52 protein-coding genes, 1 pseudogene and 1 riboswitch (2 of these 54 cut by a window edge) are annotated in these 57,671 nt (G+C 63.8%); of the genes and pseudogenes, 45 read left to right on the forward strand and 8 right to left on the reverse strand.

Annotated elements, in window-relative coordinates; translation table 11 throughout:
* Nucleotides 1–403, reverse strand: the 5' portion of a protein-coding gene (locus KNN17_RS03350; protein WP_241707480.1) for a DUF1697 domain-containing protein. It extends 161 nt beyond the left edge of the window; only the first 403 of its 564 coding nucleotides appear in the window; it begins with the start codon at nucleotides 401–403; its stop codon lies off the left edge, out of view.
* A gap of 69 nt (nucleotides 404–472) precedes the next feature.
* Entirely contained in the window at nucleotides 473–1,192 is a 720-nt protein-coding gene (locus tag KNN17_RS03355) for an IclR family transcriptional regulator (protein ID WP_028264661.1), read from the reverse strand.
* A 112-nt stretch (nucleotides 1,193–1,304) separates the two neighbouring features.
* On the opposite strand from KNN17_RS03355, the gene leuC reads away from it, so the two are divergent.
* The 6 genes from leuC to KNN17_RS03385 all read left to right on the forward strand — a co-directional run bounded on the left by leuC (nucleotide 1,305) and on the right by KNN17_RS03385 (nucleotide 8,097).
* A complete protein-coding gene (leuC, locus tag KNN17_RS03360) occupies nucleotides 1,305–2,759 on the forward strand; it encodes a 3-isopropylmalate dehydratase large subunit (protein WP_241707481.1) in 1,455 nt (484 codons plus the stop codon).
* A gap of 10 nt (nucleotides 2,760–2,769) precedes the next feature.
* On the forward strand, nucleotides 2,770–3,372 hold the full coding sequence (gene leuD / locus KNN17_RS03365) for a 3-isopropylmalate dehydratase small subunit (protein ID WP_078108589.1): 603 nt from the start codon (nucleotides 2,770–2,772) through the stop codon (nucleotides 3,370–3,372).
* 351 nt (nucleotides 3,373–3,723) lie between these two features.
* On the forward strand, nucleotides 3,724–5,049 hold the full coding sequence (murA, locus tag KNN17_RS03370; protein ID WP_059387657.1) for a UDP-N-acetylglucosamine 1-carboxyvinyltransferase: 1,326 nt from the start codon (nucleotides 3,724–3,726) through the stop codon (nucleotides 5,047–5,049).
* Between the two features lie 11 nt (nucleotides 5,050–5,060).
* Entirely contained in the window at nucleotides 5,061–5,837 is a 777-nt protein-coding gene (locus tag KNN17_RS03375) for a lysophospholipid acyltransferase family protein (protein ID WP_241707482.1), read from the forward strand.
* On the forward strand, nucleotides 5,834–6,886 hold the full coding sequence (locus KNN17_RS03380) for an NAD(P)H-dependent glycerol-3-phosphate dehydrogenase (protein WP_241707483.1): 1,053 nt from the start codon (nucleotides 5,834–5,836) through the stop codon (nucleotides 6,884–6,886). The genes KNN17_RS03375 and KNN17_RS03380 overlap by 4 nt, the downstream gene beginning before the upstream one ends.
* An 89-nt stretch (nucleotides 6,887–6,975) precedes the next feature.
* A complete protein-coding gene (locus KNN17_RS03385; protein WP_078108626.1) occupies nucleotides 6,976–8,097 on the forward strand; it encodes a D-alanine--D-alanine ligase family protein in 1,122 nt (373 codons plus the stop codon).
* A gap of 38 nt (nucleotides 8,098–8,135) precedes the next feature.
* Here the strand turns inward: KNN17_RS03385 and KNN17_RS03390 are convergent, their stop codons facing one another.
* Nucleotides 8,136–8,651, reverse strand: a complete 516-nt coding sequence (locus KNN17_RS03390) for a DUF3515 family protein (RefSeq protein WP_241707484.1) — start codon at nucleotides 8,649–8,651, stop codon at nucleotides 8,136–8,138.
* 97 nt (nucleotides 8,652–8,748) lie between these two features.
* Between KNN17_RS03390 and thiL the strand changes: the two genes are divergently transcribed.
* Genes thiL through rsmD form a run of 4 tightly spaced genes read left to right on the forward strand, consistent with a single transcriptional unit; the run spans nucleotide 8,749 to nucleotide 13,709 of the window.
* The gene (gene thiL / locus KNN17_RS03395; RefSeq protein WP_241707485.1) at nucleotides 8,749–9,762 is read left to right on the forward strand and encodes a thiamine-phosphate kinase; all 1,014 of its coding nucleotides are present in this window, start codon (nucleotides 8,749–8,751) and stop codon (nucleotides 9,760–9,762) included.
* A gap of 22 nt (nucleotides 9,763–9,784) precedes the next feature.
* Nucleotides 9,785–10,822, forward strand: a complete 1,038-nt coding sequence (locus KNN17_RS03400) for a DAK2 domain-containing protein (RefSeq protein ID WP_241707530.1) — start codon at nucleotides 9,785–9,787, stop codon at nucleotides 10,820–10,822.
* Nucleotides 10,812–13,091 (forward strand): ATP-dependent DNA helicase RecG, encoded by a 2,280-nt coding sequence (locus KNN17_RS03405; RefSeq protein ID WP_241707486.1) that lies wholly within the window; start codon nucleotides 10,812–10,814, stop codon nucleotides 13,089–13,091. The genes KNN17_RS03400 and KNN17_RS03405 overlap by 11 nt, the downstream gene beginning before the upstream one ends.
* Nucleotides 13,092–13,142: 51 nt before the next feature.
* Nucleotides 13,143–13,709, forward strand: a complete 567-nt coding sequence (gene rsmD, locus KNN17_RS03410; protein WP_241707487.1) for a 16S rRNA (guanine(966)-N(2))-methyltransferase RsmD — start codon at nucleotides 13,143–13,145, stop codon at nucleotides 13,707–13,709.
* A gap of 40 nt (nucleotides 13,710–13,749) precedes the next feature.
* Here rsmD and KNN17_RS03415 read toward each other — a convergent pair whose 3' ends face one another.
* Together KNN17_RS03415 and KNN17_RS03420 are read right to left on the reverse strand one after the other, a co-directional pair.
* Nucleotides 13,750–14,538 carry a spermidine synthase gene (locus KNN17_RS03415; protein WP_139359739.1) on the reverse strand — a complete coding sequence of 263 codons (789 nt, stop codon included), beginning with the start codon at nucleotides 14,536–14,538 and terminating at the stop codon, nucleotides 13,750–13,752.
* Nucleotides 14,539–14,540: 2 nt separating this feature from the next.
* The gene (locus tag KNN17_RS03420) at nucleotides 14,541–15,830 is read right to left on the reverse strand and encodes an aminotransferase class I/II-fold pyridoxal phosphate-dependent enzyme (protein ID WP_241707488.1); all 1,290 of its coding nucleotides are present in this window, start codon (nucleotides 15,828–15,830) and stop codon (nucleotides 14,541–14,543) included.
* A gap of 46 nt (nucleotides 15,831–15,876) precedes the next feature.
* Between KNN17_RS03420 and coaD the strand changes: the two genes are divergently transcribed.
* The 7 genes from coaD to ftsY all read left to right on the forward strand — a co-directional run bounded on the left by coaD (nucleotide 15,877) and on the right by ftsY (nucleotide 23,942).
* The gene (gene coaD / locus KNN17_RS03425) at nucleotides 15,877–16,362 is read left to right on the forward strand and encodes a pantetheine-phosphate adenylyltransferase (protein ID WP_059387664.1); all 486 of its coding nucleotides are present in this window, start codon (nucleotides 15,877–15,879) and stop codon (nucleotides 16,360–16,362) included.
* Between the two features lie 146 nt (nucleotides 16,363–16,508).
* Nucleotides 16,509–17,036: a YceD family protein gene (locus tag KNN17_RS03430; protein ID WP_241707489.1), complete on the forward strand. Its 528-nt coding sequence runs from the start codon at nucleotides 16,509–16,511 to the stop codon at nucleotides 17,034–17,036.
* Nucleotides 17,037–17,068: 32 nt separating this feature from the next.
* On the forward strand, nucleotides 17,069–17,272 hold the full coding sequence (gene rpmF, locus KNN17_RS03435) for a 50S ribosomal protein L32 (RefSeq protein ID WP_028264646.1): 204 nt from the start codon (nucleotides 17,069–17,071) through the stop codon (nucleotides 17,270–17,272).
* A gap of 22 nt (nucleotides 17,273–17,294) precedes the next feature.
* Nucleotides 17,295–18,026, forward strand: a complete 732-nt coding sequence (rnc, locus tag KNN17_RS03440) for a ribonuclease III (protein ID WP_078108598.1) — start codon at nucleotides 17,295–17,297, stop codon at nucleotides 18,024–18,026.
* A 6-nt stretch (nucleotides 18,027–18,032) separates the two neighbouring features.
* Nucleotides 18,033–18,998, forward strand: a complete 966-nt coding sequence (gene mutM / locus KNN17_RS03445; RefSeq protein WP_078108599.1) for a bifunctional DNA-formamidopyrimidine glycosylase/DNA-(apurinic or apyrimidinic site) lyase — start codon at nucleotides 18,033–18,035, stop codon at nucleotides 18,996–18,998.
* Between the two features lie 106 nt (nucleotides 18,999–19,104).
* Nucleotides 19,105–22,698 (forward strand): chromosome segregation protein SMC, encoded by a 3,594-nt coding sequence (smc, locus tag KNN17_RS03450; RefSeq protein WP_241707490.1) that lies wholly within the window; start codon nucleotides 19,105–19,107, stop codon nucleotides 22,696–22,698.
* A 20-nt stretch (nucleotides 22,699–22,718) separates the two neighbouring features.
* The gene (gene ftsY, locus KNN17_RS03455) at nucleotides 22,719–23,942 is read left to right on the forward strand and encodes a signal recognition particle-docking protein FtsY (protein ID WP_241707491.1); all 1,224 of its coding nucleotides are present in this window, start codon (nucleotides 22,719–22,721) and stop codon (nucleotides 23,940–23,942) included.
* A gap of 67 nt (nucleotides 23,943–24,009) precedes the next feature.
* On the opposite strand, the gene KNN17_RS03460 is transcribed toward ftsY, so the two are convergent.
* Nucleotides 24,010–25,254: an MFS transporter gene (locus KNN17_RS03460; protein ID WP_241707492.1), complete on the reverse strand. Its 1,245-nt coding sequence runs from the start codon at nucleotides 25,252–25,254 to the stop codon at nucleotides 24,010–24,012.
* Nucleotides 25,255–25,477: 223 nt separating this feature from the next.
* Between KNN17_RS03460 and KNN17_RS03465 the strand changes: the two genes are divergently transcribed.
* Nucleotides 25,478–26,818: an ammonium transporter gene (locus KNN17_RS03465; protein ID WP_078108602.1), complete on the forward strand. Its 1,341-nt coding sequence runs from the start codon at nucleotides 25,478–25,480 to the stop codon at nucleotides 26,816–26,818.
* Nucleotides 26,815–27,153, forward strand: coding sequence for a P-II family nitrogen regulator (locus KNN17_RS03470; RefSeq protein ID WP_028264639.1), 339 nt, complete (start codon nucleotides 26,815–26,817; stop codon nucleotides 27,151–27,153). Before KNN17_RS03465 ends, KNN17_RS03470 begins: the two co-directional genes overlap by 4 nt.
* A gap of 87 nt (nucleotides 27,154–27,240) precedes the next feature.
* On the opposite strand, the gene KNN17_RS03475 is transcribed toward KNN17_RS03470, so the two are convergent.
* Complete coding sequence (locus KNN17_RS03475; RefSeq protein WP_241707493.1) at nucleotides 27,241–28,641, reverse strand: glucose-6-phosphate dehydrogenase; 1,401 nt, start codon at nucleotides 28,639–28,641, stop codon at nucleotides 27,241–27,243.
* A 151-nt stretch (nucleotides 28,642–28,792) separates the two neighbouring features.
* Between KNN17_RS03475 and ffh the strand changes: the two genes are divergently transcribed.
* Both ffh and KNN17_RS03485 read left to right on the forward strand, forming a co-directional pair.
* Nucleotides 28,793–30,361, forward strand: coding sequence for a signal recognition particle protein (gene ffh, locus KNN17_RS03480; protein ID WP_241707494.1), 1,569 nt, complete (start codon nucleotides 28,793–28,795; stop codon nucleotides 30,359–30,361).
* 103 nt (nucleotides 30,362–30,464) lie between these two features.
* Nucleotides 30,465–31,214: an alpha/beta fold hydrolase gene (locus KNN17_RS03485; protein ID WP_241707495.1), complete on the forward strand. Its 750-nt coding sequence runs from the start codon at nucleotides 30,465–30,467 to the stop codon at nucleotides 31,212–31,214.
* Nucleotides 31,215–31,220: 6 nt separating this feature from the next.
* Here the strand turns inward: KNN17_RS03485 and thiC are convergent, their stop codons facing one another.
* Nucleotides 31,221–33,026: a phosphomethylpyrimidine synthase ThiC gene (thiC, locus tag KNN17_RS03490; RefSeq protein WP_242598470.1), complete on the reverse strand. Its 1,806-nt coding sequence runs from the start codon at nucleotides 33,024–33,026 to the stop codon at nucleotides 31,221–31,223.
* A riboswitch (TPP riboswitch) is annotated at nucleotides 33,022–33,129 on the reverse strand. Its footprint overlaps the gene before it by 5 nt.
* Nucleotides 33,130–33,222: 93 nt before the next feature.
* Between thiC and KNN17_RS03495 the strand changes: the two genes are divergently transcribed.
* The 24 genes and pseudogenes from KNN17_RS03495 to pglX form a co-directional block, all read left to right on the forward strand.
* Nucleotides 33,223–34,317 carry an amidohydrolase family protein gene (locus KNN17_RS03495; RefSeq protein WP_241707496.1) on the forward strand — a complete coding sequence of 365 codons (1,095 nt, stop codon included), beginning with the start codon at nucleotides 33,223–33,225 and terminating at the stop codon, nucleotides 34,315–34,317.
* Between the two features lie 78 nt (nucleotides 34,318–34,395).
* On the forward strand, nucleotides 34,396–35,274 hold the full coding sequence (locus tag KNN17_RS03500; protein ID WP_078108608.1) for a VOC family protein: 879 nt from the start codon (nucleotides 34,396–34,398) through the stop codon (nucleotides 35,272–35,274).
* A 70-nt stretch (nucleotides 35,275–35,344) separates the two neighbouring features.
* The gene (locus KNN17_RS03505) at nucleotides 35,345–35,788 is read left to right on the forward strand and encodes a hypothetical protein (protein WP_241707497.1); all 444 of its coding nucleotides are present in this window, start codon (nucleotides 35,345–35,347) and stop codon (nucleotides 35,786–35,788) included.
* A gap of 196 nt (nucleotides 35,789–35,984) precedes the next feature.
* A complete protein-coding gene (gene rpsP / locus KNN17_RS03510; RefSeq protein ID WP_059387673.1) occupies nucleotides 35,985–36,407 on the forward strand; it encodes a 30S ribosomal protein S16 in 423 nt (140 codons plus the stop codon).
* A gap of 1 nt (nucleotide 36,408) precedes the next feature.
* Complete coding sequence (locus KNN17_RS03515; protein WP_028267532.1) at nucleotides 36,409–36,651, forward strand: RNA-binding protein; 243 nt, start codon at nucleotides 36,409–36,411, stop codon at nucleotides 36,649–36,651.
* Between the two features lie 126 nt (nucleotides 36,652–36,777).
* Entirely contained in the window at nucleotides 36,778–37,341 is a 564-nt protein-coding gene (gene rimM / locus KNN17_RS03520; protein ID WP_241707498.1) for a ribosome maturation factor RimM, read from the forward strand.
* Entirely contained in the window at nucleotides 37,342–38,187 is an 846-nt protein-coding gene (trmD, locus tag KNN17_RS03525) for a tRNA (guanosine(37)-N1)-methyltransferase TrmD (RefSeq protein WP_241707499.1), read from the forward strand.
* A gap of 289 nt (nucleotides 38,188–38,476) precedes the next feature.
* Nucleotides 38,477–38,836, forward strand: a complete 360-nt coding sequence (rplS, locus tag KNN17_RS03530; protein ID WP_059387674.1) for a 50S ribosomal protein L19 — start codon at nucleotides 38,477–38,479, stop codon at nucleotides 38,834–38,836.
* Between the two features lie 78 nt (nucleotides 38,837–38,914).
* Complete coding sequence (gene lepB, locus KNN17_RS03535; RefSeq protein ID WP_241707500.1) at nucleotides 38,915–39,592, forward strand: signal peptidase I; 678 nt, start codon at nucleotides 38,915–38,917, stop codon at nucleotides 39,590–39,592.
* Entirely contained in the window at nucleotides 39,593–40,540 is a 948-nt protein-coding gene (gene lepB / locus KNN17_RS03540) for a signal peptidase I (RefSeq protein ID WP_241707501.1), read from the forward strand. It abuts the gene before it with no gap.
* Nucleotides 40,537–41,271: a ribonuclease HII gene (locus tag KNN17_RS03545; protein ID WP_241707502.1), complete on the forward strand. Its 735-nt coding sequence runs from the start codon at nucleotides 40,537–40,539 to the stop codon at nucleotides 41,269–41,271. The genes lepB (KNN17_RS03540) and KNN17_RS03545 overlap by 4 nt, the downstream gene beginning before the upstream one ends.
* Before the next feature lie 78 nt (nucleotides 41,272–41,349).
* A complete protein-coding gene (locus KNN17_RS03550; RefSeq protein WP_241707503.1) occupies nucleotides 41,350–41,694 on the forward strand; it encodes a DUF2469 domain-containing protein in 345 nt (114 codons plus the stop codon).
* Between the two features lie 128 nt (nucleotides 41,695–41,822).
* A complete protein-coding gene (locus KNN17_RS03555) occupies nucleotides 41,823–42,179 on the forward strand; it encodes a YraN family protein (RefSeq protein WP_241707504.1) in 357 nt (118 codons plus the stop codon).
* Nucleotides 42,180–43,721: a YifB family Mg chelatase-like AAA ATPase gene (locus KNN17_RS03560; protein WP_241707505.1), complete on the forward strand. Its 1,542-nt coding sequence runs from the start codon at nucleotides 42,180–42,182 to the stop codon at nucleotides 43,719–43,721.
* A gap of 11 nt (nucleotides 43,722–43,732) precedes the next feature.
* A pseudogene (locus tag KNN17_RS03565) lies at nucleotides 43,733–44,293 on the forward strand (DNA-processing protein DprA); the annotation flags it as partial.
* 699 nt (nucleotides 44,294–44,992) lie between these two features.
* Nucleotides 44,993–47,410, forward strand: a complete 2,418-nt coding sequence (locus KNN17_RS03570) for a hypothetical protein (RefSeq protein WP_241707506.1) — start codon at nucleotides 44,993–44,995, stop codon at nucleotides 47,408–47,410.
* Nucleotides 47,411–47,857: 447 nt separating this feature from the next.
* Nucleotides 47,858–48,061, forward strand: coding sequence for a tautomerase family protein (locus KNN17_RS03575; protein ID WP_241707507.1), 204 nt, complete (start codon nucleotides 47,858–47,860; stop codon nucleotides 48,059–48,061).
* Nucleotides 48,062–48,178: 117 nt separating this feature from the next.
* Complete coding sequence (locus KNN17_RS03580; protein ID WP_241707508.1) at nucleotides 48,179–48,787, forward strand: hypothetical protein; 609 nt, start codon at nucleotides 48,179–48,181, stop codon at nucleotides 48,785–48,787.
* A gap of 232 nt (nucleotides 48,788–49,019) precedes the next feature.
* Nucleotides 49,020–49,979 (forward strand): DUF2971 domain-containing protein, encoded by a 960-nt coding sequence (locus KNN17_RS03585; protein WP_241707509.1) that lies wholly within the window; start codon nucleotides 49,020–49,022, stop codon nucleotides 49,977–49,979.
* A 412-nt stretch (nucleotides 49,980–50,391) separates the two neighbouring features.
* A complete protein-coding gene (locus KNN17_RS03590; RefSeq protein WP_241707510.1) occupies nucleotides 50,392–50,586 on the forward strand; it encodes a helix-turn-helix domain-containing protein in 195 nt (64 codons plus the stop codon).
* Between the two features lie 88 nt (nucleotides 50,587–50,674).
* A complete protein-coding gene (locus KNN17_RS03595; RefSeq protein ID WP_241707511.1) occupies nucleotides 50,675–51,298 on the forward strand; it encodes a DUF1819 family protein in 624 nt (207 codons plus the stop codon).
* The gene (locus tag KNN17_RS03600; protein ID WP_241707512.1) at nucleotides 51,295–51,903 is read left to right on the forward strand and encodes a DUF1788 domain-containing protein; all 609 of its coding nucleotides are present in this window, start codon (nucleotides 51,295–51,297) and stop codon (nucleotides 51,901–51,903) included. The genes KNN17_RS03595 and KNN17_RS03600 overlap by 4 nt, the downstream gene beginning before the upstream one ends.
* Before the next feature lie 2 nt (nucleotides 51,904–51,905).
* The gene (brxC, locus tag KNN17_RS03605) at nucleotides 51,906–55,421 is read left to right on the forward strand and encodes a BREX system P-loop protein BrxC (RefSeq protein ID WP_241707532.1); all 3,516 of its coding nucleotides are present in this window, start codon (nucleotides 51,906–51,908) and stop codon (nucleotides 55,419–55,421) included.
* A gap of 12 nt (nucleotides 55,422–55,433) precedes the next feature.
* Nucleotides 55,434–57,671, forward strand: partial view of a BREX-1 system adenine-specific DNA-methyltransferase PglX gene (gene pglX / locus KNN17_RS03610; protein ID WP_241707513.1) — the 5' portion only. It continues 1,212 nt past the right edge of the window; 2,238 of the gene's 3,450 nt are visible here — the first part of the coding sequence; it begins with the start codon at nucleotides 55,434–55,436; the stop codon falls past the right edge of the window.

Below are 57,671 nucleotides of genomic sequence, written 5' to 3' on the forward strand. Positions count from 1 at the left end.
GACCCAGCCGGACATGCTCGACGCCGCCGTGCCCTGGTGCCCCGAGAGCCGTGCCGGCGTCGAATAGTTCATCCAACATGGCAGTGTCAGAGGCGAGGGTGATGTAGCTGTGCGTGGCTTTGTCGTCGGCCGGGTAGGGGCAGGCTTCGACTAGTTCGGCGACCCTTTCGGCGGTCAGGACCACCACCCAGGCGTCGTAGCCAAAGGCTTCCCTCAGGCACTTCTCAAACTGCTCCTTGACTCCCGCGGCGTCGAGCTCGCTCTTGAGTACCGCGTTGCCACTGGCCAGCAGGGTCTTGACGTCATTGAAGGGATACGCCGCGAGGGCCGCTTTGAGGTCGGCCATTTTGATGTTGATCCCGCCCACGTTGATCCCGCGCAGGAACACGGCAAAGCTGTTCATGCGCCTACCCTACCTGCGCCCCTCGACGAGAGGGGCGCCACGGCGAGGCAGTCGGGAATCGGGACGCGGCTAGTCGTTGTTTTTACGCAGGGCTTCGGTCAATACCCGGGCGGCGTTGCAGACGACTTCGGCGTGGAGTCTTCCCGGCTGACGGGTCAGGCGCTCGATGGGGCCGGAGATGGATACCGCGGCAATGACGCGGCCGGAAGGGCCGCGCACGGGTGCGGACACCGAGGCGACGCCAGGCTCGCGTTCGCCGAGGCTCTGGGCCCAGCCCCGGCGTCGTACTCCCGCCAGGACGGTGGGCGTAAAGCGGGCGTTCTGGAGTCCGTCCAAGAGGCGGTCGTGGTCTTCCCACGCCAACAGGATCTGGGCGGCGGAGCCGGCCTTCATGGAGAGCTGGGTGCCCACGGGAATGGTGTCGCGCAGGCCGATCGGGCGTTCCGCCGAAGCGACGCAGACACGCCAGTCGCCCTGGCGGCGGAAGATCTGGGCGCTTTCGCCCGTGGCGTCCCTCAATTGGATCAGGACAGGGCCGGCGGAAGCGATGAGCCGGTCTTCGCCGGCTGCCGAGGCAAGCTCGACAAGGCGGCTGCCGAGGACGAAGCGTCCTTGGATATCGCGGCTCACAAGGCGGTGGTGGACGAGCGCCAGCGCCAGCCGGTGCACGGTGGGGCGGGCCAGTCCCGTTGCTGCCACAAGTTGAGCCAAGGTGGTTGGCCCCGCCTCAAGTGCGTCGAGCACTTGGGCTGCTTTATCGATGACGCCGACTCCACTAGAATTGTCCATGTAATGATATTGCCGTCTCAATATCTGAGATGCAAGTTGTTTCACTGGCGCAGTTCGGATCGCTGATGTTCAGTGGAAGTAGTCAAGCCAACCGCAGTGAAGGGAGCAGGCCGTGGGAAAGACACTGGCCGAGAAAGTTTGGGATGCGCACGTGGTGCGCAAGGGCGAAGGCGAAGGAGCCAACGCCCAGCCCGATCTTCTGTTCATCGACCTGCACCTCGTGCATGAGGTGACCTCCCCGCAGGCGTTCGAGGGCTTGCGCCTCGCCGGACGCCCCCTGCGCCGGCCCGACCTCACCATCGCCACGGAAGACCACAACACGCCGACCCTGGACATCGACAAGCCGATCGCCGACCTGACCAGCCGGACGCAGATCCAGACCCTGCGCAACAACTGCAAGGAGTTCGGAGTCCGCCTGCACTCACTCGGCGACGCCGAGCAGGGCATTGTGCATGTTGTCGGCCCGCAGCTGGGCCTCACCCAGCCCGGCATGACGGTTGTCTGCGGCGATTCGCACACCTCGACCCACGGTGCCTTCGGGGCGCTCGCGATGGGCATCGGCACCTCCGAGGTGGAACACGTCATGGCCACCCAGACGCTGTCCCTCAAGCCGTTCAAGACCATGGCCATCAACGTCGAAGGCACCCTGCGCCCAGGCGTGTCGGCAAAGGACATCATCCTGGCAGTCATCGCGAAGATCGGCACCGGCGGCGGCCAGGGCTACGTCCTCGAGTACCGCGGCTCGGCCATCCGGGCCCTCTCCATGGATGCCCGCATGACCATCTGCAACATGTCCATCGAGGCTGGCGCCCGCGCCGGACTGGTGGCTCCGGACCAGACGACGTACGACTTCATGTACGGCCGCCCGCACGCTCCGCAGGGCGAGGAGTGGGATGCCGCCGTCGAATACTGGAACACGCTGCACACTGACGATGACGCCGCTTTCGATGTCGAGGTGGACCTCGACGCCGATACCTTGGAGCCGTTCGTGACCTGGGGGACCAACCCGGGCCAGGGGATTTCGCTCAACGAAGCCGTGCCCTTCCCCGCGGACTTCGGTGACGAGAACGCCAAGCTGGCCGCGGAACGGGCCCTGCAGTATATGGGTCTCGAAGCCGGCACGCCCATGAAGGACATCCGGGTGGACACGGTCTTCCTGGGCTCCTGCACCAACTCCCGCATCGAGGACCTCCGTGCCGCGGCCGACGTCATCCGCGGACGGGAAAAGGACCCGAAGGTCCGGATGCTGGTGGTTCCCGGTTCGGCTCGTGTCCGCCTGGAAGCCGAAGCCGAGGGCCTGGACAAGGTGTTCAAGGAATTCGGCGCTGAATGGCGCTTCGCCGGCTGCTCCATGTGCCTGGGCATGAATCCAGACCAGCTGGAACCGGGGGAGCGCTGCGCGTCCACCTCGAACCGCAACTTCGAAGGACGCCAGGGCAAGGGCGGCCGCACCCACCTGGTTTCGCCGGTCGTCGCCGCAGCCACGGCAGTACGCGGAACGCTGAGCTCGCCTTCGGACCTGGAGCCCGCCTCTGTTTCCGCATCCACCACCACCGACGCCGCCTAGGAGGATCCCCATGGAAAAGTTCACCACCCACACCGGCATCGGTGTCCCGCTGCGCCAGAGCAATGTTGACACCGACCAGATCATTCCAGCGGTCTACCTGAAGCGGATCACGCGTACCGGTTTCGAAGACGCCCTGTTCTCGGCGTGGCGCAAAGACCCGTCCTTCATCCTGAACCAGGAACCCTTCAACGCCGGCTCCGTGCTTGTGGCGGGACCCGATTTCGGTACCGGTTCGTCCCGCGAGCACGCGGTCTGGGCATTGAAGGACTACGGGTTCAAAGCTGTATTGTCTTCCCGGTTCGCGGATATTTTCCGCGGCAACTCGGGAAAGCAAGGGCTCTTGGCGGCCGAGCTTGCCCAGGACGACATCGAGCTCATCTGGAAGGTCCTCGAAAACGCGCCCGGCACCGAAGTCAAGGTGGACCTCGTGTCCAAGACGGTTGAGTGCGGTAACGTCGTGGCACCCTTCGAGATCGATGACTACACCCGTTGGCGCCTCCTCGAGGGCCTGGATGACATCGGGCTGACGCTGCAGCACGAGGAAGACATCACGGCCTACGAGGCCACGAGGCCTTCCTTCAAGCCGAAAACCCTCCCTGCGCGAATCCAGTAGCTCGCATCAACGAGCTTCTGCGCCGTGAAAGGACCGGCGCACCCGAAGGAACGGGTGCGCCGGTCCTTTTCGTGTGCGTGGCACTCCGGTTCGCCGGGCACGAACGCGGGGTCACTTAGGGCCCATGCCGCGCGGCAGCATGGGCCCTAAGTGACCCCGCGTCGCGGAAAGGCCAGCCCGCCGTCGTCGTATGTGGAAAAGTCCGCCATGCAATGCCGATTCCGTCCCCTTCAGCACCAGCAAACCCGCCTTCGCCACGCCCCTCCATTTCGAATCGGTAACGTCAGCTTTTATGCTTAGCTGGAGCCTTCGTAAGTGTGGGGGCATCAACTCGTGAGGAAACCGGTATAGATGAGTAGTGTTCTGACAATCCGCGGCGGCGTCCCCTTGACCGGCCGCGTCACCGTCAGAGGTGCCAAGAACCTTGTTCCCAAGGCCATGGTGGCTTCCCTCCTCGGCAATGAACCCTCGGTGTTGAGGAACGTTCCGGAGATCAAGGACGTGGAGGTCGTCACCAGCCTGTTGCAGCTTCATGGCGTGACTGTCCAGAAGGATCCCGTCACCGGCGATCTCACTCTGGACCCCAAGAATGCGAAGACTGCGTCCAGCACCGCTATCGACGCACACGCCGGCGACTCCCGCATCCCGATCCTGCTGTGCGGTCCGTTGATCCATGCCATCGGCGAAGCATTCATTCCCGATCTCGGCGGCTGCAAGATCGGCGACCGGCCGATCGACTACCACTTGAACGTGCTCCGCCAGTTTGGCGCCGTCGTCGAAAAGCGCCCGGGCGGCATCCACATCTCCGCTCCCAAGGGCCTCCATGGCGCGAAGATCTCCCTCCCGTACCCGTCGGTGGGAGCTACGGAGCAAGTCCTGCTGAGCGCCACGCGGGCAGAGGGCATCACCGAACTCAGCGGTGCCGCCACCGAACCGGAAATCATCGACCTCATCGCGGTGCTCCAGAAGATGGGCGCCATCATCAGCGTCCAGACCGATCGCACCATCCGGATCGAGGGCGTCCGCGACCTGGGCGGCTACGACCACCGCGCCCTGGCAGACCGCAATGAATCGGCGTCGTGGGCTTCCGCCGCCTTGGTGACGCGTGGAGACATCTTTGTTGAAGGTGCTTCCCAGCGGGACATGATGACTTTCCTCAACACCTACCGCAAGGTGGGCGGCGGCATGGACATCCGCGAGGACGGCATCCGTTTCTACCACCCCGGCGGAAAGCTGAGCCCCCTCGTCCTTGAAACGGACGTGCACCCGGGCTTCATGACCGATTGGCAACAACCACTCGTGGTCGCCTTGACGCAGGCTGAAGGCGTATCGATCGTCCACGAAACCGTGTACGAGAACCGTTTCGGCTTCACCGACGCGCTGACCCGCATGGGCGCAACCATCCAGGTCCACCGCGAATGCCTTGGAAGCGTGCCATGCCGCTTCGGCCAGCGCAATTTCCTGCATTCCGCCGTCGTCTCGGGACCTACTCCGCTGCGGGGCACCGACATTGACATTCCCGACCTCCGTGGCGGATTCAGCCACCTTATTGCGGCGCTTGCCGCGACCGGTACGTCCAGGGTGACCGGGATCGACATCATCAACCGCGGCTACGAGCGTTTCACTGAAAAACTTGCCGGGCTGGGCGCCGATTTCGACCTCACCGAATCCAAGTAACGGGGGATACCTTGAAGGAATCGGCCCAGAGCCGTGCCATGTTCGCTGTTCTTGCGGGAGTTGCGCGACCGCTCATGAACATCCTCATGGCAAAGAAGTGGGAGGGGACCGAAAAGCTCCCCGCGGGTGGCTTCATTGCGGCCCCGAACCACTGCACCGAAATCGACCCGATTGTGGTGGGGCACATGCTCTACAACATGAAGCGTCCACCGCATTTCCTCGCGAAATCCGGCCTCTTCAAGGTCCCCGTCCTGGGTAGCCTTTTGCGCGCTGCGAACCAGATACCCGTGGAGCGCTCGACGGCGGGGGCGAACCGTTCGTTGCAAGCCGCCCAGGAAGTGGTGGATGCCGGCGGTGCCATCATCATTTACCCTGAGGGCACGCTGACGCGCGATCCTGATTTGTGGCCGATGAAGGGTCACACGGGAGCGGCGCGCCTGGCGCTCCAGACCGGTGCTCCCGTGGTTCCCATCGCCCATTGGGGTGCCCAAGAGGTGTTCCCCCGTTACGCCAAGCGCCTGCATGTCTTCCCACGGAAGACTTCCCGCATCCTGGTCGGCGATCCGGTTGATCTCAGCGCTTTCGAAGGCCGACCGCTGGATCGGGCCACCCTGGTTGAGGCTACGGACGTCGTCATGGACGCCATCACGGAGCTCCTTGCAACCTTGCGCGGGGAAGAACCGCCCAAGGAACGCTGGGACCCTGCCGCCCACAACCAGTCGAAGCACGGTCGCTTCCAAGCGACTGAAGGAACCTCGGGCGCCGATGGCACGGACGGACAGAAGTGACCTCCGGGGAAGAACTCATAGGCGATAACGGTGTTGTCGCCGTGCTTGGCGCGGGATCCTGGGGTACCACGTTCGCGAAAGTCCTGGCGGATGCTGCGATAGCCACCGGTGCGGAGCGGATCATCCGGATTTGGGGCCGGCGGGACGAAGTGGTTGCCCAGATCAACACGGAGCACCGTAACGCCCAGTACTTGAAGGACATTGCGCTGCCCGATTCCATCACGGCCTCCACGGATGTGGCCGAGGTCCTTGCGGGCGCCGGGCTCGTGATTCTGGCCGTGCCGGCGCAGTCGCTTCGGCTTCAACTGCGCAAATGGAAACCACTCGTGGCTCCCGGCGCCGTGGTCGTTTCCCTCATGAAGGGCCTTGAACTCGGTACCGATTCCCGCATGAGCCAAGTGATTTCCGAGGAACTCGACATTCCGCAGGAACGGGTCGCCGTCGTTTCAGGCCCCAACCTGGCAATGGAGATCGCGCGCCGGGAACCCACGGCCTCCGTGGTGGCATGCAGCGACGAAGCAACGGCTGCATCATTCGCGCTCTACTGCACCGCGCCGTACTTCCGCCCCTACACGAGCAACGACGTGATCGGCGTCGAAATCGGGGGAATCGTGAAAAACGTGATCGCCCTCGCCGTCGGCATCTGCGAAGGCAAGCAAATGGGCGACAATACCAAGGCGTCCGTGATCACTCGCGGCCTTGCGGAAACCTCCCGGTTGGCGCTTGCCCTCGGTGGCGAGGCACGCACCATTGCTGGCCTCGCCGGGCTCGGAGACCTGGTTGCCACCTGCTCTTCGCCCTTGTCCAGGAACCATACGGCAGGACGCTTGCTCGGCGAAGGTTTGACGCTGGAACAGGTCACCGAGCGCATGACCCAGACGGCGGAAGGCATCAAATCCGGGTACGCTGTCTACGAACTAGCTGGAAAACTCGGCGTCGACATGCCGATCACCGCGGCCGTGGTAGCCGTCCTCGAAGGCAAACTGTCCGTTGATGAACTTGGGCCCAGACTCCTGGCCCGCTCCCTGAAGTCCGAAGGCGATTACTGACTGTGACCGAAGAATCCCTGTCTGCCGGAACTGCCGAGACTGCCGCTTCCACCGGAACTGCCGAGTCCACCGGAACTGCCGAGTCGGCGATGCCGGCCGCTCACCGGCGGCCCCGCGTCGCCGTGCTCTTTGGCGGTCGGTCCAGCGAACACGCAGTCAGTTGCGTGACGGCGGCCGGCGTCATGGGCGCCATCGACAAAGACAAGTACGACGTCGTCCCCATCGGGATTGCCAAGTCGGGCCAGTGGGTGATCCCCTCCGCTGACATCAGCCAGTGGTCGCTGAGCGCAACGGCCTTGCCTGAGGTGCCTCCTTCGGGGAAGACCGTCACCCTCGCCGAGGTGGGTGGAGCCCACCAATTGATCGTCACGGCGCCGAACGCAGTGCCTGAGGAACTTGGTTCCGTGGACGTCGTGTTTCCGCTCCTGCACGGGCCCTGGGGCGAGGACGGCACCATCCAGGGTCTTTTGGAGCTTTCCGACACCCGCTATGTGGGAGCCGGAGTGCTGGCATCCGCCGTCGGCATGGACAAGCATTTCATGAAGGTCGTTTTCGAGGCCGCCGGCCTTACGGTGGGACCGTATGTCGCAGTCACTGACCGTGATTGGATCAACGACGCCGAAGCCGTGCGCAAGCGTGTTGACCGCCTCGGCTTTCCCGTGTTCGTGAAGCCCGCCCGGGCCGGTTCCTCGATGGGGATCTCCAAGGTTGACTCGATGGACGGATTGGATGCCGCCATCGACGAGGCACGGAGGCACGACCTCAAGCTCGTGATCGAGGCCGGCATTGTGGGCCGCGAAATCGAGTGCGCCGTCCTGGAAGGACGAGGCACCGCGGTCCCGCGAACCTCCATGCCCGGGGAGATCGCCGTAGCTCCAGGCGAACACGAGTTCTACGACTTCAACGCCAAATATGTGGAGGACGGCGCCGCAGCCCTGAGCTGCCCGGCCGATATTCCCGCCGAGGCCATTGCACGCGTCCGTGAACTCGCTGCGGCTGCCTTCGACGCTGTCGGTGCAGAAGGCCTCAGCCGCGTGGACTTTTTCTACACGCCGGACGGCGAACTCATCATCAACGAAATCAATACGATGCCCGGATTCACCCCGAAGAGCATGTATCCGCAAATGTGGGCGGCCTCCGGGCTTGGCTACGCCGAGTTGATCGACGAGCTCATCTACCTGGCGCTCAACCGCAAAACCGGCCTGCGCTGACAGAAGGCTGTCGCTGACAGCCTGCTGCGGCACGCCTGCTACTTGCCGGGGGCGCCGGTGGGCAGGTTCTGCAGCAGCTCAGGCTGGCCGACGCACTTGCGGACGGCCTTGATCTTCGACGCCGCCGGTGCAAGGTCCGCAAGGACCGTGGCGGAGCTGATCTTGTTCGGGTCCATGAGGATCTCCGTGGCGGGCTCGCGACCATAGGTGGTCAGGGTCCATGCCGGGTTGCCTTCCTTGATGACCCAGTCGACGTCGTTCACGGTGACGCAGCGGTCCGTGGTGGGGCCGGGCACATTGACCCCGCAACGCAGAATCAGCACCGACGGGTCGCCCCATGCCGCCGTGGCCTGGCTATTGGTCTTCCGCAGCGCGGCATCGCCGATCGTGTCCGGGAGCGCCACCATCATGGGCGCGCAGGCGGCATTCGCGGCATCGGCCGCGGGCTGGACGTCGACCACGGGGGAGCAGGCTGCAAGGCTGAGGACCGAAACCGCCGCGGCTGTCAATGAACAGAGGACGCGAACGTACACAGCGGCTTTCGTTTGTTGCATTGATCAAGCCTATCGCGGCTGCGGCAAACCGAGGATCGGAGCAACGGGCGCCAACGGACAGCCCTTTGATGTCGGCGGTTCGCGATAGCGTAGAGCTGTGTCCATAGAACAACAGACTGTCGGTGAGCTCTCCGAAGGGGAGCTCCTCGCACGCATCTTTCCGCGCCTGAAGCACAGCAGCAGCGTGCTGCTCGGGCCGGGCGACGACGCCGCCGTCGTCGCTGCCCCGGATGGCCGGACCCTGATTTCCATCGACACCCAGACCCAGGACCAGGACTTCCGGCTGGAATGGAACAACGGATACCGGACCACCGGGTATGACGTCGGCTGGAAGTCGGCGGCACAGAATCTCAGCGACATCAACGCGATGGGCGGCACTGCCGTATCCCTCGTCGTCAGCCTGACCATGCCGCCCGGAACTCCGGTCCTGTGGGTCGAGGACTTCGCCGATGGCCTGACGGCCGGCATCGTCGGACTGGGGGCACCCGATTGTTCAGTCGCCGGGGGAGACCTCGGCCGTGGCCGCGAAATCGCGGTGACCGTTGCCGTCGTCGGGACGATGCATGGGCTGCCCGCCGTCCTCCGCTCCGGGGCCCGTCCCGGTGACACCCTGGCCCTTGCCGGAACTGTTGGACGAGCTGCCGCGGGACTTGCCCTCCTCGAAAGCACCATACCCGTGGGCCAGCTGAACGCTGCCCAGCGCGCACTCATGGACAGCCAGTGCCGGCCGCAGCCGCCCCTCGCCGCAGGACCGCTGGGTGCCAAGGCAGGCGCAACCGCCATGATGGATGTCTCGGACGGGCTCCTGCGCGACGCCGGCCGCCTCGCCGTAGCCAGCGGCGTCGTCCTCGACCTCGACCCCATCGCGCTCAAGGCCCTCGCCACTCCCTTGGAAGCCGCCTCGGCTCCCCTTGGCCTCGATCCCATGGAATGGGTCCTGGGTGGCGGAGAGGACCATGGACTGCTGGCGACATTTCCAGCAAATGTTCAGCTACCTTCCGGCTTCACTGCGATAGGCTCGATCCAGGCCGTTGCCGAAGGACAGCACAGCGGCGTCCGGATAGCGGGAATGCCCGCTGACACCGCGGGATGGGATCACTTTGCAGACTAAGATTGCCGCCAATACGCACGCCATGAAGCGGTGGCTTGGCAAAGCTGAGACGACGCTCGGGAACCACAGCGACCGTCTCAACGCCATCAACATCTTCCCGGTGGCAGATGGCGACACCGGAACCAACCTCTACCTCACCGTCCGTGCCGCTGCCGCAGCTTTCTCTGATCGTTCCACCGCGGACGAGCCGGTCAACGACGTCGGCGTCGTTCTGGCCGCGGCGGGGCGGGCGGCCATGGAACAGGCCCGGGGGAACTCCGGGACACTCTTTGCCGTCTTCTTGTGCGCACTGGCCGAGCCGCTGGCAGGGCACACGCGCCTTAGTGCGCCGCTGCTTGCCGCCGCCTTGAACCGGGCCCAGATCCGGGCTTGGTCGGCCTTGAGCGAGCCTGTACCGGGCACCATGCTTTCCGTCCTCGAAGCTGCCGCGAGGGCAGCCGGCGAGTGCGATACCGCGCACAACGGGGATGACAGCAACCAGGCGCTCGGCCTGGCCCTCGACGCCGCCGTCAACGCCGCGCTGGATGCGGTGGTGCAAACCGAGGACCAACTCGCCACGCTGCACGCCGCCCGGGTAGTGGACGCGGGCGGGGTGGGCATGTTGCTGATCCTGGACTGCCTCCGTTCGGCCGTGCTCGGCGAGGAACTCCAGGATGAGCTCCTGGACGGGCTGCACGGCTATGACCTGCAGGATCCGCATATCCACGCCGGGATGCCTGCCGACGACGGCGTCGAAGTCATGTGCACCATCAGCCTTTCACCATTGTCCGCTGCCACGCTCCGTCAGCGATTGGACGAACTCGGCGACTCCGTCATCATGAGCCAAGTGGGCAGCGCGAGCAACCCGTCGGGATCGAACGGTGCCGGGGACGACGACGATGACGATGAGGACGCTGCGGAAGCCAGCTACCGCTGGCGCGTGCACGTTCACGTTCCGGACGCTGAAGCCGCTGTGGCCGTCATCCGCTCACTCGGCGACCCCACCGACATCTCCGTCAGCCAGCTCTCGATGCCGCGCGACCCAGGGCTTCCGGCGGGCCAGCACGGGCATGAATACTGAGCTCCACCTTCCCCTCGAGCGGCGGATCGGCAAACGCTCCGCGTCCGTCATCGGGAAGCACCTTGGCCTGGACACTGTCGGGGAGCTGCTGAACTACTTTCCCCGCCGTTACTTGAACCGTGGGGAACTGACGCCCATCAGTAAACTGCCGTTGGATGAAGAGGCCACCCTCATTGCCAGGGTTCTGTCCAACTCAACCCGGCAAATGCGGGCACGCCGGGGATCGTTGACGGACGTCGTGGTCACGGACGAGGCCAGCGGCGAACAGGTCCCCGGAACATTGAAGATCAGTTTCTTCAACGGCTTCCGCGCCCGCAGCGAGCTGCAGCCGGGGCGCCGCGTGATGTTCTCAGGCAAGGTGAGCCGCTACGGCGGATCCCTGGGCATGACCAATCCGGACTTCATGCTCCTCGACGAGGACCCGGAGCTGGGCGGTTCCGTCGATCCGGAAAAGCTGGCTGCCATGCCCATTCCCGTTTATCCAGCCACCGCGAAACTCACCAGTTGGTCCATCCACAAGGTCATCACGACGCTGCTGGACACCATCGACGTGGACGGCATCGAGGATCCGCTGCCTGCCGAAATCGCGTCCCGGGAGAAGTTCCTGGCGGTGGGGGAGGCGTACCGGCTGATCCATTCCCCGGAAACGGCAGCGGACTGGCAGCGCGCCCGTGACCGTTTCCGCTACCAAGAGGCACTCGTTCTGCAGGCTGCGCTGGCGCGGCGCCGGGCCCAGTTGGCTGCCGAGGAGGCCACCGCCCGGCGGCCGTTGCCCGAAGGGCTCCTTGCCGCCTTCGACCGGCAGCTTCCGTTCACGCTGACTGCCGGCCAGGCCGCCGTGGGAAAGACGCTTTCCCACGAGCTGGCACAGGACTCGCCCATGAACCGCCTGCTGCAGGGCGAGGTCGGTTCCGGAAAAACGATCGTGGCCTTGCGGGCCATGCTGCAAGTGGTGGACGCCGGCGGACAGGCTGCACTGCTGGCACCCACGGAGGTCCTCGCGGCCCAGCACTTCGATTCCATTCGGAGGACCCTGGGCCCGCTGGCGCGCGACGGGTTGTTCGGTGGCGCCGGGATGCTGGGTGGCGCCGGATCGTTGGACGGCGGGGCGGGGAGCGGCCCCGGGTCGGTCCAGGTCGCCTTGCTGACTGGCTCCATGCCGACGGCTGCCCGTAAGCAGGCCATGCTGGACGCGGCCTCGGGCAACGCCGGCATCGTGATCGGCACCCACGCACTGTTGAGCGACAAAACCTCATTCCAGGACCTCGGCCTGATTGTGGTGGATGAGCAGCACCGCTTCGGGGTGGAGCAGCGCGACGCCCTGCGGGCCAAGGCCAACCGGCCGCCGCACCTGCTGGTGATGACTGCCACCCCGATCCCGCGCACGGTTGCCATGACCGTCTTCGGCGACCTTGAGACGTCCGTGCTCGACGAACTTCCAGCGGGCCGGGCACCCATCTCCACCCACGTCGTCGGACTCGCGGAGAATCCGGGCTGGGCGGCCAGGATCTGGAAACGCTCGCGGGAAGAAATCGACGCCGGTCACCAGGTGTACGTTGTTTGTCCCAAGATCGGAGACGACGACGACGGCGACTTCAGCCCGGGCGAAGCGGAACCAAGCGACGCCGGACTTTCGGACGAAGGCCCGGCGCGCGAGCTCGCTTCGGTGACCGCCGTCGTCGAAACTCTCGGCCAGGAGCCGGTCCTGCGCGGCGTCCGGGTGGAGCCCCTTCACGGACGGCAGGATTCGGCGCTCAAGTCCGAAACCATGGCCTCGTTCACCGCCAACCAGACCCAGTTGCTGGTGTCCACCACCGTCATCGAGGTGGGCGTGGACGTCCACAACGCCACGCTGATGGTGATCCTTGATGCCGACCGCTTCGGCATTTCCCAACTCCACCAGCTCCGCGGGAGGGTGGGCCGCGGCGGTCTTCCGGGCACATGCCTGCTGGTCACGACGCTCGAACCCGGCCACCCCAGCCGCAGGCGCCTTGACGCCGTAGCGTCCACTACCGACGGCTTCGAACTTTCCCAGGAAGACCTCAAGCTGCGGCGCGAGGGAGACATCCTCGGCGCCTCGCAATCCGGCGGGCGCTCCACGCTTAAACTGTTGCGGGTCCTGGAGCATGAGGACGTGATCGCCCGCGCCCGCACGGATGCCCAGGGGCTCGTTGCCAACGATCCCGGGCTCGAGGGCCAGCAGGCCCTGGCCGCCGCAATTGACGAATATCTGAACCCCGAAAAGGAGGCGTTCCTTGAACGCGGCTAAGGAGTCCATTCCGGAAGGCACCGCGGTGTGCGCAGCCCCAGGGGTTGGCCGATGAGCAGGATCATTGCCGGCGTGGTCGGTGGCAACCCGCTGGTCAGCGTCCCCGGAAACGCCACCAGGCCCACGACGGACCGCGTCAAGGAAGCCTTGTTCTCGCGGCTCGAGGCGCTCGACGCCATCGACGATGCCCGGGTTCTGGATCTTTATGCGGGTTCGGGTTCGCTCGGCATCGAAAGTGCCAGCCGGGGCGCGCGCTCTGCCGAACTCGTGGAATCTGATGCACGCGCCTCCGAGGTCTGCCAGCGGAACGCAAACATGGCCAACCAGGTCCTGGGACGCAGGATTGTCTCCGTCACCCGTTCCAAAGTGGAGTCCTTCCTGGAACGCGCGGCGGATGACGTCCTCTGGGACCTCGTGTTCCTGGATCCGCCCTATCCCTTGGATGAACCTTCCCTGAAGGCAGTCCTCGCCAAGCTCGCCTTCCACCTTGATGAAGGTGCGGTGGTCGTCGTCGAGCGTTCCTCACGGTCTCCGGAACCGGACTGGCCGGACACCTTGGAACGGTTTGCCGACAAGAAGTACGGCGAAACCAAGCTCTGGTTCGCCGAACCCGTCTAGCGCAGTGCCCACAGGTCCGTCGCTGGCCCGATAGGCGGCGCTAGCTGGAAATCCGGTCCAACTCCACTCCGCTCAGCACGGCTGCCGGGTGCGGCCCCCGGGCCAGGAGTTCCGCTGTCCACTCGGCGGGCCAGGGCCGGCGCGTTCCCACCAGGATGATGTTGCCGGGGTAGCGGCCGGCGAACATGCCGCTTTCGGCGAACGCAGCAACGTCGGGCAGCGCCCTGCGCATCGCGGCGACCTGGCTGCGTACCAGGGTCAGGGCCGCTTCGTCGCCGACGTTGACGATGAGCACTCCCTCGGGCCGGAGCCGCGCCGCGGCCTCTTCGTAGAACTCCTGGCAGGCGATATGCGCAGGAGCCTCCGGACCGGAGAAGATGTCCAGGATCACGACGTCGAACTCGAGTTCCGCGGGCAGCTCGGCGAGGGCTTCCCGCGCGTCGCCGATATGGGTCTCCAAACGGGTGCCGTCGGGCATGGGCAACTTCTGCAGCACGAAGTCGAGCAATTCACGTTCGAGCTCGACGGCGTGCTGTTCCGAACCGGGCCTCGTCGCCTCGATGTAGCGGGCCAGGGTCAAGGCCCCCGCTCCGAGGTGCAGGGCGGTGATGGCTTGCCCGGCTGGCGCTGCGAGATCCACCACATGGCCGATCCTGCGGAGGTACTCGTAGAAGATTTCCGCCGGTTCCGCGAGATTGACATGGGATTGTTCTGCGTCGCCGATGCGCAGGATGTAGGCGCCGTCGATCAAGGTGTCGGTTTCGATCGCGGCATGTTGGCCGGTGGTCCGGAGGAAACGCCGCCCCTCGTGGATTTGCCCGGCGGACATGGTCAAAGCTTGTCCCGCAGGGTGGCCAGTCTGGCGGCGGCTTCTTCCAGTACTTCGGTCTTCTTGCAGAACGCGAATCGGAGCAGGCTGCGCGTCCTCTCCGCGCCTTCCGGGTGGCAAAACACCGGAACGGGAATGGCCGCCACTCCGACGAGCTCCGGCAGCCTTCGTGCCAGGTCCACGGAGTCGCTGATACCGAGGGGCGCGGTGTCCACGTTGATGAAGTATGTTCCCTGCGGAGTGTAGACGCCGAAGCCGGCGGCCCGTAGTCCCTCGGCCAGGATGTCCCGCTTGTGCTGGAGGGCGGACGCGATGCCGGCGTAGAACTCATCGGGCAAGGCGAGGCCTACAGCAATCGCACTTTGGAAGGGGGTGCCGGAACTGTAGCTGAGGAATTGTTTGACGGTGCGGATCGCCGCTACCAGATGGGCAGGTCCGCTGAGCCATCCGATCTTCCAACCGGTGAAAGAGAAGGTCTTGCCGGCCGAGGAAATCGTGACGCTTCGCTCGGCCGCTCCGGGGATGCCGGCGATCGGAAGGTGCTGCACGCCGAAGGTGAGGTGCTCGTAGACTTCGTCGCTGAGGATCACGGCGTCGTATTTCCGGGCGAGCTCGACGACGCGTTCCAGCACCTCGCGAGGGAAGACCGCGCCCGTGGGATTGTGCGGGTTGTTGAGGAGGACAACCTTGGTGCGTTCACTGAATGCCGATTCCATGGCATCGATGTCCGGAAGGAACTCCGGTGCCAGCAGGGGAGCGGTCACGTGCTTGGCCCCGGCAAGCCCGATGATGGCGCCGTAGGAGTCGTAGAAGGGCTCGAAGGTGAGGACCTCGTCGCCCGGTTCGATGAATGCGAGCAGTGACGCGGCGATGGCTTCAGTGGCCCCGGTGGTCACGATGACCTCGGTCTGCGGGTCCGGGGTGAGTCCGTAGAAGCGTTCCTGGTGTGCAGCGACGGCTTCGCGGAGTTCTGGGATGCCTTTGCCGGGCGCGTATTGGTTGGCTCCCGCCGTAATCGCGGCTTGGGCCGCTGCCTTGATCTCCGCGGGGCCGTCCTCGTCCGGGAATCCCTGGCCCAGGTTGATGGCGCCGGTGGACAGTGCCAGGGTGGTCATTTCTTCGAAGATGGTCACTCCGAGGCTGCCGTCGGCCGAAAGCAGGTTGGCTCCGCTGGCGGCTCGCTGCCAAGGCGCGGCGGACGTGTTCTGGCTGAGAGAGGCCGGGCTCGTCACTGTGGGGCTGCCTTCCTGGGGTGCTGGCTTCCGGCTCCTCCGGCCCGCCGTTCCAGCCATGGTATCGCCATAGTGCCTGCGGCCCCGGATGGGGTAGGTTCGAACCATGAGACGCGCTGTGTGCCCTGGCTCCTTCGACCCCATCCACAACGGACATTTGGAAGTCATCGCGAGGGCCGCCGGCTTGTTCGATGAAGTCGTCGTTGCGGTGTCCACCAACTACGCCAAGAAGTACCGCTTCAGCCTGGAAGAGCGCATGGACATGGCCCGGGAGACACTGGCTTCCTTGCGGGGGATCATCGTGGAGCCCATGGGTGAGGGACTGCTCGCCGAATACTGCAGGCACCGGGGAATTTCGGCGATTGTGAAGGGCCTGCGTTCGTCCTCGGATTTTGACTACGAACTTCCCATGGCCACCATGAACCGCCAGTTGTCCGGCGTCGAGACTGTCTTCCTTCCGGCGGAGGCCCACTACCTGCACTTGTCGTCCACGCTCATCAAGGAAATCTCCCTCCTTGGCGGTGATGTCTCCGATTTCGTGCCCAAATCGGTGCTCAGGAGGCTCCTCGCTGGCGGGTCGGCTGCGGAGTAGCCGCACAACGGGTAAGCTGGATCGGTACCTCGGGCAGAACGCGTTGCAATTGACCCGGTTTGAGTCCGTTCACGCGTTCAGGCTAAGATGGTACGTCGGTCATATGTTCTACAGGAGTTCTCATTAAGCGAGATGCAAGTTCGCCTTTGACGCTGGACGTCAAGGACCTCGGACGTAGTCCAGGAAGCATGCGGACGCTCACGGAACATGTACCCGCGCCAAGGGACCTTGGCGTGGCACTCATTGGCGTTCAGGAAGGCTCGGATATCGAGCTCGACCTGAGGCTTGAGGCCGTACACGAAGGAATTCTGGTATCTGGAACCGTATTCGCTGAAGTCAAGGGCGAATGCGGACGATGCCTGGATCCCCTTGCGTATGACCTTGAGGTCAATGTGCAAGAACTTTTCTTCTATGAGGGCGTGGAGCTTTCGGACGAAGAAGACGATGAAGAGCAACGTCGAGTCGAGCACGATCTAATCGATCTTGAACCGGTGTTGCGGGACGCGGTTGTAACCATGCTGCCGTTCCAGCCGGTGTGCCGGGAAGACTGCCAGGGCCTCTGCTCAATATGCGGAGTGCGTCTGGAAGACGAGCCGGGGCACCACCACGAGGACCTGGATCCTCGCTGGGCTGCCCTAGCTGAACTGGCTAAGACCGACCGGCAAACTGATTAGTAAGTGCTGACTAAAAGAGAAATGAGATAGCCGTGGCTGTTCCCAAGCGGAAAATGTCTCGCGCAAATACACGCGCCCGCCGTGCCCAGTGGAAGGCAACTGCCCCCAACTTGGTCAAGACCATCGAAAACGGCCAGGTTGTTTACAGCCTGCCGCACCAGGCAAAGGTCGTCACCGACTCCGCCGGGACTGCGCTGTTCCTTGAATACAAGGGCCGCAAGGTCGCAGACGTCTAAATCCGCCACAAGGCTGACAAGGATGTCTTCAACTGAAGAGCTTCTGAAGCGTCTCGGTGTCTCCATTGACGCCGAGACGCTTCGTCTTGCTCTGACACATCGTTCATACGCGTATGAAAACGGCGGGATTCCCACCAATGAGCGCCTCGAATTCCTGGGCGACTCCATCCTGGGCTTTTCCGTGACCGATTCGCTGTACCGCGACAACCCTGCACTCCCGGAAGGCGAACTGGCGAAGCGACGCTCCGCCGTCGTCAGCACCCGCGCCCTCGCAGGTATCGGCCGGGATCTCGGCATCGGCGAATTCATCTACCTCGGGCAGGGCGAGAGGCTCACCGACGGTAAGAACAAATCGTCAATTCTTGCCGACACCATGGAAGCGCTCATCGGCGCCACCTATCTTTCCAACGACATTGAGACCGCCCGGCAGCTCGTCATGCGGCTCGTTGGTCCCTTGCTCAAGGACGCCGCGGCCCTTGGGGCCGGCACCGACTGGAAGACCAGCATGCAGGAGCTTGCCGCCAGCCGTCAGCTCGGGTCCATCTACTATGCCGTCGAAGGCTCCGGTCCGGACCACGCCCGCACCTTCGAAGCCGTCCTCCAGATCGGCGGCACCGCCTACGGCAAAGGCGCCGGCCACTCCAAGAAGGAAGCCGAGCAGGAAGCCGCCGCAGACGCGTGGCGCACGCTGAACAGCAAGGTCACGCTGAACAGCAAAGCCGACGCTCCGGCTGATCCTGCGCACAGCGCCTGATTCCACATGCCGGAACTGCCCGAAGTCGAAGTGGTCCGCCGCGGCCTGGCACGTTGGGTGCGCGGCCGGACCATCACTGCGGTGGAGGTCCTGGACCCCCGCTCCATCCGCCGCCACGCGTTGGGCACGGAAGACTTTATCGGCAACCTTGAGAACTCCACGGTTTTGGACGTCGTCCGCCGCGGCAAGTTCCTGTGGATGCCCCTGCGGACCGAGGAACCCGGCGGCACAGCAAGTACCCCCGAAGCGCTCCCCGGAGTCGCGCTGATGGCGCACCTCGGCATGAGCGGGCAGCTCCTCATGCAGGATCCCGGGGTTCCCGATGAGAAGCACCTCAAAGTCCGCCTCCGCCTCAGCAGTGCGGACGGCATGCCTGAGCAGCTGCGGTTTGTGGACCAGCGGATCTTCGGCGGACTCTTTGTCACCTCGCTTGTACCGACGCCCGACGGCGGTCCCGGCGGCCAGGGCGAGACGCCCCTTCCGGAAATTGCCGAAGAAGCCTCGCACATCGCCCGCGATCCTTTGGATCCGCACTTTTCCTTTGACGACTTCTACCGCAAGGTCAAATCCCGCAAGACCGGGCTCAAGCGGGCCTTGTTGGACCAGGGTGTCATCTCCGGTATAGGCAACATCTACGCCGATGAATCCCTCTGGCGGGCCAGGCTCCACTACGCCAAGCCGACAGATACCCTCAAGCGGGCCGATGCGCTGAGGCTCGTCGACGCCGCCAAGGACGTCATGAGCGACGCCCTCGCCGCCGGCGGGACGAGCTTCGATTCGCTCTACGTCAATGTCAACGGAGCTTCGGGATATTTCGCCCGGTCCCTGGATGCCTATGGCCGGGCGGGCGAGCCGTGCAGGCGTTGTTCCGCAGCCGGACTTCCGGGTGTCATCAAACGCGAGCAATTCATGAACCGCTCCTCGTACACGTGCCCGATCTGCCAGCCGAAGCCGCGCAACGGCCGCTGGTAGCAAGGATTCGCGGGTTTGCCCCGCAAATCCGCGGATTTCCGCCGTCGGGCAGTAGATTTAGGCCGTAAAGCAGCCACTGCCGCCATTGAAAGTGATCCGAAACACCTTGCATCTGAAAAGTTTGACTGTCCGGGGATTCAAGTCGTTCGCGTCGGCCACGACGTTCGACTTCGAGCCGGGCGTCACCGCCGTTGTCGGCCCCAACGGTTCGGGCAAGTCCAATGTGGTTGACGCGCTGGCGTGGGTCATGGGCGAACAAGGCGCCAAGACCTTGCGCGGCGGCAAAATGGAAGACGTCATCTTCGCCGGCACCTCGGGGCGGCCGCCCCTGGGCAGGGCGCACGTTGCGCTGACGATCGACAACGCCGACGGCGCCCTGCCGATCGAATACAGCGAAGTCACCATTTCCCGCACACTGTTCCGGACCGGCGGCTCCGAGTACGCCATCAACGGCGCGCCATGCCGCCTCCTGGACATCCAGGAACTGCTCTCCGATTCAGGGCTCGGCCGGGAAATGCATGTGATCGTGGGGCAGGGGCAGCTGGACCGTGTCCTGCACGCCACACCCGAGGACCGCAGGGGATTCATTGAGGAAGCCGCCGGCATCCTCAAGCACCGGCGTCGCAAGGAAAAGACCGTCCGCAAGCTGGAGGCCATGCAGGCGAACCTGCAGCGCCTTGGCGACCTCACGGCGGAAATCCGCCGTCAACTGACGCCGCTGGGCAAACAGGCCGAAGTCGCCCGCCGCGCCCAGACCGTGCAGTTCGATGTCCGCGACGCGAAATCCAGGCTGTTGGCCGATGATCTTGTCCAGCTCACCCGGGCGCTGGAGAAAGACGTGGCCGACGAAGCCGCGTTGAAAGAGCGCCGCGAGGTAGTCGAATCGGAGCTCGGCGCAGGCCGCCAACGCCAGATCCGCCTTGAGCAACTCGCGGCTGAGGCCACACCCAGGCTCAACGCCGCCAGGGACAACTGGTACCAGCTGTCCGCTGCGAGGGACCGGCTTCGCGCCCTCGGATCACTCGCTACCGAACGCCGCCGCCTCCTCGGTGCCTCCGATGTTGCCCCGGATTCAGGCCGCGACCCGGACCACCTGGACCGGCAGGCAGCCCGGGTCCGGCAGGAACAGTCGGAGCTGGAGCACGACATCCTGGCGAAGCAAGCGGGGCTCCTCGAGGCCACGGCAGCCAAACAGGAAGCCGAGCACCTGGCCGCGGCCGAGGACAAACGCCTGACAGCAGTGCTGCGGGCGGCAGCCGATCGCCGTGAGGGCCTCGCGAAACTCGTCGGCCAGTTGGCTGCCGCACGCTCCCGGGCCGAAGCGGCCGAGGCTGAGCGGGGCAGGCTCAGGGACTCGCTGGCAGCCGGTGAAGAGCGGCGTCGCCACGCGCAAAGCGAGTTCACGGCCCTTGAGTCCCAAGTGGCCGGCGTTGAAGACGGCGAAGAAAGCCTCGACGCCGAATACGAGGACGCAAGCGCCCTTCTTGACGAAATCAACGCCGAGATCGAAGCGTTGAAAGCTGCCGAGCGCGACGAAGTCCGCGAACGCGATGCGCTCACCGCCCGCCGTGATGCACTGCAGCTTGGCCTCAACCGCAAGGATGGCTCTTCGCGTCTTCTGTCCTCGGACCACCCCGGCATCCTGGGTTCGCTTGCTTCCCTCGTGACGGTGGAGCCCGGGTACGAGACCGCCGTTGCCGCAGCGCTTGGCAGTGCTTCGGACGCGGTCGTGGTGGCCGACGGCCCGGGGGCCGTCGCCGCGATGCAGCTGTTGAAGGACGCCGACGCCGGGCGTGCGTCGCTTTTGGTGGCAGGCGCGGTAAGCGCCGCGGATACAGGGTCCGGCCAGCAGGAATTGCCGACGCTGCCCGACGGTGTGCGCTGGGCCGCCGAGCTGGTGGCGACGGACGCTACGGAAGCGGTTGGTGCGCTGACCCTCCTGGCGCGCACCGCCGTCGTCGAGGACTTGCGCGCGGCGGCAAGCCTCATTGCCGGCAACCCGGAGCTTACCGCGGTGACCCTCGAAGGCGACGTCTTCAGGGCCCTGACGGTGGACGGCGGATCGGCCACGGCGCCGTCCCTTCTTGAGGTCCAGGCCGCAGTGGACGACGCCGACACCCGGCTCCTGGAGCTCACCACCCGTCTTGAACGGGGCAGGTTCGCCCTGGCTGGAGCCGAAGCCCGCCGTGCCGATGCCCAGGAACGTGCGAACGCGGCGCTCGACAAACTTCACGATTCGGATGCCCGCCTGGCTGCCGTCGCGGAACGGCTTGGCCATTTGAATTCCCAATTACGCAGCGCCGTCGCGGAACGCGATCGAATGGCCGAGTCCCTGGCCAAGGCCGAACTGAACATCGCCGTGGCAGAGGAATCCCTTGAGCTTGCGGCCGAGCGGCTGGCCGCGGCACAAGAGGCCCCGCAGGAGGAAGAGCCTTCCACGGAGCACCGCGATGCCTTGGCCAGGGCCGCCAGTGATGCCCGGGCCCGTGAGATGGAAGTCAGGCTCGGGTTGCGGAGCGCCGAGGAACAGCTGGCCGCAACCAGCAACCGGGCTGCATCCCTCGAACGGGCTGCAGCGAGCGAACGGCGGGCTCGCGAGGAGGCGGCGCGCCGGGCAATGCGCCGCAAAGCGCAAGCCGAGCGGGCCTCTGCCGTCGCTTCCGCCGTCGAACAGGCCATACGGTTCGTTGACGTTTCAGTGGACCTGGCAGCCCGCGACCGCGATGTCGCCGAGGGCGTCCGGGAGCAGCTCGAAAAGGAACTCGTTGATGTCCGGAGCAGCAACGAGAAATTGGCCCAGGAACTGGCCGGGCTGACGGATTCGGTCCACCGCGACGAACTCGCCCGGGCCCAGCAAAGGCTCCGGATTGAAGCTTTGGAAACGCGCGCCATTGAGGAGCTCGGCCTGTCAGCGGAACAACTCGTGGCCGATTTCGGTCCGGAGCAGCCGGTTCCCGTGCCGGCGGCTTCGGTCGACAAGTGGGCCGAACTCCGGGCGCCCGTGGACGAGGACGGGAACGCCATCGTGGAGGGTGTTCCCTTTGTCCGTGCCGAGCAGGAGAAACGGCTCCGCAGGGCCGAACGGGACCTCGCAGCCCTTGGCAAGGTGAACCCGTTGGCGCTTGAGGAATTTGCGGCACTCGAGGAACGGCACCAATTCCTGAGCACGCAGTTGGAAGACCTCAAGTCGAGCCGCAAAGACCTCCTGGACATCATCAAGGAAGTGGACAACCGCGTCCAGCAGGTCTTCGCCGAGGCCTTCGCCGATACCTCCAAGCAGTTCGACCACGTCTTTGCCCGGCTCTTCCCCGGCGGGGAAGGCAAATTGGTGCTGACGGACCCCGACGACATGCTGACCACCGGCATCGAGGTGGAGGCACGGCCCGCGGGCAAGAAGATCAAGCGATTGTCCCTGCTTTCCGGCGGCGAACGGTCGCTGACAGCCGTCGCCTTGCTCGTGGCAATTTTCAAGGCGCGGCCTTCGCCTTTCTACGTCATGGACGAAGTGGAAGCCGCACTGGACGACACGAACCTGGGCAGGCTCATCACGATTTTCGAAGAGCTGCGGGAGTCCAGCCAATTGATTGTCATTACGCACCAGAAGCGGACCATGGAAGTCGCGGACGCCCTCTACGGAGTGACAATGCGGGGCGACGGCGTGTCCACCGTCATCAGCCAGAGGCTCGGTGCCGAGGTCTAGCTTTGTGAGAAGCTAGGGGAGTGAACGATCTCCTCCCCATTATTTTGTCCATTGTCGCTGCCATCGTGGTGGTCGGAGGGCTGATTCCTGTCCTGCTCAAGGCGCGGAAGTCCTCCTCGACTTACGCTGGAACGCGCGACGCCAACGACCCCGCTGACAAGGCGGCGGCAGGCGGCGGAACGATCGTCGACGACGCCCCCGGGGCCGCGCCGGACCGCACGGCGCCCGCTCCCGTCCTCGAACCTGCCGACCTTGCCGTACCAGGGACCGACGTTCCGGACGACGCAGCCGGCCTGGAGCTTATCCAGGTGGAGACCCCCGCGCCTGTCGAGGGCCGCCTCAACCGGCTTCGCGCGCGACTGGTCAAATCCAACAGCATTCTCGGCAAGGGTCTCCTGGCCCTGCTGTCGAGCGACAAGATCGACGAAAACGTCTGGGACGAAGTCGAAGAAACACTGCTCCTCGCCGACCTCGGCACCGAGCCCACCATGCAGCTGGTCGATGCCCTCCGTGCACGGGTCAAGGTCCAGGGCACACGCAGCCCGGAGGACGTCAAGGCCCTCCTGCGCGAGGAACTCATCAAGTTGGTGGACCCCACGATGGACCGCAGTTTGAACGTGGAACGCAAGGGAGCCCACCCGGCCATCATGATCGTCGTCGGCGTCAACGGGGTGGGCAAGACCACCACCGTCGGCAAGCTGGCGCGTGTTCTCGTGGCCGAAGACAAGGACGTCCTGCTGGGCGCAGCGGATACCTTCCGCGCCGCGGCCGCGGAGCAGCTCGCCACGTGGGGCCAGCGGGTCGGCGTCGCAACCGTCAGGTCGCACGTCGTCGGCGCGGACCCGGCCTCCGTCGCCTACGAAGCCGTCAAGTCCGGCATCGAGCAGGAAGTCGACGTCGTGATGATCGACACCGCCGGTCGCTTGCAGAACAAGGTCGGCCTCATGGACGAGCTCAGCAAGGTCAAGCGCGTCATCGAGAAGCTGGCCGAAGTGGACGAAGTCCTTCTGGTACTGGACGCGACCACCGGCCAGAACGGACTGAACCAGGCCAAGGTCTTTTCCGAGGTAGTCAACATCACGGGAATCGTGCTCACGAAGCTCGACGGCACCGCGAAGGGCGGGATCGTCGTCGCGATCCAACGGGCCCTCGGCGTTCCGGTCAAGCTGGTCGGCCTCGGCGAGGGCCCGGACGACCTCGCGCCCTTCGAGCCCGAAGCCTTCGTCGACGCGCTGCTCAACTAGCCGCCTCCAGCCCAACTAACTCGCAGTTGATGTCGTTTTCAGGCCTGAAAACGACATCAACTGCTAGTCAGTTGGGTGAGCCGACGGGTTCCGGGGCGCGGGGCATCGGCTCGCGGGCCACGGACCAGCCGACCGCGGCCAGCAGGAGGATGCCGCCGGTGGCGCCGAACGCCCAGCCGTAGCCAAGTCCGTCCGCCAGGAGGCCAACCAGGACGGGGCCCACGATAGCTCCGGCGTCCGAAGCCATCTGGAAGACCGCCAGCACCTTGCCACCGGATCGGCCACGACCGATGATGTCCCCGACGGCGGCCTGCTGGGCCGGGCTTAGCAAGCCGGAGCCGAAGGCGGCCGCGGCAGACGCCGCGAAGAACGCGGGAAGGTTGCCGGTCAACCCGATGGTGGCGGTGGCCAGACCGGTGACCACCAAGCCCAACAGCATCATGGGCTTGCGGCCGAAATTGTCGGCCATACGGCCCGAGAAAGTCAGCGCCAGGGCGTTTCCCCCCGCAAACACGGCCAGCGCCCAACCCGCGGAGGCCGATCCTCCGGCCAGCACGACCACCGCGAACAACGGCACCGTGGCCATGCGCACCCCGAGGGTAGCCCAGCCGTTGCCGAAACTGGAGAACAGAGCGGCCCGGTAGGCAGAATCGCCCAAGGCATCCTTCATGCGCATTGCCGGCCCCGCCGCACTGCCTTGCTTCGCTGCCCCTGAACTTCCCGTCAGCTGCGTGCGGACAACCAAAGCCGCCAGGACCAAGGCTGCCGCGTACGCGAGGAACGGTACGCGCAACCCGAACCCGGCCAGCAGTCCGCCGACCACCGGGCCCAGGACGCTGCCGATCAGGAAGGCCGAGGCATACGCGCCGGAGACCCGCCCGCGGCTTTCCGGAGGGGCGAGCCTGATCAACAGGCCCATGGCTGCAACCGTGAACATGACAGAACCGGCTCCGCCAAGTCCCCGGAAGACCAGCAGCTGCCAATAGCTCTGCGCGAAAGCGCACGCCGCCGTCGACGCCGCCACTATCAGCAACCCTGCGATGTACACAGGACGCTCGCCGAAGCGGCCCATCAGGGCGCCCCCGGCGGGAGCGAACACCAAACGCATGAAGGCGAAAATGCTGACGATCACCGCGGCTGCCGTTGCCCCGACGTCGAACGTGGTTGCGAACTGGGGAAGCACGGGCGCCACGAGTCCAAAACCCAGTGCAATCAGGAACGCCGCCGCCAACATCACCTTGATGTCCCGTGGCATTTCAGCCTTGGCGGCCCTCGCCCCTGGTTCGGCGGGGGATTCGGGGCTTGCGGTCATGGTGTCGGGGTCCTCTGGCTAGTCGGAACGCGGGGAAATGGAACTGACGAAACATATCCGTAACAAGGGTGATATGCACCATTTACGTTCGAGAAGTTCTTGTAACAGCCCTGCAATCTAAAACCTTCGCAGGTGAAACACTGCCCCGCAAAACTCTTATGTAGAACGCAAATGCGTTGGGACAGGCGGCTTAGCCCGCATCTAAAGCAGAGAGGACGCAGACATGGACTTCACCGCCGGTCTCGTTTGGCTCCTGGTCGCATCAGCATTCGTGCTGTTCATGACCCCGGGCCTGGCATTCTTCTATGGCGGCATGACCCGTGCCAAGGCCGCCCTGAACATGATGATGATGAGCTTCATCGCCATCGGCACAGTGACCCTCGTGTGGGTCCTCTGGGGCGCCTCGATGTCTACGAGCAACACGGACAACTTCTTCCAGATCTTCGCGAACCCGTTCAGCCACTTCGGCCTGCACAACTTCACCGATCCGGCAGACCTGCTCCACGTAGGGTACGCCGCAACCTTCGCGATCATCACTGTCGCCCTCATCTCCGGTGCCATCGCGGACCGCGCAAAGTTCTCGGCCTGGACGCTGTTCACCCCGATCTGGGCGACTCTCGTCTACGCCCCCTTGGCCTACATGGTCTGGGGCGGCGGTCTCTTCTCGGCAACCGGCTGGTTCGGCCAGACCTTCGCTCCCGTCATCGACTTCGCCGGCGGCACCGTGGTGCACATCAACGCCGGTGTGGCAGGCCTCATCCTCGTCCTGATCATCGGCAACCGCAAAGGCTTCGGCAAGGACCCGAACCACCGCCCCCACAACGTGCCCTTGGTCATGCTTGGCGCAGCCATCCTCTGGTTCGGCTGGTTTGGCTTCAACGCCGGTGCTGCGGCAACCGTGCAGCAGGCCGGACTGATCTGGATCAACACTCTCGTCGCGCCGGCAGCGGCCATGCTCGGCTGGCTTGTCGTGGAGCGCATCCGTGACGGCCACCCCACCTCGCTCGGCGCGGCTTCGGGCGTCGTCGCCGGCCTGGTTGCCATCACCCCGGCTTGTGCCAACGTTTCCCCGCTCGGCGCCATCGCCCTTGGTGTAGCAGCCGGTGTTGCTTCGGCCCTCGCGGTCGGCCTCAAGTTCAAGCTCGGCTACGACGACTCGCTCGACGTCGTCGGCGTGCACCTGGTGTCCGGCATCATCGGGACCGTGGCCATCGGCTTCCTCGCCACCCCCACCCAGGGTCCCGCGGGCCTTTTCTACGGCGGCGGGACCACCCAGTTGGTTGCGCAGTCCCTGGCGGCACTCTGCTCGATCGTCTTCACCGGCGTGATGACCTTCATCATCGCTTACCCGATCCACAAGCTCATGGGCTTCCGCATCTCCGAACGCCAGGAGATCGCCGGTGCAGACCTCAGCCTGCACGCCGAAACGGCATACGAGTTCGGCGTCGGCGGCCACGGCGGAAGCTTCCAGCCCCTTCACGACCTCATCACCGGAAAGTCCTCGGCCGAGCCCGAGGCAGCTGACGAAGCATCCGTATCAGGCAAGGAGAGTGTCCAGGCATGAAACTCATCACGGCGATCGTCCGCCCGGAGAAGCTCGACGCCATCCGCGAGGGGCTCGAAGCATACGGGGTACAGGGACTGACGGTCAGCGCGGCCAGCGGCTACGGCCGGCAGCGCGGTTACACAGAGGTGTACCGCGGAGCCGAGTACAACGTGGACCTGCTTCCCAAGATCCGCGTGGAGGTCCTGGCCACGGATGAGCAGGCAGACGACATCCTCGATGTGCTGATTGCTTCCTCCAACACGGGCCGTGCCGGCGACGGCAAGGTCTGGACAGTGGACGTCTATGAAGCAGTCCGTGTCCGCACGGGCGAGCGGGGCGCAGCGGCCATCTAAGGCACCAACGCAGAAGAGGGGCCGGGTACCTGGAAAGGTACCCGGCCCCACTTGCGTGTCCGCTTCCGCAGGAGCGCGGCCGCCTGCTTAGCCCCCGACGGCGGTGGGCCAGTCCGCGGGACCGGGGCCGCCGGCCTCGTACTCTTCGAGCGGAACGGAATCCCTGGCCCAGGCCTTGATCACGGGCTCGATGATCCGCCAGCAGTCGACGGCGGTGTCGCCGCGGACCGAGAGCAGGGGATCGTCGGTAATGACACCCTCCAGCACTTCTCCGTAGGGCAGCAGATCGGACGCATTCAGTTCCGTATTGAGCGTCACGCGATTGAGCATGAAGATGTTTCCGGGACCGTTGACATCGACGTCGAGCTGCAGGGTGTCAGGACCGAAACCGATGCGCAGCTGGTTGGGGGAGTCCACGCCCTCGAATCCGGTCGGCAGGTGGGGGACGGGCCGGAAGGTGATGATCGCCTCTTTCCGGGCGGCACCCAACGCCTTTCCGGAGCGCAGGATGAAGGGGACGCCCTTCCAGCGCCAAGTGTCGATGCCCACTTCGACCTCCGCGAGCGTCTCCGTTTCCCGGGCAGGGTCCACGCCGTCCTCTGCTGCATAGTCCGGCACGTCCCGGTCACCGATCCGGCCGGCGGTGTAGCGCGCCCGTCGGGTGGACTTCTTGTACGGCGCGGCGATGCTGCTCGCACGCAGTACCGTCGAAATCGCGTCGCGGAGATCGCGCTCCCCGATGCTGGAAGGGGCATCGATGGCCAGCAGCGCCATGATGTGGAGCAAGTGGCTCTGGATCATATCCTTGAGGGCGCCTGCTCCGTCGTAGTAGCGAGCACGCCCTTCGAGGGCGAGGTCTTCGTCGAAGACGATCTCCACCTTCTCGATGTGTTCCCGGTTCCACACCGGCTCCAGGAACCTGTTGGCGAAGCGCAGGCCGAGGATGTTGAACACAGTGGCCTTGCCCAGGAAGTGGTCAACGCGGTGGATGTGGTCTTCCGGGACCAAGGCGGAGAGGGTCTTGTTGAGTTCCCGGGCGGATTCCGAACTGGATCCGAAGGGTTTCTCCATCACCAGGCTTGTTCCCGCGGGAAGCTCTTGGGCGGTGAGGACCTCACAGGCCTTCTGGCTGATGTGCGGTGGCAACGCGAAATAGACGGCGATTGGCGCTTCGAGCCCGGCCAGGAGCGTCGCGAGCTGGCCGTCCGCCGTGACATCCACTTGATGGTATTCGGTATTTTTCTCCAGGGCGGCGATTGCCTTCTTGCCTGCGGCACTTGCACCCTTGGCGGCATCTTCGAAGGCTCCGCCCACGCGTTTGGTCCACTGTTGGGACGTCCACGGGTCGGAACCGGCTCCGACAAGCTTCAGGCCGTCCGCGAGTCCGCTGGCCACGAGCCGGGCAAGGCCCGGTAACAGCAATCGGCCCGTCAGATCTCCGGAGGCGCCTAGGATGAGCAACGTATTTACTGTTGTTTTGCTGGTCACTGTGCCAGCATGCCATCTTGCGGGCGCGTCTTGGTACCCTAGATAGTCGAGTCCCTCAGTTGAGTCAGATTTGTTTGGGGCAGGAATCGTCAAGATATTGGTGCGTCGGAACGGCCGCCATTCGTAGACCATTGAAAGAAGTGCACGGCGCGTGTTCAATTCACTCTCTGACCGGTTGACAGCAACCTTCAAGAATCTCCGTGGCAAGGGCCGCCTCACCGAGGCCGACGTCGATGCCACCGTCCGGGAGATCCGGCGTGCCCTCTTGGACGCCGACGTTGCCGTGCCCGTAGTCCGCGAGTTCACAGCCCGCATCCGCGAACGCGCCCTGGGCGCGGAGGTGTCCGCTGCGCTGAACCCGAGCCAGCAGATCGTGAAGATCGTCAACGAGGAACTCCAGGAGATCCTCGGCGGCGAGACCCGTCGTATCCGCTTGGCGAAGACCGGGCCCACCATCATCATGCTCGCCGGCTTGCAGGGTGCTGGTAAGACCACCCTCGCCGGCAAGCTTGCCAAGTGGCTCAAGGCCCAAGGCCACAGCCCCGTACTCGTTGCTGCCGATCTCCAGCGTCCCAACGCCGTGACGCAGCTCCAGATCGTCGGTGAACGCGCCGGCGTTCCTGTCTTCGCGCCGCACCCCGGGACCACCTCGGATCTGGACGTTCCCACCGGCGATCCGGTCGCCGTCGCACGCGCCGGCGTCGACGAAGCCCGCCAGAAGCTGCACGACGTCGTGATCGTCGACACCGCGGGACGCCTCGGCGTCGACGCGGAAATGATGGACCAGGCGCGCCGCATCCGCCAGGCGATCATCCCGAACGAAGTGCTGTTCGTGATCGACTCCATGATCGGCCAGGACGCCGTCAACACGGCGGTTGCCTTCGATGAGGGCGTCAACTTCACGGGTGTCGTGCTGTCGAAGCTCGACGGCGACGCCCGCGGCGGTGCCGCTCTCTCGGTCGCGTCCGTCACCGGAAAGCCGGTCATGTTCGCGTCCACCGGCGAAGGCCTGGACGACTTCGAACTGTTCCACCCGGACCGCATGGCTTCCCGCATCCTCGATATGGGTGACGTTCTTACCCTGATCGAGCAGGCCGAGAAGAACTGGGACAAGGACGAGGCTGCCCGGATGGCGAAGAAGTTCGCCGACCAGGAAGACTTCACGCTGGACGACTTCCTCGCCCAGATGCAGCAGATCCGCAACATGGGCTCCATGAAGAAAATGCTCATGATGATGCCGGGTGCGCAGAACATCCGCCAGCAGCTGGAGCAGTTCGATGAGCGGGAAATCGATCGCGTGGAGGCCATTGTCCGCTCCATGACCCCGCACGAGCGCTTGGCTCCGAAGATCATCAACGGTTCCCGCCGCGCCCGCATCGCCCGTGGTTCCGGTGTGCACGTCTCCGAGGTCAACGGCCTCCTGGAGCGTTTCGCCCAGGCCCAGAAGATGATGAAGAAGCTGGCCCAGGGCGGCGGCATGCCAGGGATGCCCGGCATACCCGGCCTCGGTGGCGGTTCCCGCAAGGCGAGCAAGAACGCGCCCAAGAAGAAGGCCCGTTCCGGAAACCCCGCCAAGGCTGCCCAGGAACTGCGCGACGCCGAGAACAAGCGGGCGAAGGCCGTTCGCACCGGCGCGGCATTCGGTCAGCCTTCCGGCGACTTCGACCCCTCGCAGCTCAACCTGCCCAAGGGCTTCGACAAGTTCCTCGGCGGCAAGTAGCCGTCCCACCCAACTGACTGGCAATACATGTCGTTTTGAGGGCTCGGAACGACAACAAATGCCAGTTAGTTGGGTTGTCGGCCCCGTGCCATAGGCTGGGGGAATGCAAAAGCAGCGCGTTGTGTTCATCCATGGAGCAGGCACATTCGGCGCTGCCGCGTGGCCGAAACAACATGGCATGGCGCTGCAGTACGATGCGCTCTTCCTGAAACGCCACGGCTTCGATGCGCAGGCCGAGCCTTTGGAATCCGACGTTGCCGCCGATGTGGACATCATCCTCGAGTGCCTTGGAGCGCGGGAGGCCGCGTCAGCCCCCGGGCCGGCGCGTGGCGGCCACGTCGTGGCGCATTCCCAGGGCGCGATTTCCGCGATGTTGGCCGCAGTGGAACGGCCGGACCTGGTCCGGTCGCTCGTGCTCGTGGAACCGGCTTGTCTCTCATTGACGGCCGAATTGCCGGCCACTGCGGCTTACCGGGCACTCATGGAGCCGTTGTTCCGGGTCCGGCACGAACTCAGCGATGACGATTACCAGCGCGAATTCGTCCGCCGCGCGTTTTCCTCGGAGGCAGCGGTTCTCAGCACACCCGAGGCCCGGCGTACCGCCCGGCGGCTGCGGCTCCAGGCAGCGCCGTGGGAAGCGCCCCTGCACATCGTGCCGGGAGTCCCCACGCTTGTCCTGACCGGTGGTTGGGAGCCCCTGTACGAAGAGATCGCCGGCTACTTGCAGGAAACCGGCGCCCTCCACCGCGTTGCGGCTGGAGGACACCGGCCTCATGATTCAGTTGAAGGAGACCGGATGATCCGGTCCTTCATCGCGGATGTCAGCCGCGCCGGATCAGCGCAGGCTTCCTGACGTCACTCAACGTTTTCCTGCGGGAACCTCGAGCTCGGGCAAGTAGACCTTGCCGCCGGATGCCAGGAATTCCTCGCTCTTTTCCCGCATACCGCTGTACATCTCCGCGATGGCCGCCTGGGAATCCGCCGAGCCGTATTCGTCGCGGATGTCCTGGCTGATGCGCATGGAGCAGAATTTCGGTCCGCACATGGAGCAGAAATGCGCCGTCTTGGCCGGTTCCGCCGGGAGAGTCTCGTCGTGGAACGATTCGGCCGTGACCGGATCCAATGACAGCGCAAACTGGTCACGCCAGCGGAACTCGAAGCGGGCCTTGGACAGGGCATCGTCGCGTTCATGGGCGCCGGGGTGTCCCTTCGCAAGGTCAGCGGCGTGGGCGGCGATTTTGTACGTGATCACGCCGGTCTTGACGTCGTCCTTGTTCGGCAGGCCCAGGTGTTCCTTCGGGGTGACGTAGCAGAGCATCGCGGTTCCGTAGCGCGCGATCTCCGTGGCGCCGATGGCCGAGGTGATGTGGTCGTAGCCCGGGGCAACGTCGGTCACGAGCGGGCCGAGGGTGTAGAACGGTGCGCCGTCGCACAACTCCTGCTGCCGCTCGACGTTCTCGCGGACGAGGTGGAACGGGATGTGGCCGGGGCCTTCCACCATGACCTGCACGTCGTACTTCCACGCCCGCTTCGTGAGCTCTGCGAGCGTGTCGAGCTCGGCGAACTGCGCGGCGTCGTTGGCGTCCGCCGTCGCTCCCGGACGCAAGCCGTCGCCGAGCGAGAACGCGACATCGTACTTGGCAAAGATTTCGCAGAGTTCGTCGAAATGCGTGTAGAGGAAGTTTTCCTCGTGGTGCGCCAGGCACCAGCCCGCCATGATGGAACCGCCGCGGGAAACGATGCCAGTCACGCGGTTCGCCGTCAGCGGCACGTAGCGCAGCAACACGCCGGCGTGGATGGTCATGTAGTCGACGCCCTGCTCGCACTGTTCGATGACGGTGTCGCGGAAGATCTCCCAGGTGAGCTTGTTGGCTTCACCATTGACCTTCTCAAGGGCCTGGTAAATCGGCACGGTGCCGATCGGCACAGGGGAGTTGCGGATGATCCATTCGCGGGTGGTGTGGATGTCGTCGCCCGTGGACAGGTCCATGACGGTGTCGGCGCCCCATTGGGTGGCCCACTGCAACTTGTCCACTTCTTCGGCGATGGAGCTGGTGACGGCCGAGTTGCCGATGTTGGCATTGATCTTCACCAGGAACGCCTTGCCGATGATCATCGGTTCGGATTCGGGGTGGTTGATGTTGTTGGGGATGATGGCCCGGCCGGCGGCGACTTCACTGCGGACCAGTTCCACATCGCAGTTCTCGCGAAGCGCGACGAACTGCATTTCGGGCGTCACGATGCCCTGTTTGGCGTAATGCATCTGCGTGACGGTCTTGCCCTCGACGGCGCGGCGGGGCACCGGCTGTGCGCCCTTCCACTCCGCGGAGGCGGCGCCGCGGCGCACGGCCGACTTGCCGTCGTCGAGCAGGTTCCGTTCGCGGCCGCTGTAGGCCTCGGTGTCGCCGCGGGCTTCGATCCACTCGCTGCGGAACGGCTCGAGGCCAACCACGGGATCACTTCCTGGCCCGGCGGTGCGGTACACCTGGAAAGGCGCGTTGGCCTCGCCGTTGGGGGATGGCTCCAGGGCGATTTCCGTGACCGGAACCCGGATTCCCGTCTCAGTGTCTTCCAGGAACACGAGGGAATGCGACTTGAGGGACTGGGTCACTTCTTGAGCCGATTCGTTTTGGGTAGGGCTCAGCTGTGTTTCTTTGGTGCTCAAAGGATTACTCACTTCCTTCGCCGGCATTACCCGGACAGGTTCAACGGTCGCAGGCTGCGTCAGCCCGATCTCAGCCCTTGCAAGGGCCCCCGTGTGGTCGTAGACGAAGCTACCACAGCGGGGAGTCCTTGAGACAGATGTGACCAAGGACAGACGTCACAGCCCCGGCGACGGCGCCTGAGTCTAGGGTGGATTCATGGCGGAAATCATCGAATTCAGCGGCACCGTCCTCAGCGGGCCGGAAGAGGATCTGCGCGGCCTCTGGTCGGTCGACGGACGGCTGACCTTTGTCCGACCCCTCGCGAAGCCGGACGTCGTGCTGGACGGATGGGTGCTGCCCGGCTTGGTCGACGCGCATTGCCATGTTGGCTTGGGCAAGGGCGGAGCCGTCGACGAGGAGACTGCCCGCTTGCAGGCGACTGCGGACCGGAATGCCGGGACTCTCTTGATCCGCGACGCCGGTTCCGCGAGCGACACGCGCTGGCTGCAGCGCCGGACGGACATGCCGAGGATCATCCGGGCAGGCAGGCACATCGCGAGGCATCGGCGGTACCTTCCCGGCCTGGCCGAGGAAGTCGAACCGGAGGATCTGGTGGAGGCGGTGCGCAAGCAGGCACGGTCCGGAGACGGCTGGGTCAAGATCGTCGGGGACTGGATCGACCGCTCCGCCGGGGATCTCGGCCCGTCTTTTCCGGCGGCCATCGTCAAGGACGCCGTCGCGGCGGCGCACGACGAGGGGGCCCGGGTGACCGCCCATTGCTTCGCCGAAGGGACGATCGACGACATGCTCGACGCCGGCATCGACTGCATCGAGCACGCGACTGGTCTCCTCCCGCACCATATTCCCCGGCTGCTGGACCAAGGCGTACCGATCGTCCCCACCCTCATCAACATTGCGACGTTCCCGGACATCGCGAAGCAGGCGGAAGCTAAGTTCCCCCGTTACGCCGCCCACATGATCGCGCTCTGGGAGCGTCGGCATGAGCGGGTCCTCGAGGCGTTCGACGCCGGAGTGCGGGTATATGCCGGAACCGACGCCGGCAGCGTCATCAAGCACGGCCGGATCGGCGAGGAGATCCTGGAACTGCACCAGGCGGGCCTGCCGACGGCCGCCGCGCTCGACGCCGCCTGCTGGTCCGCCCGCGAGTGGCTGGGTGCCGAAGGCATCAGCGAAGGCGCCAGTGCCGACGTCGTGCTCTACGCAAACGATCCCCGCGCGTCCCTTGAAGCGGTGCTGAAGCCGCAATGCACCGTGTTGCGGGGACACCTTTCCGGAAGTGCCGGGCATTAGGAATAAATTGAAGCTTCAAGTAATTTAGATGTATAGAGGTTGCCGAAGGGCGGCGCCGCAAAAAGCCGGGAGTTACACATGACCATCACCTCCAGCCAGGATCTCCTTCCTGCCGAACTCACCATGGGCACCGTCATGCTCAAAGTGGGGGACATGAAGCTCATGGGCGACTACTACCAACGGGCGCTCGGCCTGGACATCGTCGCCGAGCAAGACGGCGGACTCTACTTCGGCCGGCTCGGCAAGCCGTTGGTGCACCTCGCTCCCGCCTCCGGGCTCCAGATCCCGGGCCGCGGAGAGGCCGGACTCTTCCACACGGCTCTGCTCTTCGCGGACCAGTCCTCGCTCGCCGCAACTGTTGCCTCCGCAGCGCAGTACGAGCCCCACGCTTTTGTCGGCAGCGCAGACCACCTGGTCAGCGAGGCCTTCTACTTCACCGACCCCGAGGGCAACGGAATCGAGCTCTACTACGACAAGCCCCGCGAGGGGTGGGAGTGGAACGGCGGTTCGGTCGTCATGGACAGCCTGCCGCTCCCGCCGCAGCGCTACCTCCAGCAGTACCTGAGCGAAACGGCGGTGGCCGGCCAGCATGAGGCGGGCGCCGGCGTCGGGCATGTCCACCTCCAAGTGGGGGACGTCAAGACCGCCCATGACTTCTACGTCGACACCTTGGGCTTCGAGCAGACGGCCGGCTGGCACGGGCAGGCACTGTTCGTCTCCGCCGGGGGCTACCACCACCACATGGCCATGAACGTCTGGAACAGCCGCGGCGCAGGTCCGCGCAAGGACACGCTCGGTCTCGGCGAGGTGGTCATTGAAGTGCCGTCAGGCGACGACGTCGGCGCGCTCGCCGACCGCCTCAAGGTTGCCGGCATCGCCTCCCACCACACCGGCCAGGAGCTGCGCTTCGAGGACCCGTGGCGCAACCGGCTGCGCGTCGCCGTCCGCTACGCTTGATCCGACGGTGTGGCGCATTTCGGCCGCCGCGCCGCAGCTCCGTCGCCACGAATGAATGAGAGTAGTTTCCATGGGCTTTGCTGAAATCTTTGTTGCCACCCACGATGAAGCACTCAAGAGGGCCGCTGCCCTGGAGAAGGGCAGTGACGTATCCGGCGCCGCGGTCCGGATCCCCGGAATCAGCGATTTCGAAGTAGAACAACTTGGCGACCTCGCTGGCACGGCCGTGCATGCGGCTGGCGCCGACTATGAGCTCGCTTTGGTGGACGTCGCCAGTGACGCCTTGCTCGGCGTCCCCGAAGCCATGGTGCGGGCCCTGTCCGAGCTGCTCAGCTACGAGACCGAGGGAGAAGGAAGCATCCTCGACGAGGTCGCCGAACGCTGGGCGGCCCAAGAGGACATGCCCTTCGATGCCCAACAGTCCCGGCTGTACGTCCAGCAGTTGGCGGCGCTCGCGAGCGACGTCGAAAAGGCCGAACGTGCCGGCCTCTACGTCTGGTCCGCCGAGCAGTAGAGCCGCGTTAAACCCGCCGCACGGACCGCGCGTTCGAAATACTGTCTGCCATCTGGCACAATGGACAGGTACTCGATCTGCGCGGCCCCTCTCTCCGTGTGTGCATCTTGTCCTTTGGAACCCTCAAGTATGGCCCGCCCCACGGGTGCAGAACGACGGGCTCAACCCCGTTTCAGAAACAGGAGTGACCACAAAAGTGGCCGTAAAGATTCGCCTTAAGCGCTTCGGTAAGATGCGCGCACCGTACTACCGCATCGTCGTCATGGACTCCCGCGCCAAGCGCGATGGCCGTGCGATTGAAGAAATCGGCAAGTACCACCCCACCGAAGAGCCCTCGTACATCGAGGTTGTCTCCGAGCGTGCACAGTACTGGCTGTCCGTCGGCGCCCAGCCGACCGAGCAGGTCGCTGCGATCCTCAAGATCACCGGTGACTGGCAGAAGTTCAAGGGCCTCCCGGGCCAGGAAGGCACGCTGAAGACCAAGGTCGCCAAGCCTGCTTTCGTTGCACCGGAGAAGGGTTCCGTCATCATCCCGGAAGCCATCACCAAGAAGGCCAAGCAGTCGGAAGCAACTGAAGCTCCCGCTGACGCTGAAGCAGAGACCACCGAGGCTGAGTAAATTGCTGGCAGAAGCGCTCGAGCACTTGGTCCGCGGGATCGTTGACAGCCCTGAGGACGTCAAGGTCAGTGCCAAGAACAACCGCCGCGGGGAATCCCTCGAGGTGCGTGTTCACCAGGATGACCTCGGACGGGTGATCGGTCGCCAGGGTCGCACCGCACGCGCTTTGCGCACCGTGATTGCGGCACTGGCAGGCGGCGAGCAGGTCAGGGTCGACGTCGTCGACACCGACCGCCGCCGGTAACGCGCTCAGCAATACTTGTCTTAGATCCGGCCCCTTCACCAGATTATGGTGGAGGGGCCGGCTTGTTTTACGAGCAAATCCCCAGTCCTGGTCCACGTCGGCCCAGCGAAGAAACCAGAGGAACACATGCAGCTCCAGGTCGCCCGAATCGGCAAGCCCCACGGAATCCGCGGCGAAGTCACCGTCCAGGTGCTCACTGACGCCCCCGGCGATCGTTTCGTCCCTGGGACCGAATTCGTGGTGGAGCCCGCAAAGGCCGGTCCCTTGACCATCATCAGCGCCCGGTGGAACAAGGACATCCTGTTGCTCGGTTTCGAAGAGATCTCCACGCGCAACCAGGCGGAGGAAATCCGCGGCGCGAAGCTGTTCATCGAGACGGAAGAGCTGGAAGAGGACGACGACGAAGGCTGGTACGAGCATGAGCTCGTCGGCCTTGAGGTGCGGGTCGGCTCGCAGGCCGTAGGCAAAGTGACCGCACTCAACACCATGCCGGTCCAGGACCTGCTGGTCATTGAAGACGCGGACGGCAAGGAAATCCTGGTGCCTTTCGTCGAGGAAATCGTGCCCGAGGTCAACATCGAGGACGGCTACGTGTTGCTCACCCCGCCGCCGGGCCTCTTCGAACTGAATACCGAAGCTTCCGCCGGCGACGCGGAAGAGGACGATGCCGACACCAAGGATGACGCGTAGATGCGCATCGATGTCGTCAGCATCTTCCCCGAGTACCTGGCGCCGCTCGAGCTTTCCCTCATAGGCAAGGCCCGTCAGGATGGGCTCTTGGAGCTCAATGTCCATGACTTGAGGACTTTCACCACGGACAAGCATCGCACGGTGGATGACACTCCGTATGGTGGCGGCGCGGGCATGGTCATGAAGCCCGAGCCCTGGGCCCAGGCCCTGGAATCCATCGCCGACGCGCGAAGTGCCGAGGCCGGAACTGCCGCAACTGAGCCCTCATCGGACGTGCCGAAGAAAAAGCCGGTCCTGATCGTCCCGTCGCCCGCGGGGGAGCGCTTCAACCAGGCCCTCGCCTATGAGCTTGCCGAGGAAGATCAGCTCGTTTTCGCCTGCGGCCGCTATGAAGGCATTGACGAGCGCGTCATGGAATGGGCGGCAGGGCACTTCACCGTCCGTCCGGTCAGCTTGGGCGACTATGTCCTCAACGGCGGGGAGGTGGCAGTCCTGGCCATGGTCGAGGCCATCGGACGATTGCTTCCGGGTGTCGTCGGCAATCCCGAATCGTTGGTGGAGGAATCCCATTCGGACGGCTTGCTCGAGTACCCCGTCTACACGAAGCCCTCGTCCTGGCGCGATCGTGACGTGCCTGCCGTCCTTTTGAGCGGCAACCACGGCAGGATTGCACAGTGGCGACGCCACGAACAATTCCGCCGCACGGCGGAACGCCGCCCGGACCTCCTCGCAGAGTTCGACGCCGGCCGCCTGACGCGCGCGGACCGCACGGCTTTCGGCGAACTCGGGTACGACGTCGTCGACGGCCGGCTGCGACGCCGCCCGGACAGTGAACTCCCGGCCTGAGCCTCCCGCCGTCGGGCAGCCTCATCCGCCAGCCTTCCGCGGGAACCGGGCCGCATTCGCGGGATTGGCCGGAACTCCCGCGGTGTGGCAGAATTAACCCTTGTGTCTACTGGGTTCGCACCTGCCACAGGGGGAGCGTCACCAACAGCCTGACAACCCGGAACCGCCAATCAGTGGTGGTACCGGACTTTGAAAATCTTCGGCGGTAATTTCCGGACGGTATTGCGCCCCGGGCTTGACCGCCGTGACCCAAAGTGGATGACCTGTGGCGTTCACCAGGAGTGGATTAATGCATATCCTCGATAGCGTAGATGCAGCTTCGCTGCGTAACGATGTTCCCGAGTTCCGCGCGGGTGACACCATCAAGGTTCACGTGAACATCATCGAAGGCAAGAACTCCCGTGTCCAGGTCTTCCAGGGCTTCGTCCTGGGCCGCCAGGGTGACGGCGTTCGCGAAACCTTCACGGTCCGCAAGGTTTCCTTCGGTGTCGGCGTGGAGCGTACCTTCCCGGTTCACTCCCCGATCATCGAGAAGATCGAGGTCGTCACCAAGGGTGACGTCCGCCGCGCCAAGCTCTACTACATGCGCGCACTGCGCGGCAAGGCTGCGAAGATCAAGGAAAAGCGCGACTTCGCCACCGGCAAGTAGGTCTTTCGACCAACAGCGGGTCCTGGATTCGTGTCCGGCCTGCGCCGGAGAAATCCGCAACGCAACAGGAAACGAATCATGGACCACGCAAAACGCCAGCCCCGGAAACAGGGCTGGCGTTTTGTTTTGCTCGCATTTGTCCTTGCCGTGGCTATCAGCGGGCTTGTCCGGTCTTTGTGGCTCGACGTCTACTTCATCCCCTCCGAGTCCATGGAGCCGATCCTGGGCACCGGAGACCGCATCCTTGTGTCCCGGACCGATTTCGGCGCGGACCCTATCCGCCGTGGAGACATCGTGGTCTTCGACGGCAGGGGAACCTTTGCCCCGCTGAACAGCGGCAAAGGAGCGTTTGCCGACGCCGTGGCCGCCACGGGCCATTGGCTGGGCCTGACGGGAAGCGACACGACCTACGTCAAACGTGTCATCGGGCTCCCCGGAGACCACGTTGTTTGTTGTGGCGCCGATGGCAAACTCACAGTCAATGGTCAGCCGCTTGAGGAACCCTATCTGTATCCCGGCGACACGCCGAGCGAGCAGAGATTCGATGTCATAGTCCCCAGTGACCGATTGTGGCTCATGGGAGACCATCGTTCACGGTCGGCCGATTCGCGTGGCCTGCTGGGCGCACCCGGCGGAGGGATGGTGCCGCTGGAGCGTGTCATCGGGCGTCCGGTCCGGATTGTCTGGCCGCTTGATAGATTTGCAGAACTGCCTCGCCCTGCGCAGGCTGGTACAACCTCGAAGAACGGACAATAGATGCCCGAGACAACTCCCGGGAAGCCGGAACGGCACGACGACGACGCCCGGCTCCTTGACGGATCGTCCGCTTCCGCGATGGATCTTGCAGCCGACGACGCCGATCCGGCGGCGGACAGGGCGACTGGCTCGAGCGCGGCCGCTTCCGAGGAGCAGGAGTCTCCGCGCCGCGCTGCGCGACGGGGTTCGCGATCGGACACGGGCGATAGCGATCAGCCTGAAACCGCCGGCAAAAGCCACGGCAGTCCGTTCCTCGGCTGGCTCAGGGAAATCGGCACCGTGGTGGTCATCGCCATCGTGTTGTCCTTCCTCATCAAGACTTTCCTGTTCCGGGCCTTCTTCATTCCTTCCGAGTCCATGGTCAACACCCTTGACGTGGACGATCGGATCTTCGTAAATCTGCTGGTCCCGCAACCTTTCGCGCTGCAGCGCGGCGACATCGTGGTCTTCAAGGACACGCAGGGATGGCTACCGCCCACGCAGAAGGCAGCGCCCGGGCCATTCAAGTGGCTCCAGGACGGACTCGTCTTCGTCGGGCTGCTCCCTGACGAGACAAACCAACACCTCGTCAAACGCGTGATCGGCCTGCCGGGGGACAGGGTCTCCTGCTGCGACAGTTCCGCCCGCGTCAGCGTCAACGGCACGGTCCTCAACGAGAGCTACATCAATCCTGCCCAGGTTCCGCTGGCCAAGCCTTTCGATGTGGTGGTCCCTGCGGGCAAAATTTGGGTTATGGGCGACAACCGCAACAACTCGGCCGACTCCCGCGAACACCAATCAGTCAACGGCGGTTTCATCGACATCTCCGACGTCGAGGGCCAAGCGACGGTCATTGCGTGGCCCATCAACCGTTGGCAGATCCTTGACAACCACTCCGATGTCTTCCGCAACGTCCCTGCGCCGTCTCCCCAGAACACGGCTTCACCTACGGCTCCAGCGGGCAAATGATGGTTCCGGCGGGAGCGGGAACTCCGGTTCGAACGCCGCGGAAACCCGCCGCTCGGACCAAGCACGCTCCTGAATTTCCGACCCTGGATGTCGAACGGGGTTTCCTGGCTCCGGGGGTCACCCTTCTGGCGGGCGTCGATGAAGTAGGCCGTGGAGCCCTTGCCGGGCCGGTGTCGGTGGGGATCGCCGTCGTCGACCTCGCGGACCACGGCTTGCTCGCCGGTGTCCGCGACAGCAAGCTCCTCAAACCGGAGGACCGCGAGCGGTTGGAACCGCTGGTACGCGAATGGGCGGTTGGTTCCGCGGTGGGCCACGCAAGTTCGGCGGAAATCGACGCGCTGGGAATTGTGGGCGCCCTGCGCCTTGCCGGCACACGCGCCTGGTTCGAGATTCTCGCGTCGGGTGTGCACCCGGACCTCGTCCTGCTTGATGGGAGCCACAACTGGCTATCGCCACAGAGCCAAGCTTCGTTGTTTGACGCGGAGCCCTCCGGACCCGCTTGCGAGGCGCCGGTCCACACCCGGGTGAAGGCGGACATGACCTGCCTCAGCGTCGCCGCCGCCAGTGTGCTTGCCAAGGTAGCGCGCGACCACATCATGCTTGGGCTGCACGAGGAATATCCGGCGTTCGGCTGGAACGAGAACAAGGGCTACGCCACGTCGTTCCACCGGGATGCGCTCAGATCATTGGGTCCTACGCCTTACCACCGGACCAGCTGGAACTTGCTCTAGCCCCCGCTTTTCCGCGTCCTTCACGGGGTCGGCCGGGCCGTGGCGGCGTGTGCCCGCTCTATGGTGCAAGATGGATCTATGAGTGCCGAGGATCTTGAGAACTACGAAACCGACATGGAGCTGCAGCTCTACCGCGAATACCGCGACGTCGTTGGTTTGTTCAGCTACGTTGTCGAGACCGAACGCCGGTTCTATCTGGCAAACCACGTTGACCTGCAGGCCCGCAGTGCCGACGGCGAGGTCTATTTCGACTTGACCCTCCAGGATGCCTGGGTGTGGGACGTCTACCGTTCGGCCCGATTCGTGAAGAATGTCCGGGTCATTACGTTCAAGGACGTCAACGTCGAGGAACTGCCGCGCAACGAGGAACTTTCCTTGCCGAAGGACGGCGACCTGGGGGATCTCGGCAACCTGGGCCACTAGCCCCTGGGCAACCAGGAAGGCCCGCCCACTCTTCCTCCACACCGTCTGGCTGACGGAGTTTCCCACATAGCCGAACTGCCCCCTGTCTTTGGATTCTCCGCGCCTCCACGCTGGAAGCGGAGGTGGTCATGAAAGCCAAAGACTTGTTGGGCCGGCACGGTGAAGCGCTGGCCGTAGCTTTCCTTGAAACCCAGGGAATGCGAATCGTGGACCGCAATTGGAGGTGCTCCGAGGGCGAGATCGACATCGTGGCGCTCGACGGCGACACCCTGGTGATCGCCGAGGTCAAGACCCGGAAGAACCTGGCTTATGGGCATCCTCTCGAAGCGGTTGACGCAGCCAAACTCGCCCGGCTCCATCGCCTGGGCCTTTCCTGGTGCCGTGATCACGAACTGCGTGCCCCGCGCCGCCGGGTGGATGTCGTGGGAATCATCGACGACGGCGTGGGCGAGCCAAAGCTCGAACACCTCAGGGGCGTGGGCTAGATGGGCGTGGGTCGAAGCTATTCCGTGGCGCTGCTGGGCCTGAACGGATACATCGTGGAGGTCGAAGCAGATATCGGCCAGACCCTCCCCAATTTCGTGATCCTGGGACTGCCGGACGCTTCCCTGAACGAGGCCAAGGAGCGCATTCGTTCCGCGGCGCAGAATTCCGGCATCCCCCTGAGTCGCCGAAAGATCACCGCAAACCTGATTCCGGCTTCGCTGCCGAAGCGTGGCTCGGGGTTCGACCTCGCGATCACCATGGCAGTGTTGCGCGCTGCTGGTGATATCCGTTCTACCGAAGACACGGTCTTCATCTCGGAGTTGGGACTGGACGGCAGGTTGAGGCCGGTTCGCGGCATCCTGCCGGCAGTCATGGCGGCTGTTCAGGCAGGCCACCCCGAGATCGTGGTGGCGCACGCCAACGTCGCCGAGGCGGAGTTGGTTCCGGGCGCGGTGGTCCGCGGCTACAAGACCTTGGCGCGCCTTGCCTTTGATTTCGGTGCCGAACCGCAGGACCTGGCCTTGGATTATGACCCGGCCGACGTTGACGTTGCAGGAGATGCGGATGCCGGTGCCGGGGTTGTTCCGGACCTTTGTGATGTCTCCGGGCAGGGCGATGCCCGCCGTGCTTTGGAGGTTGCCGCAGCCGGGGCACATCATGTGCTGCTTTGCGGTCCGCCGGGCGCGGGCAAGACGATGCTTGCCGAGCGGCTCCCGGGGCTCTTGCCGGATTTAGGGGACCGGGAAGCCATGGAGGTCACGGCGATCCATTCGCTTTCGGCTGTGCATGTCGATTCGGTACAGCTGTTACGGCGGCCGCCCTTTGAGAATCCCCATCACAGCGCCACCGCGGCAGCAATCATCGGCGGTGGTTCCGGCCTGCCGCGGCCCGGGGCGGCATCACGGGCGCACCGCGGTGTGTTGTTCCTTGACGAGGCTCCGGAGTATGAACGCCGGGTCCTGGACGCCCTGCGGCAGCCCCTGGAAAGCGGAGAGCTGGTCATCCATCGTTCCGCCGGTACCGCCGCGTATCCGGCCCGTTTCCAGCTTGTCCTGGCTGCGAATCCTTGCCCTTGCGGGAAGGCCACCGGCAAGGGAGTCGATTGCACCTGTACCCCGGTGATGCGGCGCCGCTACTTCGGGCGCATGTCCGGGCCGTTGCTGGACAGAGTGGACATCCAGCTCCAGGTGGAACGGGTGTCCCTCGCGGACTTTGGGCAGTCCGGCGCGGAGGAGGACACGGCTACTGTCGCCGGGAGGGTCCATGCCGCCCGGTCGCGGCAACGGGAACGGCTAGAGAGTTTCGGGATGGAAACCAATTCGCAGGTTCCCGGGCGGGTACTGCGCGGCGAACTGCGCCTGCCTTCCGCGACCACGAAGATTCTGGACACTTCCCTGGAGCGTGGAATTCTCACCGCGAGAGGCTACGACCGCGTCCTGCGTCTCGCGTGGACCCTGGCGGATCTAGGCCACAGAGCCCAACCCCACAGCGACGACATCGGGCAGGCCCTCGGCTTGCGGCAGGCGGTTGCGGCCGCATGAAAGGACACACCATGAATGCACACGGCCAGCAGCTAACCGCTGACGCTCCGGACCGAAGCCGGGAGCGACTTGCCCGGGCAGCCCTTTCGCGGCTGATGGAACCGCAAGATGCGGCAGGGCTCGCGCTGGTGCAGGCGGCGGGGGCCGTCGACGGTCTCAAGATAGCGAGCGGCGAGCTCAAGCCCGGGCCCGCGCTTGAGCAGGAAGTGGCTTCCTTGTTGGGTGAGAGCGGGGTTTCTTCTGCCGCGGCCGGCTTGGCCGCTGCCCTGCGACGATGGGCGCCACGGATCCCGGACCTTGCTCCGGAACGCGACCTTGCCACCATGCAACGCATGGGTGGTCGCATGATCATCCCCGGCGACCCGATGTGGCCCGCGCAGTTGGCAGACCTGGGCCTTCATGAGCCGTTGTGCTTGTGGTGGCGGGGACACGAATTGGAGTTCCCACCCGTTCGTCGGGTCGTGGCCCTTGTCGGCTCACGTGACAGCACAAGCTACGGGGCCTCCGTAACGGGTGATTTCGCTTATGGGCTCGGCCAGCGCGGCTGCACGGTTGTTTCCGGAGGGGGGTACGTTCAGTTCCCTAAAAAGTGTTGTTGCACCAAGGGTCTGTCAGGGTAACTGTCAATTTCAGAAGTCGTCTGGACTTGATCCCCGTGGAAATATGCATCTTGTGCAGACGACGCCTGACGCGGAAGTGCTCGCATTCGGCGGTCAGGTCTTGTGTGTTGGTTGAGACGCGGACTTTCGCTTTGCGGTTTACGCGCGTCACGCGCACTCCAATATATGGAGTCTTGGACGGCGTGAAATTGAGGTCCTAAGGCCGTGCTGAATCGTGGGCACGGTGTGCCGACGCGTCATCAGCGGAGAGCTACGCCGTCACGGCACGCAGCAAGGGACTTACCCAGCCCAGGGCGGAATCACGCGGATCTGAACGGGGGTCAAGGCTGTCGGGGAGGCGTCCGGTCGAAGACCGGCTAACGGGCTTCCGCTACCGCACGAATAGGCGCCCAGCATCCCTCGACCACTCAATTGGCACAGAAGAACCGCAAGGTTCCCTGCCGCCGAGATCGCAGCGGTCGGCGGCAGCACCGTCCGTGGGACTCGCAGGAGGAGGGTGACGAGCGACATTGATCTCCTTCTCAGAGTCGTTCCCTCGAATTGCACGATGTGCTTGAGATTGTGTGATGAAGTTGGGACGTGACCTCTCGACCGAAGCGCCGCAGGGCGCGAAAGAAGCGCTCGCGCCCCAATGCCCCTGCATCTCCAGTCTTGGACCGGCACGCCCAGATCATTGTCGATTCCTTAGCCGCATTTGAGAAGCTCACCGCCTCACTCGCTGCCGCCGACGATCCAGGGAGCGCAATAGACTCGGCCTTTCACGATGCCCTGTCTGGGATCGTTTCTCGGCTGCAGAGGTTTGACCCTATTCGGCTCATAGAGGTTACTCGCCTTGCATTCCTCCCGATGGCGCCTGAAGGCGAAATGCCGGCTCCCGCGGACGAGGCCGGCGCTGCCTTGACCGAACTGATGGCCCTCATCGCCCTTACAGCTCGGCGAGACACCCCACCCGCGCATTCAACTGACCCGGTGGAGGACCAAGAGATTAGCCGCTTCATCGCTGAAGCAAAAGAGAAGATTGAGGAGCTTCTCCATCTCGCACAGCTGAGATCCTTCATCACTGTCGACCCAGCCAACAAGCTCGCAATGATCTCACTCCTGATTCAGGATTCTGAGGTCCTGATGCGCAATTCGTCCTACCCGGAGATGGTCGAAGTGACAATTCGTGAGCTTCTCGACGGCAATGAGGCCGTCCGTGCTGCCCTGCATGCCGGCCTCGGCTTCAACGCACCGGACGCCATCGCCGTCCTAAAAGCCTGCCACCAAATCCAGATGGCCGCGTTCAACGCCCGAATGCTCACATTCGGAGCGGCGATGTCGACGGCAGCGGAGTCCAGCGGGGACATGGACGTCGACCGCGGTCCGAATCTGGAAGTCGCCTTCGCATTCACCTCGTTGTTTGAGCCCGAGGCGGATGAAGCCACCGTTTCTATCGAAGACCTCGCGGCCCACAGTGGAGTCGGCGCGGATCGGGTCAAGGCAGTGACGGAACGCTTCCGTCTCGACCTAGGCTCAGCCACACCTGAAGAGATCGTCCTCGCGTTCACCACCGGGAAGAACCCCTTTCGGCTCCGGCCGCTCATCGTCACCGAATCCGGCCGGCTTATGCTCCCTCACCCAGGACTCGGCGTGCCGGCCGTTCGCGAGAACCTCGAGGCGCATCTCAAGACGTCCCCCGTTTGGAACGTGTACTCGAAGCACCGAGGCGACCTTCTCGAAGGCCGAACGCGAGCTGCGCTCGAACGGATGCTTCCTCGTGCCGACTACAGAGACTCGTACGAGTACTACATCCCGGCGAACGATGCGGAAAGCACCGCAGCCGACCCGGCGAAATACACAAAGCGTGTCGAGGGCGACCACCTCGTCTTAGCCGATGACGTGGCGATCGTCGTAGAAGACAAGGCCGTCGCCTTGAGCGCGCACTCACGAGGCGGAAAGACGACGCGGATCCGTACCGACCTTACCGGGATCATCAAAGAGGCCTCCGACCAGGCAGGTCGAGTCCGAGACCGGATCGAAATCGACGGCGGCCTGCGCGTCGAAGGAGAAGGATGGCTGGACCTGAGGCACATCCGCGAAATCCACACGATCGCGGTCAGTCTGGATGACATGTCCACCGTCCTGACCGCAACGGCCGAGCTGGTGAGGGCTGGCCTGCTCGAGCTCGGCAACATTCCTTGGACCGTCTCGCTGCACGACCTCGAACTCATCAGCGAGCTCGTCGCTCGTCCAGCCGAATTCCTCCTCTACCTCCGGCGGAGACGCAACCCGGCAGCCACCGTCATGTTCCGGGCAGCCGACGAGCTCGACTTGTTCCTGTACTTCTATGAGGCCGGGCTATGGACCGAGCCGGATCCTGTGAAGGTTCGGGCCGCCTTCCCTTTCAGGCCTGTTCTGACCGCCAATGACATTCGTCGTCACGCTTCGCAGGAGCCCGTACTCGTGACCAGCCGCACCGAAGCGCTGGACAGGTGGTTCCACTCGAAGGAGCCCAACGCCGTAGGCATTCCTACCGCACCGAAGCCGACCATGGCACCCTCACCTCTCGAACCCCTCATCGACGAACTCCAGACCCGCGCGGTCATGGGCTGGCTAAGCATCGGTGCAACCCTGTTATCGGGGTCAGACGACACTCAAGAATGCTTCGCCCGTATCGCTGACGAGCTCCTAGACAACCCGTCCCCGGCCGGAACGGGACGACAAGCGGCGGTGCCGATAGCCGCTAGCGTCGACCCCGCCGAAGGTTGGCTATTCATCTGGGCTACTCGCCCCAAGGTCGCGAACCGCACTTCTTTTGAAGTACACATGAGAGGCTACCTGCGGGCCAAGAAATACCAGCTCGGGCTCCCCCGAGGTGTCCTCTTTCTGTACGACGAGGGGACCCGGGAATTCATACATGCCTACTACGACGGCCATATCGGCCCTCTTGACGCCGCCATTTCCTCCACTCTCAGCTACCTGCGGCCTGCGTCCGACCTGAAACTCTGGCGTATTGGGGATGGATCGCAACCTGTTCGGCAGGAGCTTCGTCCTCCTCAGAAAAGAGGCAAGGAGAGGCGAAAGCGGTAGAGATCGCCCATGCTTTCCCCTGTCGCATCCGGGTCGGTCAGCGCGTCTGCCCATATTAGACGGACAACCGACAGATCGCACAGAGGGCAGCCGACGACGCCCAACGAGGGCGGTCCCGACGGCGAGGCTCAGGGTTGCGCGTATGCTCGGCCTATTAATTCTTCCTCCGGCCGAAACCCCATCCGGGCGCCAATGGCCCTCCGTCGGCAAATAAGTCTCTCAGCGCCCGCAGGACTCGTCGCCACAAACCGCCTTCTGAGGTCACCTTGCTCATAGCGATAGCGTACACAGCGGGTCCAGCTCGGCTGCGGGCTTTCGGAGTGTCCCGTTAGGGATCCCTCGGCGTGCGCTTGCGGACGCTAGCGCGATTCGCTCACCTCGAGACGCATCAGGCCGGTGAGGAGGGGAGTCCACTCGTTCCTCCGCGGAGGATGCCACAATCTGTGGATGCCCCTCATTCAGGTTCTCAATGCATCCCCCTCCTCCACTGAAAAGTGGCGTCAGCTGCTGGCTGCGCTCACGGCCACTTGCGCTGAGGCTATGGAAATCCGTCCCGACACGATCCGGGTGATCTTGCAAGAGCTCCCGCGCGAGAGCTGGTCTGTTGCCGGCATCACGCTGGCGGATTCAGGACAGAACGAATCCGTCTGAACCGGGACGGCGCGATACCAGCTGGAAATCCGTCGCCCCGATCACCGGAGTGGCCCCTTCGAGGATCCCTTGGGGGCAGGCTCGACATGTCCATGGGCTGGTGGGAGAGTGAGGGCCATGTCATTCTTTCCAGAGGTTGAAAGGCCGGCAGAACCGCGTCCCCTGCGGGTTGAGGCGCCGATCTGGGTAAGCCCGCCGTCGAGCGAGTTGCCTGTTCCGGTCCCGGTGACGACAGTTCTTGTCCGCCGGCCGGGCGCCGCCCTGTGCCTGCGTCGGATCGACGTCTACCGTGCAGGCTGGGTGTTCGCTTTCTCCGTACGCGCCAGCCGTCTCGCCGGTATGACAGATGAGCAGTGGATTGAGCTGATGGATAATCTCCAGCCGCACCGTCCGTTCCGCAGAGGAACTGCCGAAGGATCACTCCGGGTGGGAGTGGAACTGCCTGACGGATCAAAGGCCATCGGGGGCGTCGTGGGGCACCGCTATCCGTTCGACGGAGCGGAACCACAGGGTCCGCAGCTGACCATGAGTGGAGGCGGGGGCGGAGGCTCGGGCGAGAACTACGATTTTCGCATGAACGCCTGGTTGTGGCCGGCGCCGCAGGCCGGTTCGCTGCGTCTGGTTTATGACTGGGCCGCCCTGGGGTTCAATGAAGGGTCGATCACCATCGAAACGCCACCGCTCATGACCGCGCAAGAAAACGTTCGGAGCATCTGGGCCCAATAACCCAAGCCCGCGACCCGTACACAGGGCATGCTATTGGTGCGACCACTACATCGACGAGCCTGCACGCCGAGTGGTATCGATAGAGTCCCTAGAGGGATCGCCCATTGGGCAGTCCCGATTAGCTTCCGCTGACCGTACGCGAGACGCTCCCTTTACCGATGTTGTACTGGCAGGCCCGGAGTACATGCGTGTTCGATCAAGAGGCTGTTCAGAACGACTACTCTTACAATTCGTGAGTGAAAATGCGCAAGCCGAAGTCTGCGAACGGGTCTGGCACTATACAACTCGGGAAGGTTTGGCGGGAATTCTGGAGAGTAATGTCCTCTGGGCACGTGCTGCAAACCAAACCAACGACCCCGAGGAACTACTTGTCGGCCCGGAGACCCTCCGCGAGCTCCTCGATGAGACATCGGAAGACATCGACCCGCAGGATGTTAACGACGTGCTCGCTATGGTCGGAGGAATCACGGTCAACACCCGGTACGGGGCCCATCTCTTATCGGGCTGCAGACAACCCGACAGCCTTGCGATGTGGCGGCTATATGCAGGCAACACAACCGGCTACGCCATCGTGCTGGATGCCAAGCAGCCACTCTTCATCCGTCGCCAGAGGCCATTGACTCCCGAGATGGTCCAAGCGTGGAGCCCTGTTGATTCATTTGGACAAGAGCGGATCAAGGATTGGGCTGCGAGTACATCTCAGACACCGTGGTCGTGGGAAGACGTGGTTTATGAGCCTTCGGATCTTGAGACCAAACTCCGTGAAGGTCTGCTCGCACTGGAAGAGACTGCACGTTTGCGACGTCTGAAGAAACCATTGGTCCGCGATGAGCTGGAGATCATGGCTGACCTGGGTTCCCTTTTTCGTCACGTCAAACACAACCACTTTGAGTACGAAAAAGAGAAACGGGTTGTGTGCATGACGATGCCCGGAGCCGAAGGGCCGTTCGTGCCGGTTTCGTTTGACGGGGGACCAGCCAACTACGTCGAACTAGGAATCCCTCTGGATCCGACGGCAGCACTCAAAGACGGGAAGGCTGAGCCGGTGGATCGGCTGCCGATCGTTGAAATCTTCGCCGGTCCTAACGGGGACCCGGACTACGCAAAGAGCTTGCTTCAAGCCCACCGGTACCAAGGGATTCAGGTGTCAAGGAGTTCAGTTCAATTTAGAATTGAGCGCGGTGACAGATGAACTAGGGTCGGAGGGAGAGCTTGCGTAGTGGTTGGAAGCTGGGTGATGGTACTGGAGCCGCCGACCGCCGGTTGAGATCCTTTTGACTTCTATGCTTTGTACCGCGGCCCTTGCCCATGGAATCATCGCTGGTCTGAGCGCTTACTTTGATGAAGAGTTGGATCGGCTCGATACCAGAATCAGCGCACGCCTGGCCCGGCAGACCCGGCCAAGCGCTGATCAGGCCCCCGATACTCGTCGTCTGGGACACGGCTCACCCTCTGATCTCATTGCGAAAGAGAGCATCAGGCCCTAGGCCTCCCCAGGATAGGTCTTAGCCGGGCATGCCCGGTCAAACCGGGTCAAAAGGGGACTCTCAGGTAGTATCAGGGGCGCGGGTCCCCGAGGCCGCAAAGTTACTGAGAGGACTGACATGCCCGAGCCTTGGCTCTCTGCTGACGACATCGCTATTCATCTTGGCATCACCAAGGACACTGTCTATTCCTGGATCGCCGACAAAGGCATGCCCGCGCACAAGATCGGGCGCCTTTGGAAATTCCAAGCCAGCGAGATCGACGATTGGGTCCGCGGTGGTGGCGCCGATGGATCGGGACTCGGTCACGACTGATTGGCTGTCCCCTTCGAACTGCCTGGACGTCAATGTCGGTCAGCCGATATATCCTGACCCACTGCCCAATTCCCGAAAGGAGTCCTCGTTGACCACAAGTACGCACTCACACGATCGCTATGCGCTGTCGTTCACCAGCGGGGGGCTCCTGGTGCGCGAGGCAGACGTGATCGTGGCCGAGTATCTACGCTCGCGCGACTGGGTGGCGGTACGTCATGCAGTCACTGAGCAGAACCTGCTGCAGGCGCGTACGACTTCGTCGAGTGTTCGAGTGACGCGTGAGGCGATCCAGCGGCTGGGCGTCTTCGATGATTCGGAACTTGAACTCCTCGCAGAAGCGAGTCTCACCGAGCGCTGTCACTTGATGTGGGCTGCTGCGTGTCGTCGTTACGAGCTGATTGGTGACTTCGCGGAAGAGGTGGTTCGCGAACGGTTCCTTCTGATGACCCCGACGCTCGGCGCCGAGGACTTTGAACGGTTCATGACGGGCAAGAGTTTGTGGCACCCCGAGCTTGACGAGTTGAAACCCTCAACGCGGGCCAAGCTCCGGCAGTGCGTCTTCCGCATGCTGCATGATGTGGGCCTCCGGAGCGAAGAAGGCGCCATCGTTCCGGCGGTGCTTTCAGAGCGAGTCCACGAAGCCCTTGCTGCACGCGGCCCGAGCGACATCCGATTCTTCCCGACTACTCTGCCCATGGAGCCGACGCGATGAGCACGACCAAGCGAAGCCTCACGAGCGATGAGAAGCACGTCTACGAAGTGCTGCGCAGTACCCGGTTCTTGAAAATGGACGGCCTCTCCAAGGAGGTGCCGTTCTTCATCTATCACTACCCGCCGACGTGGGCGGGTGACGTCGCGGGCCTCCGCGACCGCGTCATCACGAAACTCCGTAGCGACGACGGATTGAACATAGTTGAGATCAACCTCTACGACCTTGCCGTGCAGCTCCTCAGGGAACGTGGCGTGTGGGATCGCGTCTTGGCACTGGAACCGGAAATGGACAAGGCGGAGTTCCGCGAGACGCTGCAAGGCATGCTTGACCCGCACGATCACCTCGCACCCGCGATCCGCACCCGAATCGATGCAGAGCCGAGCGACATGGTCTTCCTCACAGGCATCGGGGAGGTGTTCCCCTTCATCCGCACCCACACGGTATTGGAGAACCTGCAGAGTGTCGTGACAGGTCGTCCGATGCTGGCGTGGTTCCCGGGGACATACGAGTTCACTCAGGCCAGTGGTCATCAGCTGCGCGCGCTGAACCTCAGCGCCAGTGATAGCTACTACCGGGCCAAGGACATTCTGGAACAGGAAGCATGAGCATGACCACGATCAACGAAATTTTCGCCAAGCCGATTGGCCGGGCCATCGAGGGAGTCATCAAGGCCGATGACACCTCACACCTCGCCACCGAGGTCGAGGAGTACGTCCTCACGAACGAGGCAGCCAGGGGCCTCGAACACGTGCTGGAGGCCTACACGAACTACACGAACGCCAATGGAGTCTGGATCTCGGGCTTCTTCGGCTCCGGCAAGTCCCACCTGCTGAAGATGCTCGCTCACCTGCTCGGCGACATCGACGGCCACGAGTACCCGCGTGCCAAGGTCTCTCAGCACTTCCGTGACAAGGCCGACGACGCCTTCCTGCCTGCGCTGATCGAAAAGGCTGACCGCATCGCCGCGAAGAGCCTGCTGTTCAACATCGACCAGAAGGCGACGCTGATCTCGAAGGATCAGAACGACGCCCTCCTTAAGGTGTTCGTGAAGATCTTCGACGAGTCCCGCGGGTACTACGGCAACCAGGGGCACATTGCCCGTTTCGAACGCGACCTCGACGCTCGCGGGCAGTACAACGATTTCAGGGCCGCGTTCGAACGGATCGCCGGAATCCCGTGGACCCAGGGGCGAGAGCAAGCTGCGCTCGAAGCCGGGCACATCGACCGGGCCTTCACCGAGGTCAACGGCACCGAGAGTCCCGGCATCATCCGCGAATATAGCACGAACTATCGGGTCTCGATCGAGGACTTCGCCGACGAGGTCGCGGCTTGGCTGGGCCAGCAATCCGACGGGTTCCGCCTGAACTTTTTCGTCGATGAGGCCGGCCAGTTCATCGGCACGAACACCCAGCTGATGCTGAACCTCCAGACGATCGCCGAATCCCTGGCCACCAAATGTAAGGGGAGGGCTTGGATCTTCGTCACCTCACAGGAAGACATGGAGAAGGTCGGCGGTGACCGCACGAAGTCCCAGGCCAACGACTTTTCCAAGATCCAGGCACGTTTCACGAACCGTCTCAAGCTCACCAGCCAAGACGTTGAAGAGGTCATCCGTAAACGTCTGCTCGACAAGATGGATGCTTCGAAAACCGATGTAGCGGCGATTTACGCGACTCAGCATGCGAACTTCAAGACTCTCTTCGACTTCGTCGAGGGCCGCCACTACCCGAACTACCGTGACGAGACACATTTCGTCGGCACCTATCCGTTCGTGAGCTATCAGTTCCCGCTGTTCCAGTCCGCGATCGAGGGCATCAGCGACCACAACCTCTTCGAGGGGCGCAACAGCTCGGTCGGTGAGCGTTCCATGCTCGGTGTCGTCCAGGAAGTCGCCCGCACGTTGGCCGACAAACCTCTCGGTCAGCTCGCCTCGTTCGACCAGATGTTTGAAGGCATTCGTGCTTCGCTCTTGTCCGCCAACCAGCGCGCGATCAACGACGCAGAACGCAGCCCGTCGCTGCCGCCGCTCGCGATTCGCCTCCTCAAAGCCCTCTTCCTCGTCAAATATGTGGATACGTTTAAGGCCACGCCGCGCAACCTCACCGTGCTGGTCTACGACCTTTTCGGCACCGACCTCGCGCAGCTCGGCAAGGACGTCAACGAGGCCCTGGCCGCGCTGGAAGCGCAGACCTACATCCAGCGCAACGGCGACATCTACGACTACCTCACCAACGAAGAGCAAAAGATAGAACAGGAGATCAAGAACGTTGACATCGACAATTCCGAGGTCTCCAAGAAGCTCTCCGACCTGCTCACAGGATCGGTAATAAAGACGACCAAGGTCGTCTACGCCAAGAACGGCCAGAATTTCCCGGTCGGATTCAAGCTCGACGGGCAGGCGATGAGCAAGCAGCACGAGCTCGCCCTGCACTTCACCAGCCCCGAGACCGAGTTCAGCCTGGAGCAGATCAAAGCCCACAGTGCCGGTCTCGATGAACTCCGCGTTGTGCTCCCGTCCGAGACTGACCGGATCCTCGCCGACCTGCGGCTCCTACTGAAAACCGAGAAGTACGTTAAGCGCGCCCAAGGAGCCAGCCGTACCCCGATCGAGCAGACGATCCTGCAGACCAAGGGCACCCAGAACGCCGAGCGGGAAAAGGAGATCGTCGAACGCCTCCGCACCGCGGTCGGCCGCTCGACCCTAATTCACAACGCGGGCATCCTTGATCTCACCTCTGCCGACGCGGTGACTCGGATCAATGATGGTTTCCAGAAGGTCATCGCGGCGACCTACGCGAATCTCACCCTGTTGGGAAGCAAGAGCTTCACCGAGCAGCAGCTGCCAACGTTCGTGAACCAGACTGAGGGTGGCCTGTTCGAGGAGACCGCCAGCATCCTGGCAGTGCCCGGAGATGATGTCCTCGCTCACCTGGAGATGAGCAGTAAGCGCCACGTGCAGGTGACGATGAGGCACCTCATCGAGAGGTACACGACCAAACCGTATGGCTGGGACCAGTGGTCGATCGCTGCCGTGGTCGGCTACCTCGCGGGTCAGTCGAAGATCGAGATCCAGCTTAACGGCAAGGTGCTCGCGCGCACCGAGATCACCACCGCGCTGCGCAACACGCAGAGCTACCCGAACATGGTCATCGCCCTTCAGCGAGTGTTCGACCCGAAGGTGGTGGGTGCGTTCCGAAAGTTCGTCATCGAGTTCACCGACGATGGCGCGATCCCCAAGGACCCGCTGGAGCTTGCACGCGCCGGCAAGGAGCATCTCGACGCAAAACTCGCCGAACTAAAAGCTCTGCGCACCGGGTCCCGGTACCCGTTCATCGATCAGATCGACGAGCCGATCCGGATACTCGACGAACTGTGCAGCAACAAGGCCGAGTGGTTCGTCACCGACTTTGCCGACGCCGACGACCTGCTCGACGCGAAAGACAGCGTGATTGACCCGATCAAGGCGTTCCTGCACGGTGCCCAGCGCGGCATTTATGACACCGCCGCAGAGTTCATGCAAGCTAATCAGTCCAATGTTGCCTACCTGCCTGCCACCACCGCCGACACGGTTGCGTTCGCTCTCGACGACCCGCAGATCTTCCGGGGGAACAAGACCACCCAGTTGGGCGCGGCGGTCAAGGCCCTGCAGGACCAGCTGGGCGACGTAATCGGGGCGCACCGCGCTGCCGCCACGGCGGACATCAAGGCACGCTGGGATCAGGTGCCCGCCAGCAAGGCCTACGGCGACGCGACGGAGGCCGTGCAACAGGCGGTGACAGGCACGGCCCAGGGCGTGCTCGACAGAATCCAGCACGAAACACAGATCCCCGCGATCAAGAACCTCGCCTCGCAGTTCGCGGACTCGATCTACCCGCAGATTCTCGATGAGCTGGATGCGGCACGAGTTTCCCCGTTGTTGGAGCCGCAGACCCCCGGCGCCGCCTCCAAATCTGAGCCGACACCGGAATCCGCCCCGGTCAAGCAGACCGTCTCGATCAAGAAGCTGGCACTGCCGGGCGCAGGCCAGGTGCTCGAAACCGAAGCCGACATCGACGGCTACCTCGACCAGCTCCGCACGACGCTGCTAGCGACCATTCACGACAACAAGCGCATCACGCTCTAGGACCGCAACGACATGGACACCAAACCTCTGGAGCGCTTTGCCACGCAGGCACGCCGCGACCTTCTCGCCGCCGTCGACGCGCAGGCCACAGCTTCACTTGCAGCCGGATCCGTTGCCCGCAGCGAGCACGGCGAGGTGGTGAAGAAGCTCGAAGTCGAGGTCGCCGCACATGGCCGCGCCCACGTGATCGACAGGGTCGCTTACACCTGGTTCAACCGCATCATCGCGCTGCGCTTCATGGACGCCCGCGGCTACACCGATGCCGGTGTCGTCTCGCCCGCGCAGGGCCAGGCGTATGGCCAGCCGGAAATCCTCGCCGACGCGAAGCGCGGCAACCTCAACACCGACGTCGTGATCAACAAGAACACGGCAGAGGCGATCATCGGACTGCTTGACGGCACACGCCGCAGCACCGATGCCGAAGGCGAAGCCTACGCGCTCCTGTTGACCGAATACTGTCGCTACTGGCACAAGTCGATGCCGTTCATGTTCGAACGGGAGGGGGACTACACCGAGCTGCTCGTACCCACCGGGCTACTCGCGGACGGTGCGATCCTGTCCCGGGCACGCGAGGTGCTCACAGATGAGGTCTGCGAAGACGTCGAAGTGATCGGCTGGCTCTACCAGTTCTACATCTCCGAGAGAAAGCAAGAAATTTTCGATAGCAAGGCCAAACGGGGGGCCGCTGAGATCCCTGCCGCAACTCAGCTTTTTACCCCGCATTGGATCGTCCGCTATCTCGTCGAGAACTCCCTCGGGCGACTCTGGCTTCTCAACCGGCCCAGCTCGCGCCTGACCGATCAGATGGACTATTACATCCCGCCGGTTGACGAGGAAACGGACCATTTAGAGGTCTCTAGCCCGGAAGAGCTAAAGGTCATCGACCCGGCTTGCGGTTCGGGACACATGCTGACATACGCGTTTGACCTGCTCTACGCGATCTACGAGGAGGAGGGCTACGCTCCATCCGACATCCCCGGCCTAATCCTCTCCAACAACCTCTATGGGACTGAGATCGATGCCCGGGCCGGAGCGTTGGCCGCATTCGCCATTACGATGAAGGCCCGTGCTCGGCAGCGCACATTCTTCAATAACCAGGTCCAACCGAATATTTGCGTGCTCGACCCCATCTCTTTCGGGCCCAGCGAACTCGACTTCTTGCTCATCCCCGGTGGAGATCGCCCCGAGGAGATTGCTTTCTGGAACCAATTCGCCGAGGCAGATACGCTCGGTGCGCTCATACGGTCCGACGCCTATGAGACCGCTCGATTTGCGCGTCACTTGGAGACACTGGACGACGGAGGAGATCTGATTCGGGCAGACGTACTCGAACGGGCACGACGTGTTGTCGCTCAAGCCCAGTACCTGACGCCCCGCTACTCTGTCTTGGTTGCGAATCCTCCATACATGGGCAGCGGCAACATGGGCGATCAGCTGGCGCAATTCGCTGGACGGCACTTCAAAACGAGTAAGTATGACTTGTTTGCCATGTTCATTGAGCGCAGTTTCGGCCTTTTGACTTCCCTTGGCTACTCCGCGCTGGTCACGATGGAGGCGTGGATGACTGGTGCTGCCTATGCCAGATTCCGCCAAGACGTCATCTTCCAGCAGGACCTTCGTTCTCTTGTACATATGCCCTACCTCGGTAAGGGGCGTACGGCGATGGGAATCAACTTCGGCATTTCGGCGACGGTTTTGCGGAGGGCTGTTGGAGGTGCCGATCGCGCGGCCTTTCAGTGCATTCGTCACTTCGAACTCGATGAACTTGGCGTGCCCTTTGAATTCCCTGTCCGTAATGGGCGGGCTTCACTTCTGCGAATGCGCGAGCTTGCCAACATTCCAGGCAGGCCGGTTATCTACGCCGCCTCACACGAGGATCTGGCGGCTCTCGCGTCACGTTCCAAGGTCGCTGATTTGGTGACGACCCGGGAGGGATTGACCACCGGGGACAATGATCGATTCTTGCGCCGATGGTTCGAGGTATCGAACGGCAGTATTGCCCCTCCGGACCAGGCAGATGAGGATCGTGATCGTTTCGAGTCGCACCGCTGGTTCATGCATGTGAAGGGCGGGGAGTTCCGCCGTTGGTATGGAAACCTCGAATTCGTTGTCGATTGGGAGTCCGACGGTGCGAGGGTGAAGGCGAACATTGACTCCAAAACCGGCCGAGTCCGTTCCCACAACTACAACGGCGAGTATGGTTTCCTGGAGGGTCTGACTTGGTCCGGAATATCCAGCAGCAGGTTCTCA

It is taken from the genome of Arthrobacter bambusae (assembly GCF_022606295.1).
Taxonomy (GTDB): domain Bacteria; phylum Actinomycetota; class Actinomycetes; order Actinomycetales; family Micrococcaceae; genus Arthrobacter; species Arthrobacter bambusae_A.

Coding starts and splice junctions, on each gene's coding strand:
- KNN17_RS03355 (WP_028264661.1), bottom strand. CDS start 1,192: ATGGACAATTCTAGTGGAGTCGGCGTCATCGATAAAGCAGCCCAAGTG.
- leuD (WP_078108589.1), top strand. CDS start 2,770: ATGGAAAAGTTCACCACCCACACCGGCATCGGTGTCCCGCTGCGCCAG.
- murA (WP_059387657.1), top strand. CDS start 3,724: ATGAGTAGTGTTCTGACAATCCGCGGCGGCGTCCCCTTGACCGGCCGC.
- KNN17_RS03385 (WP_078108626.1), top strand. CDS start 6,976: ATGCCGGCCGCTCACCGGCGGCCCCGCGTCGCCGTGCTCTTTGGCGGT.
- KNN17_RS03390 (WP_241707484.1), bottom strand. CDS start 8,651: ATGCAACAAACGAAAGCCGCTGTGTACGTTCGCGTCCTCTGTTCATTG.
- KNN17_RS03400 (WP_241707530.1), top strand. CDS start 9,785: ATGAAGCGGTGGCTTGGCAAAGCTGAGACGACGCTCGGGAACCACAGC.
- KNN17_RS03405 (WP_241707486.1), top strand. CDS start 10,812: ATGAATACTGAGCTCCACCTTCCCCTCGAGCGGCGGATCGGCAAACGC.
- rsmD (WP_241707487.1), top strand. CDS start 13,143: ATGAGCAGGATCATTGCCGGCGTGGTCGGTGGCAACCCGCTGGTCAGC.
- KNN17_RS03415 (WP_139359739.1), bottom strand. CDS start 14,538: ATGTCCGCCGGGCAAATCCACGAGGGGCGGCGTTTCCTCCGGACCACC.
- KNN17_RS03420 (WP_241707488.1), bottom strand. CDS start 15,830: ATGGCTGGAACGGCGGGCCGGAGGAGCCGGAAGCCAGCACCCCAGGAA.
- coaD (WP_059387664.1), top strand. CDS start 15,877: ATGAGACGCGCTGTGTGCCCTGGCTCCTTCGACCCCATCCACAACGGA.
- rnc (WP_078108598.1), top strand. CDS start 17,295: ATGTCTTCAACTGAAGAGCTTCTGAAGCGTCTCGGTGTCTCCATTGAC.
- mutM (WP_078108599.1), top strand. CDS start 18,033: ATGCCGGAACTGCCCGAAGTCGAAGTGGTCCGCCGCGGCCTGGCACGT.
- KNN17_RS03460 (WP_241707492.1), bottom strand. CDS start 25,254: ATGACCGCAAGCCCCGAATCCCCCGCCGAACCAGGGGCGAGGGCCGCC.
- KNN17_RS03465 (WP_078108602.1), top strand. CDS start 25,478: ATGGACTTCACCGCCGGTCTCGTTTGGCTCCTGGTCGCATCAGCATTC.
- KNN17_RS03470 (WP_028264639.1), top strand. CDS start 26,815: ATGAAACTCATCACGGCGATCGTCCGCCCGGAGAAGCTCGACGCCATC.
- KNN17_RS03485 (WP_241707495.1), top strand. CDS start 30,465: ATGCAAAAGCAGCGCGTTGTGTTCATCCATGGAGCAGGCACATTCGGC.
- KNN17_RS03495 (WP_241707496.1), top strand. CDS start 33,223: ATGGCGGAAATCATCGAATTCAGCGGCACCGTCCTCAGCGGGCCGGAA.
- KNN17_RS03500 (WP_078108608.1), top strand. CDS start 34,396: ATGACCATCACCTCCAGCCAGGATCTCCTTCCTGCCGAACTCACCATG.
- KNN17_RS03505 (WP_241707497.1), top strand. CDS start 35,345: ATGGGCTTTGCTGAAATCTTTGTTGCCACCCACGATGAAGCACTCAAG.
- rimM (WP_241707498.1), top strand. CDS start 36,778: ATGCAGCTCCAGGTCGCCCGAATCGGCAAGCCCCACGGAATCCGCGGC.
- trmD (WP_241707499.1), top strand. CDS start 37,342: ATGCGCATCGATGTCGTCAGCATCTTCCCCGAGTACCTGGCGCCGCTC.
- rplS (WP_059387674.1), top strand. CDS start 38,477: ATGCATATCCTCGATAGCGTAGATGCAGCTTCGCTGCGTAACGATGTT.
- lepB (WP_241707500.1), top strand. CDS start 38,915: ATGGACCACGCAAAACGCCAGCCCCGGAAACAGGGCTGGCGTTTTGTT.
- lepB (WP_241707501.1), top strand. CDS start 39,593: ATGCCCGAGACAACTCCCGGGAAGCCGGAACGGCACGACGACGACGCC.
- KNN17_RS03545 (WP_241707502.1), top strand. CDS start 40,537: ATGATGGTTCCGGCGGGAGCGGGAACTCCGGTTCGAACGCCGCGGAAA.
- KNN17_RS03550 (WP_241707503.1), top strand. CDS start 41,350: ATGAGTGCCGAGGATCTTGAGAACTACGAAACCGACATGGAGCTGCAG.
- KNN17_RS03555 (WP_241707504.1), top strand. CDS start 41,823: ATGAAAGCCAAAGACTTGTTGGGCCGGCACGGTGAAGCGCTGGCCGTA.
- KNN17_RS03560 (WP_241707505.1), top strand. CDS start 42,180: ATGGGCGTGGGTCGAAGCTATTCCGTGGCGCTGCTGGGCCTGAACGGA.
- KNN17_RS03575 (WP_241707507.1), top strand. CDS start 47,858: ATGCCCCTCATTCAGGTTCTCAATGCATCCCCCTCCTCCACTGAAAAG.
- KNN17_RS03580 (WP_241707508.1), top strand. CDS start 48,179: ATGTCATTCTTTCCAGAGGTTGAAAGGCCGGCAGAACCGCGTCCCCTG.
- KNN17_RS03590 (WP_241707510.1), top strand. CDS start 50,392: ATGCCCGAGCCTTGGCTCTCTGCTGACGACATCGCTATTCATCTTGGC.
- KNN17_RS03600 (WP_241707512.1), top strand. CDS start 51,295: ATGAGCACGACCAAGCGAAGCCTCACGAGCGATGAGAAGCACGTCTAC.
- brxC (WP_241707532.1), top strand. CDS start 51,906: ATGACCACGATCAACGAAATTTTCGCCAAGCCGATTGGCCGGGCCATC.